This window comes from Streptomyces sp. NPDC048751 (genome assembly GCF_043198595.1).
Lineage (GTDB): Bacteria > Actinomycetota > Actinomycetes > Streptomycetales > Streptomycetaceae > Streptomyces.
In genome coordinates, this window is record NZ_JBICUX010000021.1 from 57672 (window position 1) to 115342 (window position 57671).

Below are 57671 nucleotides of genomic sequence, written 5' to 3' on the forward strand. Positions count from 1 at the left end.
ACGGTGAGCTCCTCGCGCTCGCCCGTCCTGCGGTCCTTGAGCTCCAGGACGCCCTCCGCGGAGCGGCGGCCCGCCACGAGGATCTTCGGTACGCCGATCAGCTCGGAGTCCGTGAACTTCACGCCCGGGGAGACGCCGGCCCGGTCGTCGACCAGGACGCGCAGGCCGGCCGACCGCAGCTTCTCGGAGACCTCGAGCGCCAGCTCGATCTGCAGGGCCTTGCCCGCGGCGACGACGTGCACGTCGGCCGGGGCGACCTCGGCGGGCCAGCACAGGCCCTTGTCGTCGGCGCTCTGCTCGGCGAGGGCCGCGACCGCGCGGGAGACGCCGATGCCGTAGGAGCCCATGGTCACGCGGACCGGCTTGCCGTTCTGGCCGAGGACGTCGAGCTTGAGGGCGTCGGTGTACTTGCGGCCCAGCTGGAAGATGTGGCCGATCTCGATGGCGCGGTCCAGCTTGAGTCCGGTGCCGCAGTTCGGGCAGGGGTCGCCCTCCTGGACGACCACGACGTCGACGTACTCGTCGACCTCGAAGTCACGGCCCGCGACGACGTTCTTCGCGTGCGTGTGCTGCTTGTTGGCGCCGGTGATCCAGGCGGTGCCGGGGGCCACGCGCGGGTCGGCGAGGTACGTGACCTTCTCGCCCAGGCCCTGCGGGCCGACGTAGCCGCGGACCAGGTCCGGGCGGCCGACGAAGTCCTCCGCCGTCACCAGTTCGACGGCGGCCGGGGCGAAGTGCGCCTCCACCTTGCCCATGTCGACCTCGCGGTCACCGGGGACGCCGACGGCCACGATCTCGCCGTCGACCTTGACGAGGAGGTTCTTCAGGGTGGCGGAGGCCTCGACGCCGAGGTGGGCGGCGAGGGTCTCGATGGTCGGGGTGTCGGGGGTCGGGATGTCCTCGGCGGCCGGGACACCCGCCGCGTCCACCGGCTTCAGCTCGTACGTGATCGCCTCGGTGTTCGCCGCGAAGTCGCAGTTCGGGCAGTCCGCGAAGGTGTCCTCGCCGGCGCCGGCCGGGGCGAGGAACTCCTCCGACTTCGAGCCGCCCATCGCGCCGGCGGTCGCGGCGCAGATGCGGTAGTCGAGCCCGAGGCGTGCGAACACCTTCTGGTAGGCCTCGCGGTGCAGGGCGTAGGACCGGGCGAGGCCCTCGTCCTCCAGGTCGAAGGAGTAGGAGTCCTTCATCAGGAACTCGCGGCCGCGCAGGATGCCGGCGCGGGGGCGGGCCTCGTCGCGGAACTTCGTCTGGATCTGGTACAGGATGACCGGCAGGTCCTTGTAGGAGGACGCCTGGTCCTTCACGATCAGCGTGAAGATCTCCTCGTGGGTCGGGCCGAGGAGGTAGTCGCCGCCCTTGCGGTCCTGGAGGCGGAAGAGCTCAGGGCCGTACTCGTCCCAGCGGCCGGTCGCCTCGTACGGCTCACGCGGCAGCAGGGCGGGGAGCAGCACCTCCTGGGCGCCGATCGCGTCCATCTCCTCGCGGACGATCCGCTCGACGTTGGCGAGGACCTTCTTGCCGAGCGGCAGCCACGTCCACACGCCGGCCGCGGTGCGGCGGACGTACCCGGCGCGGACGAGCAGCTTGTGGCTGAGGACCTCGGCGTCGGCCGGGTCGTCGCGCAGCGTCTTCGCCATCAACTGGGACATGCGCTGGACCGGTGCGTTCGCCATGGTTCCGTACTCCTGCTGCGTAAGGGTGATGGCTTGGAGGTTAGCCGGGGGGCCGGTTCCGGTGGAAATCCGTTATCGGCGGCGCAGGGGCAGGGGGGCGCCCATCACCGCGTACGGCTTCGGGGCGCTGGGGAAGAGGACCTGGCGGGCGAGGTCGACGTAGCCGAGGGAGCGGTAGAGGCCGCGGGCCGGGCTCTCGATGTCGATCGCGGAGAGGATCGAGCGGGGTTCGGTGGCGCTGTCGGTGATCTGCGTGATCAGGGAGCGGCCGATGCCCTTGTTCTGGTGGGCCGGGTGGACGTGCAGCTCGGTGATGACGAAGGAGCCGTCGAGCCAGTCGTCGTGGTGCTGGGCGCGGAGGTAGGGCTCCACGACGGTGGACCACCAGTGGGTACGGTCGTTGGGCATGCCGTAGACGAACCCGACGAGGCGGCCTCCGGCGGTGGCACCGAGGGCGCGGGCGCCCGGGTAGGTCATGTGGCGGAGGACGATCTGGCGGCGTACGGCGACTTCCTCCGGCCCCAGTCCGAAGGCCTGGGCTTGGACAGCTAGGGCCTCGTCCACGTGAGTTGGGAGGTCGAGGGGGCCGATCGCGAGGTCCATGCGGGGAGCCTACAGGGGGGTCCGGGTTGTCGTCCGGGCGCGGGTTGACTCTGCTTGATCGCGCGGTTCCCCGCGCCTTCGGGGGCTTCAGAACAGGACGCTCATGAACGCGCCGATCTCCTGGAAGCCCACTTGCCGGTACGTCCTTCTCGCCGCCGTGTTGAAGTCGTTGACGTACAGGCTCACCACCGGGGCCACGTCCGCCAGGGCGTAGCGCAGGACCGCCGCCATGCCGGGGGCCGCGAGGCCCTTGCCGCGGTGTTCGGGGGCGACCCAGACGCCCTGGATCTGGCAGGCCTGGGCCGTGGCGGCGCCGATCTCCGCCTTGAAGACGACCTTGCCGTGTTCGTCGAGGCGGGCGAACGAGCGGCCGGCGCCGACGAGTTCGGCGACGCGGGCCTGGTAGAGGAGGCCGCCGTCGCCGGTCAGCGGGGAGACCCCGACCTCCTCGGTGAACATGGCCACGCACGCCGGCATGATCGTCTCCATCTCGTCCTTGCGGATACGGCGGACGTACGGATCCGGGGCGATGTGGGCGGGCATGCGGTCGGTGACCATGAGGGGCTGGTGGGCGCGGGTCTCGCGGGCCGGGCCCCAGTGGGGTTCCAGGAGGCGCCACAGCTGGGTGGTGGGTTCGGCGGGGCCGACGATGGAGGAGCAGCGGCGGCCGGCGCGGCGGGCGCGGTCGGCGAAGGCGCGGACGGCGCGCGGGGTGGCGCAGATCGGGACGAGGTTGGCGCCGGCGTAGCAGAGGGACGTCAGCATGCCGTCCTCGTACCAACCCCACATCTCGCCGCCCAGCCGCCAGGGGTCGAGGCCCGCGACCTGGACTCGGGACGTCACGAAGGCGTTCGCGACGGGCTCGCGGTCGAGTACGGCGAGCGCGGCGTCCAGGTCGCTCGGTTCGAGGACCCGGGAAGTCGTCTGGGTCAACACGTGCGGGGCCTCACACCTTGGGGTCTGCTGATCTCCGCACTGTACCTGCGGAAGCTTTGCCGCGCCGCCCTGTGGGTGTTGCCGCTCGTTCGCCGGTGGGCGTGGATTGGCGTCGCGTCCCCGGGGGCTGCCGCCCCCGGACCCCCGCTTCGGCCTGGACGGCCTCGTCCTCAAGCGCCGGACGGGCTGAGATGACCGAACCGGCGTTGATACCCGGCCCCCATGAGCTGCGCTCCCTATGGGTGGGCAGGCTTCGGCCCGACAAACGCTCGTTCTCGGACACCCGCCGACCGGATTTCGCCGTCCGGCGCTCGAAAGGAAGCCCCGTCAGCCCGCCACCGACACGGAGGGCTCGCCGGAGATGACGCCGTCCGCCTCCATCTGTTCGGCCAGCTTCATGGCCTCCTCGATGAGGGTCTCGACGATCTTGGACTCGGGGACGGTCTTGATGACCTCGCCCTTGACGAAGATCTGGCCCTTGCCGTTGCCGGAGGCGACGCCGAGGTCGGCCTCGCGGGCCTCGCCGGGGCCGTTGACGACGCAGCCCATGACGGCGACGCGGAGGGGGACCTCCATGCCGGTGAGGCCGGCGGTGACCTCCTCGGCCAGCTTGTAGACGTCGACCTGGGCGCGGCCGCAGGACGGGCAGGAGACGATCTCCAGGCCGCGCTGCTTGAGGTTGAGGGACTCGAGGATCTGGTTGCCGACCTTGACCTCCTCTACCGGAGGGGCACTCAAGGACACCCGGATCGTGTCGCCGATGCCCTCGGAGAGCAGCGCGCCGAACGCCACCGCCGACTTGATCGTGCCCTGGAAGGCGGGGCCCGCCTCGGTGACGCCGAGGTGGAGCGGGTAGTCGCACTGGGCGGCGAGCTGGCGGTAGGCCTCGATCATGACGACCGGGTCGTTGTGCTTCACGGAGATCTTGATGTCGCGGAAGTCGTGCTCCTCGAAGAGGGACGCCTCCCACAGCGCCGACTCGACGAGGGCCTCCGGCGTCGCCTTGCCGTACTTCTGGAGCAGGCGGCGGTCGAGCGAACCGGCGTTGACGCCGATGCGGATCGGGGTGCCGTGCTCGTTCGCCGCCTTGGCGATCTCCTTGACCTTGTCGTCGAACTGCTTGATGTTGCCCGGGTTCACCCGGACAGCGGCGCAGCCGGCCTCGATCGCGGCGAAGACGTACTTCGGCTGGAAGTGGATGTCGGCGATGACCGGGATCTGCGACTTGCGGGCGATGGTCGCGAGGGCGTCGGCGTCGTCCTGCGTGGGGCAGGCCACACGGACGATCTGGCAGCCGGACGCGGTGAGCTCGGCGATCTGCTGGAGGGTGGCGCCGACGTCCGACGTACGGGTCGTGGTCATCGACTGCACGGAGACCGGGGCGTCCCCGCCGACCGCCACGGAGCCGACCTGGATCTGCCGGCTCTTCCGGCGCTCGGCGAGCTTGGTCGGAACGGACGGCATGCCGAGAGAAATCGCAGTCATCTGCTGTGCAACCCCAAGTCGTGGATCAAGGCCCAGGTCCCGTCAGCGGCGGGCTCCAGGCTTCGAGATTACGGCACGGGCGCGGCGCCGAGCACATCCCACCCGCGAAGCCACTCAATGGGAGGCGGCCGGGAACCCGAAGGTTCCCGGCCGCCGCGAACGCCGGACGACTACGAGATTTTCACGGGGTTAACGACGTCGGCGATCAGCACCAGGATGGTGAAGCAGATGAAGATCCCGGCCACCACGTAGGCCACCGGCATCAGCTTCGCCACGTCGAAGGGACCGGGGTCCGGACGGCGCAGCACCTTCGCGAGGTTGCGGCGCAGCGACTCCCACAGGGCGCCCGCGATGTGCCCGCCGTCGAGCGGCAGCAGCGGGAGCATGTTGAACAGGAACAGGGAGAGGTTGAAGCCGGCGACCAGCATCAGGGCCATGGCCAGCTGCTGGGTGGGCGGGATGTCCAGGGTGAAGATCTCGCCGCCGACGCGGGCCGCGCCGACCACGCCCATCGGGGAGTCCGGCTCACGCGGGGCGCCGTCGAAGGCGGCGTCCCACAGGGCCGGGATCTTGGCCGGCAGGCTCGCGATGGAGTCGACGGCCTCACCGATGCGGTCGCCCATCCAGGTCAGGGACTCGTCGAAGTCCTGGCGGACGATTCCGGTGGCGGCGCTGAAGCCGAGGAAGCCGGCGTTGACGTACTCGCCCTGCACGATCTGGCCGCTGGAGTCCTTCTTGGCGACCTGGTTGTCGGCGATCTTCGCGGTGAGGGTGACCTGCTCCCCCTTGCGGTCGACGACGATCGGCACCTCCTTGCCGGGGGCGGCGCGGATGAGGTCGGAGAGCTGGTTCCAGTCGTCCGTCTTCACCCCGTCGAAGGAGACGATCTTGTCGCCGGCCTTGAGCCCGGCGGCCGCGGCCGGGGAGGCGGGGTCGGACTTCTGGCACTCGTCGCGGTTCTCGCTCTGGGCGATCACGCACTTGGAGACGGAGCTCACGGTGGTGGTCTGCTGCGAGATGCCGAAGCCCATGAGGACGACGAGGAACAGGGCCACCGCCAGGACCAGGTTCATGAAGGGGCCCGCGAACATCACGATGACGCGCTTCCACGGCTTGCGCGTGTAGAACATGCGGTTCTCGTCGCCGGGCTTGAGCTCCTCGAAGGCGGCCGAGCGGGCGTCCTCGATCATGCCGCGCCAGGGCGAGGTGGAGCGGGCCGTGACCCTGCCGTCCTCGCCGGGCGGGAACATGCCGATCATGCGGATGTAGCCGCCGAGGGGGATGGCCTTGATGCCGTACTCGGTCTCGCCCTTGTTGCGCGACCAGATCGTCGGACCGAAGCCGACCATGTACTGCGGCACGCGGATCTTGAAGAGCTTGGCCGTCGACAGATGCCCCAGCTCGTGCCACGCGATCGAGAACAGCAGGCCGACCACGAAGACGACTATGCCGAGGATCATCATCAGGGACGTCATCAACGGGCCTCCGCGGTCGCCGTCTGTGCGGTCAGTGCTGTCAGTTCCTGTGTCCGGGCGCGGGCCCAGCGCTCTGCTTCGAGGACGTCCGACACGGTCAGTGAAGTTCCCGTCACCGGCGTGTCGTGCTCCTGAACCACCCGCGTGACGGTCTCCATGATCCCGTTGAAGGGCAGGGCACCGCGGCGGAAGGCTTCCACGCACTCCTCGTTGGCGGCATTGAACACCGCGGGCGCGGTGCCCGCGAGCTCACCCACGTGCCGGGCGAGGCCGACGGAGGGGAACGCCTCGTTGTCGAGCGGGAAGAACTCCCACGTCGAGGCGGTACTCCAGTCGAAGGCGGGGGCCGCGTCGGGAACGCGTTCGGGCCAGCCCAGGCCGATGGCGATGGGCCCGCGCATGTCGGGGGGCGTCGCCTGCGCCAGTGTCGATCCGTCCGTGAACTCAACCATCGAGTGGACATACGACTGCGGGTGCACGACCACCTCAATGCGATCGAAGGGAATGTCGTACAGCAGGTGGGCCTCGATCACCTCCAGGCCCTTGTTGACGAGGGTCGCGGAGTTGATCGTGATCACCGGGCCCATCGCCCAGGTGGGGTGGGCGAGGGCGTCCTCGACGGTGACGTGGGCCAGCTCCTGCTTCGTACGGCCGCGGAAGGGCCCGCCGGAGGCGGTGACGACGAGCTTGCGGACGTCGGCCCGGGTGCCGGCCGCCAGTGCCTGGAAGAGGGCGGCGTGCTCGGAGTCGACCGGGATGATCTGTCCGGGCTTGGCGAGCGCCTTGACCAGCGGGCCGCCGACGATGAGCGACTCCTTGTTGGCGAGCGCGAGGGTGCGGCCCGCCTGGAGGGCGGCGAGGGTGGGCGCGAGGCCGATGGAGCCCGTGATGCCGTTCAACACGGTGTGGCAGTCGGAGGCGGCGACCTCGGTGGCCGCGTCCGGTCCGGCGAGGATCTCGGGCAGCGTCTCCCCGGTGCCGTACTGCGCGGCGAGCGCCTCCCGCAGCGCCGGTACGACGTCCTCGCGGGCCACCGCCACGGTCCGCACCCGCAGCCGGTACGCCTGCTCGGCGAGAAGTCCGACACGTCCGCCGTTGGCGGACAGCGCGGTGACCCGGAACCGGTCGGGGTTGCGCAGCACGAGATCGATGGCCTGGGTGCCGATCGACCCGGTGGAACCGAGGATCACCACGTCCTTCGGCCCGTCTCCGACGACGGGGTCGTAGACGAGGTGTGGATCAGCGAGGGGGGCTGGACTGTCGCTCATCCCCCCATTGTGTCCGCCCGGACGGCGTGCGAGGACAGGGCGTCCCTCTCACGGGTGTCGTAGCGGCGAAGGCACCCCCGGCCCGCAGCCCGCCGGCGCACGGGAGCGGGCCGCGGTGGTGCGCCGCAGCCCGTCGCGCGGCTGGTCCCCACGCCGGTGAACCGTGCCGGCGAACAGAGGGGCCAGACCAGCGACGGGCCCGAGGCACCACCGCGGCCCCGGCCCACGGCGAACCGCGGGCGCCCGGCGCTCAGCGGATCGGGCGGTGGACGTTCTCCCGGGCGGAGGGCCCGGGGGCGGCCTCGGCGATCCAGGGCCCGTCGTCCGACGGGTCGACGATGCCGTGTTCCAGCCACTCGTAGGTGCCGGAGAGGACGCCCCTGACGACCTTGCGGTCGAGGTCGTCGGTGTTGGTCCACAGCCGGGCGAAGAGTTCCTCGACGCGGATGCGGGCCTGGTGGCAGAAGGCGTCGGCGAGCTGGTAGGCCTCGCGGCCGTTCCGGCCCTGCTTGCGCAGGAGTTCGGCCCGTACGCAGGCCGCGCTCATCGCGAACAGTTCCGCCCCGATGTCGACGACCCGGCCGAGGAAGCCCTGCTTGGTCTCCATGCGGCCCTGCCAGCGGGACATGGCGTAGAAGGTGGAGCGGGCGAGCTTGCGGGCGTGGCGTTCGACGTAGCGCAGGTGCGTGGAGAGGTCGACCTCGTGCTTGAAGTCACTGTAGGAGCCTGGGAGTTGTCCCGGTCCCGCGACCAGTTTCGGCAGCCACTTCGCGTAGAAGACGCCCGCGCCCGCGCCCGCCTTCGCCTTGTCCGACAGGGACTTCTCGGGGTCGATGAGGTCACCGGCGACGGAGAGGTGGGCGTCGACCGCCTCGCGGGCGATCAGCAGGTGCATGATCTCGGTCGATCCCTCGAAGATGCGGTTGATGCGCAGGTCGCGCAGGAGCTGTTCGGCCGGTACCGCGCGCTCGCCGCGGGCGGACAGGGACGCAGCTGTCTCGAAACCGCGGCCGCCGCGGATCTGGACCAGTTCGTCGGCCATGCGGCAGCCCATCTCGGAGCCGTACAGCTTGGCGAGGGCGGCCTCGATGCGGATGTCATTGCGGTCCTCGTCGGCCATCTGGGAGGACAGGTCGACGACCGCCTCCAGGGCGAACGTCGTGGCCGCGATGAAGCTGATCTTCGAACCGACCGCCTCGTGCAGGGCGACCGGCTTGCCCCACTGCTCGCGCACCGCGGACCACTCGCGGGCGATCTTCAGGCACCACTTTCCGGCGCCGACGCACATCGCGGGCAGCGACAGCCGGCCGGTGTTGAGCGTGGTGAGCGCGATCTTCAGGCCCGCGCCCTCGGGGCCGATGCGGTTCGCGGCGGGCACGCGCACCTGGTGGAAGCGGGTGACGCCGTTCTCGAGGCCGCGCAGGCCCATGAAGGCGTTGCGGTTCTCGACCGTGACGCCCTCGGAGGATGCCTCGACGACGAAGGCGGTGATGCCGCCCTTGTGGCCCTCGGACTTCGGTACGCGGGCCATGACGACGAGGAGGTCGGCGACCACACCGTTGGTGGTCCACAGCTTGACCCCGTCGAGGACGTAGTCGTCGCCGTCGGGGACGGCGGTGGTGGCCAGGCGGGCCGGGTCGGAGCCGACGTCCGGCTCGGTGAGGAGGAACGCCGAGATGTCGGTGCGGGCGCAGCGCGGCAGGAAGGTGTCCTTCTGCTCCTGGGTGCCGAAGAGTTTCAGCGGCTGCGGTACGCCGATCGACTGATGGGCGGAGAGCAGGGCGCCGACCGCCGGGTTCGCGGAGCCGACCAGGGCGAGGGCCCGGTTGTAGTACACCTGCGTCAGGCCCAGCCCGCCGTACTTGGTGTCGATCTTCATGCCGAGGGCGCCGAGCTCCTTGAGCCCGTTGATGACGGCGTCCGGGATGCGGGCGTCCCGTTCGATGACCGCCGAGTCGATCTTCGTCTCGCAGAAGTCGCGCAGTTTGGCGAGGAACTCCTCGCCGCGCTGGGTGTGCTCGTCCGCCGGGAGCGGGTGGGGGTGGACGAGGTCGAGCCGGAATCGGCCGAGGAAGAGTTCCTTCGCGAAGCTCGGCTTGCGCCAGTCCTGCTCGCGGGCCGCCTCGGCGACCTGGCGTGCCTCGCGCTCCGTGACGGTGGGTTTGTTGGCGGTTGGGGCGGACATGAGGCTCACCTCGCCGCGAATAGGGATCAAGGGGACCGTGCATTACTGATCAGTCCTACCGGATCGTATGTACCCGATACCGGGCGCGCCCACCACCCCTCACGTCCACGGCGCCCGCCGGTCCGCCCCCGTCGTGGCCGTATCGGTCCGAAGAGGGCGCCCCCGACCGATGCGCCTCACGGCGGCGGCGTACGGCCGAGGAGCCGCATGCGCGAAGTCGGCGTGCGAGCCAGACGGGTCTCGGCCGGTTCTCAGGAGCCCCGGGGCCCGTTCGGGTGACGGCATGGCCTGATCCTGGCCGGCCTGGAGAACGGGCCGCGGCCCCTGTCGAAGACGCCGGTTCCCGATCGACATGAGCGTGACGGCCCGCCCGGACAGGGCATGCCATGATCCGTCCTCATGAGTGATCGTTCACGCGTCCTCCCGAACTTCCTGTCACCGCTTCGCACCGCTCATACGGTCGCTGCCGATCAGGCCCAGTAGACGTTGGCCAGCGGGTATCCGCCCGCGTCGAAGGTCTCCTGGCACACGGAGATCCCGAACGCGATCTCCAGGCCCTTGAGGAACCGCTTCCGCCAGTCGGGGATCCAGCCTTCGTCCTGGAAGACGGGACACCCGTCGACGTAACGGACCTCAGGGCGGCATCGCGCGTCGTGCATGGCCCAGTTGAGGAAGGACATCTCCGACGCGTGGTCGAAGTAGTGTCCCCCGGTCAGTTGCGTGTCTTCGCCGAAGTGGCCGGAGATCTCGTCGCTCCACACCTGTCGGCCGTTCTCGAAGTAGACCATGCAGTACATGCCCTTTGCTTCGATGTTGTACAGGAGGACGACTCGGCCGGTTCCCGGGGGCAGCGTGAAGCCTTGGCGGAAGTGGATCAGGTAGTCGAAGTTGCCGGCGAGGAAGGACCAGTCACCTTCCTTTCCGTAGACGGTCACGAGGGGGTCGTCAGGGACTCGCGTTTGGGGGTGGGTCCGGTCATAGCTGGCCTTGGCCTCAGCACTGACCGGCTCTGGGATCTCCCACGGAACGGCCCCGAAGACCACCGCCAGATCCTGCGGCGCCACGCCTTCCGCGAACACGAGACCGGCCTGTCCCCAGAAAACGGGGTCGGCGTTGCCACCGCCCGGCCACCGCTCGCCGAGCCATGCGATTCCATCGTCTGCTGCCATGACCTGGGACCGTAACGGCACGGTCTGACAACGGGGTTCGGAAAGGCGGCAGTGCACCCCCATCGAGCTCGCCCTCACGGCAACTCGGCCCGCGCCGGGTCGCCTTCGAGGAAGCCACCGGACTGGTGTTGCCACAGCTTGGCGTAGGCGCCGTCCGACGCCAGGAGTTCATGGTGGGTGCCCTGCTCGACGATCCGTCCCCGGTCCAGGACGACGAGCCGGTCCATGCCTGCGACCGTGCTCAGCCGGTGCGCCACCACGAGCGCCGTCCGCCCCTCCATGAGCCGCCACAGCGCCGACTGGACGAGAATCTCGCTCTCGGAGTCCAGGGCGCTGGTGGCCTCGTCGAGCAGCAGGATCGGTGCGTCGCGGAGGATCGCCCTGGCGAGCGCGACCCGCTGGCGCTGTCCGCCGGACAGCTTGACGCCGCGCTCGCCGACCATGGTGTCGAAGCCGTCCGGCAGCAGGTCGGCGAACTCGGTGACGTGCGCCGCCTCGGCCGCGCGGCGGATCTCGGCGTCGGTGGCGTCCGGCCGGGCGAACGCGATGTTGTCCCGCAGGGTGCGGTGGAACATCGCCGGGTCCTGGGGCACGTACGCGATCAGACCGCGCAGGTCGGACTGGCGCATCCTGCTGATGTCCCGGCCGCCGATGAGGATGCGGCCGGCGTCGATGTCCTTCATCCGCAGCAGCAGCCGGGTGAGCGTGGTCTTGCCCCCGCCGGACCGGCCGACCAGACCGATCTTCGCCCCGCTGGGCACGGCCAGATCCAGGTCCTCGAAGAGCGACTCCGCTCCTCGGTGAGTGAAGGCCACTCGCTCGAAGCGGACGTCGGCGGCCCCGGACGGCGGGGGCTGCGGCGTCGCCGGGTCGAGCACGGTCGGCGGGTTCAGCAGCAGTTCGGTGAACTGCGCCGCCTCCGTCATGGAGCTCTCCAGGCGGCGGTAGATCTGGTTGAACTCGAACATGATCCGCGTCGCGTTCGAGTAGTACGTGAACGCGACCACGATCGCCTCCACGCCGTGACCGCTCACGCCGAGCGTGACCGCGAGCAGCAGGCCGAGCCCGTTGGTCAGCACGGACATCGGCGCGACCAGCGTGTCGATGCGCAGGTTGCCGTAGTCCCAGGAGCGCAGCGTGAGCCGCCGCGACTCCGCGACCCGGGACCGGTGCTCGGCCGCCTCGCGCTCCTCGGCGGCGAACGCGCGGACCGTGTCCATGTTCATCAGGCTGTCGGCGACGTGGCCCGAGACCCGGGCGATCGCCTCCTCGCGCTGGTCGACGAGCGCCTGGCGGCGACGGATGAGGGGCACCACGCACAGTGCCGTCAGCGTGATCATCACCACGAGGCCGACGACGAGCAGCGGTTCGTAGCGCCACAGCACCACCGCCCCGAACAGCAGAGGCACCAGCTTGCCGAACACCTGGAAGGTCACGGTGTCCACGAACTCCTCGAAGCGGGAGGCGAAGCTCAGCACCCTCTTGGTCAGCGACCCGGCGAAGTTCTCGTGGAAGAACGCGGCGTCCTTGGCGTACAGCTCGTCCATGCCGATCACGTACAGGTGCTCGACGCCGTGCGCGTCGAGGCGGTTCAGGCAGTGCAGGCCGAGTCGCCACAGCGCCTCCGACACCAGCAGCACGCCGGCGAAGCCGAGGACGTACGGCAGGGACGAGGCGATCGTGACATCGGTGTCGCCGGCGATCCGGCCGACGAGTTTCGCGACGATCAGTGGCGCGACGTAGTTGATCCCGATGTTGCCGAGCGCCGGCAGCAGCATCGCGGGCACCGTCAGCCGGCGCAGCCGGGCCAACTCCCGTCCGTAATGGCGAAGGGCGAGGATCACCGAGCCCGTGCCCGGCTGAACCCCGCGCGATTCAGACGTTCCCATCCCACCCCTGTCGTCCCGCGGCAGCCACCCGCCACGCGTCTGCGCGGGCGGGGGACGGGGCCGCAACGGCCGTGTGGAGCTCTGGTTCGAGTACGGCAGTGTCCCGCGACGGCAACTGCGGAGTCCAAGCATTTCCAGGTCGGCGGGGGGTCGTTCGGCAGCACCCGGCGCCCCCCGAAGTGCCCCCCACCCCTTCGAACGCTCCGCCCGCGCCACCGAGTGCGCCCTCCGCGGTGCCGCTAGGGAGCGTCCGGCCCGAGGCGCCGGCGCTGTGGCGTCACCACGTACGCCGGGTCCTGGGCGGAGGCCATGCCCGCCGCAAAGACGCCGAACCGGGTGCACAGGCCCGCTGCCAGGTACGCCCCTCCGGCCAGGAGCCCGGCCGCTCGGCGGCCCGTGAGGAGCGACAGCCCTGCTCCGGCCACGGTCAGGGCCTTGCTCAGGGTCAGCAGACGGCCGGGCCGGCCGGTGACGTAGGGCTCGCCGACCAGTCCGAGCCGCCGTTCGACGCGGCGCGTCGCGGCGAGTTCCATGCCCGCGCCCAGCAGACCCATCCGGGCCGGTGGCCCGTGGTCCGCGCCGGGTGCGCAGAGCAGTGCGGCACCCGCGGCGCTGGTCAGCGCGCTGCCGGCGAACAGGTACGGCAGGTGCGGATACGCCTCGTGCCACGCAGGCACCGCGGTGTCGGAGAGCAGTACCGCCGTGTAGGTGCACATCGCCGGCCCCAGCACGCCGGAGCCGAACCCGGCGAGCCGGCCCAGCCCGGGCAGCCGTCCGGTGGCCTGCGAAACGGCGGAGGCGGTGGCGAGCGTGGAGAACGGCGCGAGGATCCAGGAACCCACCGACAGCGGTGAGGTCGGCTTGAACACGCGCAGCATGTGCGTGAAGCGCCCGGGACGGCCGAGGTCGTGGACGAGGGCGGCGACGCCGGCCATCGACCCGGCCGCAGCGACCCACCGGCCCGCCCCGGCCAGCTCCCGGCGCCCGGTCAGCTCGGCCACCGCCGCCATGGACGCCGACGCACCGGCCGTCCCCCCGAGGAACAGGTAGCCCGGCACGTCCGGCACCTTCCAGGTGGGACTTTTCAGGATGGGCCGGCCGTAGTACGACCGGAACTCCGCGCGCGCCACCATGGGCCGCTCCCGGTCACCGCTGCCCGTCACGGCTTCCTCCTCCCGAAGGTCGCCCGCTGGAGGGTTCCCCGCTCCAGGAAGGACAGCGCCACGCTCACGGCCACACCGACGGCGGCCGTGGCCGCGTGCCGCCACATCGACGGCAGGTCACGGGTGGTGACCACCGGGTCCGGCGGCAGCCCGTACACCTCGGGCTCGTCCAACAGCAGGAAGAACGCGCCGTCACCGCCGACGCCGTCCTGCGGATCCCGGCCGTACAGCCGCGCCTGGTCCACCCCGCGCTCGCGCAGTTCGGTGACCCGCCCGTCCGCCCGCTCGCGCAGTTCCTCCAGCGGGCCGAACTGGATGGAGTCGGTGGGGCACGCCTGGGCACAGGCCGGTTCCCGCCCCGCCCCCAACCGGTCGTAGCACAGGGTGCACTTGAAGGCCCGGCCGTCGCCCGGGCGGATGTCGATCACGCCGTACGGGCACGCCGGTACGCAGTACCCGCAGCCGTTGCAGATGTCCTCCTGCACCACCACGGTCCCGAACTCGGTGCGGAACAGCGACCCGGTCGGGCAGACGTCGAGGCAGGCGGCGTGGGTGCAGTGCTTGCACACGTCGCTGGACATCAGCCAGCGCATCTCGCCTTCGGCGGCGCCCTGGTCGTGCCCGGGCGGCCCCACCGCCGGCATGCCCAGATCGACCGGCGGCCGGTCCGGTGCGGGAGTCGCCTTCGGCTCGACCTTCTGCTCGATGAACGCCACATGCCGCCAGTTGTTGGCGCTCAGCGCACCCGTGTTGTCGAACGACTGGCCCAGCAGGTCGAGTTCCTCGGTCTCGGCCGGAACGAGGTTCCACTCCTTGCACGCCACCTGGCACGCCTTGCAGCCGATGCAGATGGACGTGTCCGTGAAGAACCCCATCCTGGGCGGGTGGGTGTCCGGATAACCCGCGTCCGCGCTGGGGTCGGCCAGCGGGCCGGACAGCCTGTTGCGGTCGGAGGTCATCGCCGCCCCTCTCCTGTGCTTCCTGTGCCCGGCGGGGTGTCGTCGGGGAGGCCGGCGCGCCGCCGGTACGCCGCCACGTGGGCGGGCAGCGCCGGGCCCCGTGGGCGCCTGCCCGGCCGGATGTCGCAGGTCGCCGCCTTCGCCTCCTGGATGCGCACGTTCGGGTCGAGGACCGCGGAGAGCAGGTCGTTGGCCGCGTCACCCCTGGACAGTCCCTCCGGGCCCCAGTGGTAGGGGAGGCCCACCTGGTGGATGGTGCGGCCCCGCACCCGCAGCGGTCTCATCCGTTCGGTCACCAGCACCCTCACCTCGACCGCCGTGCGAGCCGTGGTGACGGTCGCCCAGCCCCGGTGCTCCAGTCCCCGCTCCGCGGCGAGTTCCGGGGAGACCTCGCAGAAGAACTCCGGCTGCAGCTCGGCCAGATAGGGCAGGCTGCGGCTCATGCCGCCGGCCGTGTGGTGCTCGGTGAGCCGGTAGGTCGTGAACGCGTACGGATACACCTGACTGGCGGCCGGGTGGTACCGGTTGCCCGGGCGGTCGTAGGCCAGGAGCGCCGGGTTCGTCTGCTGCCCGTACAGCGGGTTGTCCACCGGGGACTCCTGCGGCTCGTAGTGCGTGGGCAGCGGGCCGTCCGCCAGCCCGGCCGGCGCGAACAGCCAGGCGCGGCCGTCGCTCTGCATGATGAACGGATCGGTGCCGGCCAGGGCGGCCTGGGCCTTCGCGCCCGGCGGCGGCTGGTAGCCGGGCGGCTTGTCCGCCTCGAAGTCGGGGACGTCGTCCCCGGTCCACCGGCCCTGCTCGGCGTCCCACCAGATGTACCGTTTGCGCTCGCTCCACGGCCTTCCCTCGGGGTCGGCCGACGCCCGGTTGTAGAGGAGGCGGCGGTTGGCCGGCCATGCCCAGCCCCAGTCGGGGGCGACCCGGCTCTGTTCGTGGCGCGGCCGCCGGTTCGCCGCGTGGTTGTGTCCGCCGGCGTGGACCCCGCAGTAGATCCAGGCCCCGCAGGAGGTGGAGCCGTCGTCCCGCAACTGGGTCGACGTCGACAGCGGCTCCCCGCCCGGCCCGTACCCGTTGATCTCGGCCAGCACGGCGTCGGCGCTGGGCTCGGCGAGCGGGCCTTCGGTCGGGTAGTCCCAGGTGAGGTCGAGCAGCGGGCGGTCGCGCGGGTCGGTGGAGCCGGCCAGCTTCTCCCGGATGATCCGGCCGAGGTGGTAGTAGAACCACAGGTCGCTGCGGGCGTCCCCCGGCGGGGCGACCGCCGCGTCGTGCCACTGCAGCAGCCGCTGGGTGTTGGTGAAGCTGCCGTCCTTCTCCGTGTGCGCCGCGGCCGGCAGGAAGAACACCTCCGTCGGGATCTCCTCGGTGCGCAGCTCACCGGTCTCGATCTCCGGCCCGTCCTTCCAGAAGTTCGCGCTCTCGATCATCCGCAGGTCCCGCACCACGAGCCAGTCCAGGTTCGCCAGGCCCAGCCGCTGCAGTTTGCCGTTGGACGAACCGACCGCCGGGTTCTCCCCGACGAGGAAGTACCCCTTGCACTCCCCGGAGAGCTGGTTCAGCACCGTCCGGTACGTGCTGTGGTCGCCGGTCAGCCGGGGCAGCCAGTCGAAGCGGTAGTCGTTCTCCTCGGTGGCCGCCTCTCCCCACCAGGCCTTGAGCAGACTCACCGCGTACGCGCGCATGTTGCCCCAGAAGCCGGTCGTGCCGGCGTCCGCGGCCACGAACGCGGACAGGTCCTGGTGCTGGTGGGCGTGCGGCATGGGGATGTACCCGGGCAGCAGGTCGAACAGCGTGGGGATGTCCGTGGAGCCCTGGATGCTGGCGTGTCCGCGCAGCACCAGGATGCCGCCGCCGGGCCGCCCCATGTTGCCCAGCAGCGCCTGGAGGATGGCCGCGGTACGGATGTACTGCACTCCGACGGTGTGCTGCGTCCAGCCGACGGAGTAGCACAGCGCCGTGGTGCGCTCGCGTCCCGAGTTGGCGGTGATCGCGTCGGCCACCCGGGCGAACAGCTCGCGGGGGACGCCGCAGACGTCCTCGACCAGCTCCGGCGTGTAGCGGGCGAAGTGCCGCTTGAGCACCCGGTACACGCAGCGAGGGTGCTGGAGTGTCGGGTCCATGGCCGGCTTGGCGCCCAGGCCGGGGCCGCCGGCGCCGTACGACTCCGCGCGGGCGGTCTCGCGCAGTTCCCTGCCGCCGTGCTGCCGGGCGGCCGCGTCCTGCTCGTCCTCGTCCCCCGCTGCCGGCCACCGGTCCCTTGCGCCGGCCGCAGCCGAGGCCTGCGCTCCCTCGTACATCCAGCTGGTCGGCTCGTAGTGGCGGCTCTCCGGGTCGAAGCCGGAGAACAGCCCGTCAAGGTCCTCGGTGTCGGCGAAGTCCTCCCGCAGGATCGCCGGCGCGTTGGTGTAGGCGACCACGTACTCGCGGAAGTCCTTGTCGTTGCTCAGCACATGGTTGACCAGGGCGCCGAGGAAGGCGATGTCCGTCCCGGCCCGCAGCGGCACGTGGACGTCCGCCAGGGCGCTGGTGCGGGTGAAGCGGGGGTCGACATGGATGACCGTGGCACCCCGTGCTTTGGCCTCCATGACCCACTGGAAACCGACCGGATGGCACTCGGCCGTGTTCGATCCCTGGATGAGGATGCAGTCGGCCTCGGCCAGGTCCTGCTGGAACGTCGTGGCTCCGCCACGGCCGAACGAGGTTCCCAGACCGGGAACCGTGGCGGAGTGTCAAATCCGTGCCTGGTTCTCGATCTGGATCGCGCCCAGCGCCGTGTAGAGCTTCTTCATCAGGTAGTTCTCTTCGTTGTCCAGCGTCGCTCCGCCGAGCGAGGCGATGCCGAGCGTGCGCCGGACGGGAACCCCGTGATGCGTGTCCTGCCAGGTCTCCCGGCGGGTCCGGACGACCCGGTCGGCGATCATGTCCATCGCCCGGTCGAGCGGGATCCGCTCCCAGCCGGTGCCGTGCGCGGGCCGGTGGAGGACGGTGCTGATCCGGCCCGGCCCGGTCACCAGCTGCTTGCTGGCCGCGCCCTTGGGGCACAGGCGGCCGCGTGAGATCGGGGAGTCCGGGTCGCCCTCGATCTGCGTGATCCTCTCGTCCTTGACGTAGACCTTCTGACCGCAGCCCACGGCGCAGTACGGGCACACGGACCGTACGACCCTGTCGGCCTGTTCGGTACGGTCGGACAGCCGCTCGGTGCCGCCAGAGCGGGCGGCGCTCCCCCTGCCCAGCGTGTCGTCGCCGGTGAGCTGCCGGTACACCGGCCAGCCGTCGATCCACTGCCGCAGGCCCATGGCGATCTCCCGCCTCGCGGCCTTCCGCTGTCGCAGCCAACGTAACGCCGGGGCTGCCGGGGGGCATGTCGAGCCGGAATCACGCCGATGCGGTGCGTACCCGACGGGTGTCGTCCGGCAGCCGCTCGGTGACACCCCGGCGGTCCAGCAGCTCCAGCAGGGGCACCGCGACCCGCCGGGTGGTGCGCAGCGCCTGCCGTGCCTGGCTGAGGGTGAACGGCTGGGGCAGTTCCGCGAGCACCTCGCCGGCCCGTGTGTCGCCGTCGGGCAGCAGGAAGACACCGTCGGCCACCTTCAGCAGGCGGCCGGCGCGCACCGCGGCGGCCAGCTCCCTGGGCCCCAGCCTCAGCTCCGCCATCCTGGCGGCGTCCGGCGCCGCGAACGGGGCGTCGCGCAACGCGGCCGTCAACGCGCCCACCGCCGCCTCGACGGGCCCCGGCAGCCCCGCCACGCGGCCCGGCACGCACACCCGCCCGCCCACCACGTGCAGGGACGCGGCCCCGGCCAGCCGTTCCACCACGCCGGCGGTGGGCAGCCGCAGCCGCTGCCGTACCGCCTCCACGGGCATGCCGGACTCCAGCGGGTGGTCGTCGCTCCACTGGTCGACCACGGCACGCACGGAGGCGAGCAGTTCGCGCCACACGCTCGCGTGCACCCTCAGACCGTCACCGACCGGCTCGCCCACCGCGGGCAGCCCCATGGCGTGCAACTCGCCCGCGCTCGCGAAGCGCCGCCGGAGCAGTATCGCCTCGGCCACCGCCTGCCGTGGCGCGTCGGCCAGAGCGGCCAGCTCCGTGGCACGCCCCCGCGCGGCTCCCCGCCGGCGCAGCTCCGGAGGCGTCACGTCGAGTACGTCGACACCGGCGACGACGCGGTGCCGGCCGGGGTCGCGCAGCAACGCGCGGTCGCCGACGCGCAGGGGCAGGGGCCGGGCCAGCCGCAGCCGGGCGCTGTCGGCGCCCAGCGGCCGGACCCTGGCGGGGACGGACGCGGATCCCACGTGCAGGACGAGCTCCCGGGGGAGATCATGGCGCTCGTCGGCATCAGCGGTGCCCCGCAGGGCGACATCGACCTCGGCCGTCGTCAGCCATCTGCCCGTGGTGAGCAGGGCGTCGCCGCGGCCCACCGCGTGCTGCTCGACGCCGCGCAGGTTCACCGCCGCTCGGGCCACGGCGCGGACCTCGGACAGGTCCCGGCCCAGCGCCTGGAGCCCGCGCACGCGCACCAGGGCCCCGGTGGACGCCAGTTGCAGCTCATCTTCCGCGCACAGGGTGCCGGCTGTCAGTGTCCCGGTGACCACCGTGCCCGCGCCGACCACGCTGAACGAGCGGTCCAGCCACAGCCGGACGTCGGCATCGGGGTCGGCGGGCGGCAGGGCTCCCACCAGCCGCACCAGTGCGGCGCGCAGCCGGTCCAGGCCCTCGCCGGTGCGCCCGCTCACCGTCACCGAGTCGACCGCTCCCAGCCCGGCCGCCGCCGTGCGGGCCAGGGCCTGCTGCCGGGCCGGTTCCGGGTCGGCCAGGTCGCAGCGGGTGACGGCGAGCAGTACGTGCCGCACGCCCAGCGCAGCAAGCGCCTCGAGGTGCTCGGCCGACTGCGGCATCCACCCCTCGTCGGCGGCGACCACGAACAGCACGGCGGGGACCGGGCCGACCCCGGCGAGCATGTTGGGCACGAACCGCTCGTGGCCCGGGACGTCGACGAACGCCACCTCCGGTCCGCCCGGGAGGGTGGTCCAGGCGAAACCGAGGTCGATGGTCAGACCGCGCCGGCGCTCCTGCTCCCAGCGGTCCGGCTCCATCCCGGTGAGCAGCCTCACCAGCGTCGACTTGCCGTGATCGACGTGACCGGCGGTGGCGATCACCTGCACGGTCGCTCACTCCCGTGGTCGTCGCCCTCGCCCTCGGTGTGTGACCGATGTGCAGCGAGTACGGCCTCCAGCACCGACCGCTCCTCGTCCGCGTCGACCGTGCGGAGGTCCAGCAGGCAGCGGCGGTGCTCCAGCCGGCCGATCACCGGGACCGCGCCGGTGCGCAGCAGCGGGCCGTAGCGGGCGGGCAGGGCTACGGCCGCGCTGGGCAGGGCGACCCCCGGCGCGCCGCCGCCGCCCACGGCCGCCTGAGTGCGCAGCACCTCCGCCGGCACCCCCTCGGCCCGCAGCCGTTCGGCCAGCCGGGTGGCGCGCTCGCGCAGGGCGGCCTCGTCGGCGGTGAGCGCGGTGCGTACCGGCGGCTCCGGGCCGCGCAGCGTCGCCTCCAGCGCGGCCAGGGTCAGCTTGTCCACCCGCAGGGCCCGCGCCGCGGGATGCCGGCGCAGTCGTTCGACCAGTCCCGCCTCGCCGAGGAGCAGCCCGGCCTGCGGACCGCCGAGCAGTTTGTCCGCGCTGGCGGTCACCAGCGCCGCCCCCGCGCGCAGTGCGGTGGCGGCGTCCGGTTCCCGGGGCAGCGAAGGGTGCGGGGCGAGCAGGCCGGAACCGATGTCCACCACCAGCGGGGGTCCGAGCGCGGCCAGCTCGGCCACGTCCGCCGCGGCGGTGAAACCGCTGATGTGGAAGTTGGAGGGGTGGACCTTGAGCAGGAAGGCGGTGTCGGGGCCGATGGCCTCGGCGTAGTCCCGCGCGTGGGTCCGGTTGGTGGTGCCGACCTCGCGCAGCCGCGCGCCGGTGGACGCCAGCAGCTCAGGGATGCGGAACCCGTCGCCGATCTCGACCAGTTCCCCCCGGCTGACCACGATCTCCCGTCCGGGGGCCGTCGCGAGGGCGCACAGGAGCAACGCGGCCGCGTTGTTGTTCACCACGTGCACCGCTCCCGCGTCGGGTACGGCCTCGGCCAGCGCGGCGAGCGCCCCGCGTCCGCGGCGGGCCCGGCGGCCCGCCACGAGGTCGAACTCGACGTCCGTGCATCCCGCCGCGGCCAGCACGGCGTCCCGGGCGGCATGCGACAGCGGCGCGCGGCCGAGGTTGGTGTGCACCAGGACGCCGGTGGCGTTGATCACCGGTCGCAGGCCGCAGGCCCGCTCGGGCAGGTGGCGGACCGCCGCGTCCACCACGTCCTCGGGGGCGATCTCACCGGCCCTCGCGCGGCGCTGGGCCTCGGCGACCGCCGCTTTCACCAGCGGGCGCCCCAGCGTCCGTACGGCGGGGGCGATGCGTGGATCGGCCAGTACGGAGTCGGTGCCCGGGATGAGCCGGCGCGGATCGCTCATGGCGCCTCTCCTGCTCGCCGTGGGTGGCCGGGGGTGGCGGAGGCGGACGGGAATCGAACCCGCCAACGGCAGCTCCTGCCGTTCAACGGTTTTGAAGACCGGGCCGGTCACCAGGCCGGATACGCCTCCCCGTGCCACGGAGACATCTTCGCAAAAGCCATATCTAGCCGCTAATGGGCGCATACGGAAGCATGGCCACGTGACCTCACTGATGCCGCCCCGGGAATCCGTCCGCCTCACCCAGTACGCGCACGGCGGCGGATGCGCCTGCAAGATCCCGCCCGGGGAACTGGAGGAAGTGCTGCGGGGTCTCGGGCCCGCCGTCCCGGTCCGCGATCCCCTGGGCGAACTGCTGGTCGGCCTCGACGACGGCGACGACGCCTCCGTGGTGCGGCTGCCGGACGGCACGGCGGTGCTGGCGACGACCGACTTCTTCACGCCCGTGGTCGACGACGCCTACGACTGGGGCCGGATCGCGGCCGCGAACGCGCTGTCGGACGTGTACGCCACCGGTGGCCGTCCGCTGCTCGCCGTGAACCTGCTGGCCTGGCCGCGTGACGTGCTCCCCCTCGAACTGGCCCGTGAGGTGCTGCGCGGCGGCCTGGACACGGCCGCGGCCGCCGGCTGCCACGTCGCCGGCGGCCACAGCGTGGACGACCCCGAGCCCAAGTACGGCCTGGCCGTCACCGGCCTGGTCGACCCGGACCGGCTGCTGCGCAGCGACGCCGGCCTGCCCGGTGTACCGCTGTCGCTGACCAAGCCCCTCGGCATCGGTGTGCTGAACAGCAGGCACAAGGCCACCGGCGAGGTGTTCCCGCAGGCCGTCGAGGTCATGACGCGGCTCAACCGGGAGGCGGCCGAGGCGGCGGTGTCCGCCGGGCTCACCTGCGCGACGGACGTCACCGGGTTCGGGCTGCTCGGGCACGCCTACAAGCTGGCGCGGGCGAGCGGGGTCACGGCGCTGATCGACTCGGCCGCCGTGCCCTACCTGGACGGCGCCCGGCAGGCGCTGCGCGAGGGACACGTCAGCGGGGGCACCGGCGCAACCTGGAATGGGTGCGCCCGCACAGCGACCTGTCGTCCGTGAGCGAGGACGAGGCACTGCTCCTCGCCGACGCGCAGACCTCCGGCGGCCTGCTGGTGGCCGGTGAGATCCCCGGCGCGCCCGTCGTGGGCGAGCTGCTGCCGCGCGGCGACCACGTCCTGGTGATCCGCTGAGCCGACGGCCGGCGGATCGCGCTCAGCCGACGCCGACCGAGTACGCCTTGGTGTCCAGTCGGCCCGTGCCCTTGAACACCTCGGTGCCGGACTCGATGCCGGAGACGTACTTGTCGTTGCTCAGCAGTTTGCGGCGGACGAGGGCCTGGGTGAAGTCGTTCAGGTCGAGCGTGGCCTTGGTGGTGTTGGCGCGGCGGACGAAGGAGAAGACCTTCCAGCCGATGTCACCCTGGTAGATGTCCCACATCGCGCCGTCGAGGCTGACGCTGCCGTACTTGGTGCCCAGCGGGCCCGCGCCGCCCTGGCGGTTGAGCCAGATCATGATCTCGTCGGTGGGCTGGTCCTGCCAGTCGGCGGTGTTCTTGGTGTGCAGCCACAGGTCGTAGGCGACGTTCATGACGCCGGGGTGGGAGCCGACCGAGAACTCCCAGCTGGTCTTCACCGGCTTGCGGTCGCCGACCCGGATCGGCAGCCCGGTCTTCGCCTTGTCGACCTTCCAGCCCCAGTGCCAGCCGAGGACCGTACTGGCGTAGGACTTCACGTCGTAGTCCTTGCCCTTGCTGTTGTTGGCCCAGGTGTAGTCCGTGCCCCAGGAGATGGTGGACCCGGAAGCCGAGTTGTCCCAGACGCACTGGCTGCCGGTGGCCTTGTCCTGGCCCCAGAGGTTGTTGTTCACGTAGTACTTGCCGAGCGTGATCGTGTCGAAGGCCGTGCACTTCTTGCTCGACTCGCCCGCCTGGGCGACGGTGACCCCGGCGGCGGCCGCGAGGGCGACCGCGGCGGCGGTGAGGGTCTTCGTCTTCTTCGTCAGGCGGGGACGACGGTGTTGCATCGGGGGTCCTTCCGGGGGACGGTTCGTGTTACCGCTCCTCAGTGGCCGCCGACGCCGCGAACGGTTGCCGCACTGTCCGCCGTATTCTCCGCGGAAAGTCCTCGCGGGAAACCGCTGCCGGAGATTGTGTCGAAGCGCTTCGACAACCTATGGACACCCACCGTCGCTAGAGCTACTGTCGAACCACCCTCACTCGCACTGGTCCATATGGCGCACTGTCGAAGCGCTTCACAAAAGCTTGGAGAGCTGGATGGTCACCCTCGCCGAGGTCGCCCAGCACGCCGGAGTCTCGGCGAGCACGGTGAGCTATGTCCTCAGCGGCAAGCGGTCCATCTCCGCGACCACCCGGCAGCGGGTCGAGCAGAGCATCCGCGAGCTGGGCTACCACCCGAACGCGGGCGCCCGCGCCCTGGCGAGCAGCAGGTCGAACATCGTCGCGCTGATGATTCCGCTGCGCACGGACATGTACGTACCGGTGATGATGGAGATCGCCATCGCGGTCGCCACCACGGCCCGCGCCCACGGCTACGACGTCCTGCTGCTCACCGGCGAGGAGGGCCCCGACGCCGTGCGCCGCGTCACCGGCAGCGGGCTCGCCGACGCGATGATCCTCATGGACGTCCAGCTCGACGACGAGCGGCTGCCGCTGCTGCGCGGCACCGACCAGCCGTCGGTCCTCATCGGCCTTCCCGCCGACACCAGTGGCCTGACCTGCGTCGATCTGGACTGGAACGCGACGGGCGCGCTGTGCGTGGAGCACCTGGCGAAGCTCGGGCACCGTGACGTCGCCGTCATCGGCGAGGCTCCCGCGGTCTACGAACGGCACACCGGGTTCGCCGAGCGCACCCTCGACGGCCTGCGCTCGCGCGCCCGGGAGCTCGACCTGCGGGTGCTGCACCGCCCCTGCGAGGGCGGGTACGACGCCATGGCCACGACCCTCGCCCGGGTCCTCGACGAACGCCCCGGCACCACGGGCTTCGTCGTGCAGAACGAGTCGGCGGTCGAGCCGCTGCTCGCCCTGCTGCGCCAGCAGGGCCGGGCCGTGCCCGAGGACGTGTCGGTGGTCGCGATCTGCCCCGACCAGGTCGCCACCCAGGCCTCCGTCCGGCTCACGTCCGTCGCCATCCCCGCCCAGGAGATGGGGCGGCACGCCGTGGAACACCTGGTGGCCAAGCTGGACGGGCGCGGCAGCGACGACGTCGTGCTGATCACCCCCGAACTGACCGTCCGGTCGAGCACGGGTCCGGCCCCGGCCCCGACCACCGCTTCCTGATCCGACTTACGCTGCCCTTTGGGGCATCCCCTGTCTGCACTCCTCCAGGAGCACCCCACGTGAATCAGCCTGCCGAGAACCAGCCCAAGGCCGAGGCGCAGCACCAGGTCAGCCTCGCGCAGTCGTCCCCCACCGTCGGCACGTTCCGCGAGCGGGACGGCGCGCTGGAGTGGAGCGGCCGCCAGGAGACCGTGCTCGTCGAGCCGTGGGGGCCGGACGCGGTCCGGGTCCGGGCCCGGCTCGGTGGACCGGTTCTGGAGGGGTTGCCGGGCGCGCTCCTCGAGGAGGCCCCGGCGACCGAGAGCAGCGTCAAGATCGAGGACGGGATCGGCACGCTGACCGTCGGCGCGCTGACCGTCACGGTCGACGCCGAGGGCCTGGTCCGCTTCCTGCGCACCGACGACGGCGGCGAACTCCTCGCCGAGGAGCGCGCCCACTTCTGGTGGCCGGGCCCGCGCCTCTACACGGCTGTCGGCAACGGCCACCACCGCCTGGAGCAGCGCTTCGCCGCCTACGACGACGAGAAGCTGTACGGCCTCGGCCAGCACCAGCACGGCAGGTTCGACCAGAAGGGCCTGGTCCTCGACCTGGTCCAGAGAAACGCCGAGGTCGGCATCCCGGTCCTCACCTCCAGCCGCGGCTACACCCTGCTGTGGAACAACCCGGCGATCGGCCGCGTGGAGCTGGCCCACAACGGCACCCGCTGGGTGGCCGACTCCGCCCGGCAGATCGACTACTGGATCACCGCGGGCGCCCCGGCCGAGGCTCAGCGCCGCTACAGCGCGGTGACGGGGCGGACGCCGATGCTGCCGGAGTGGGCGGCCGGCTTCTGGCAGTGCAAGCTGCGCTACCGTACGCAGGACGAGCTGATGTCGGTGGCCCGCGAGTACAAGCGGCGGGGCCTGCCCATCACCGCCATCGTCTGCGACTTCTTCCACTGGACGCACCTGGGCGAGTGGAAGTTCGACCTGAACGAGTGGCCGGACCCGGCGGCGATGGTGCGCGAGCTGGAGGAGCTCGGCATCAAACTGGTGGTGAGCGTCTGGCCGTCCGTCTCCCCGCTGAGCGAGAACCACCCGGTCATGGAGCAGCGCGGCTACTTCATCGGCACCCAGTACGGCCCGATGGCGCACGCCGACTGGCCGGACAAGGAGGTCGCCTCCACCGTCCAGGTCGCCTTCTACGACGCCACCAACCCGGACGCCCGCGAGTTCGTGTGGTCGCGCGTCCGCGACAACTACCTCACCCCCTACGGCATCACGGCGTTCTGGCTGGACGCCTGCGAGCCGGAGCTGAAGCCTGGCTTCCAGGAGAACCTGCGCTACTGGGCGGGTCCCGGCCTGGAGGTCGGCAACATCTACCCGGCCGAGAACTCCCGTACCTTCTACGAGGGTCTGCGGGAGTCCGGCTCCGGCGACGACGAGATCATCACCCTCAACCGCTCGGCGTGGGCGGGCAGCCAGCGCTACGGCGCCGCCCTGTGGTCCGGCGACATCGGCACCGACTTCCCGACCCTGCGCCGCCAGATCGCGGCCGGTCTCAACACCGCGCTGTCCGGCATCCCCTGGTGGAACACCGACATCGGCGGCTTCCACGGCGGCGCCCCGGACGACCCGGCGTACCGCGAGGTCATGGTCCGCTGGTTCCAGTTCGGCGCGCTGTCCCCGCTGATGCGCCTGCACGGCTTCCGCGACCCGGGCATGCCGCTGGGCCCGGACATGACCGGCGGCCCCAACGAGGTCTGGTCGTACGGCGAGGAGGCCGGCGCGATCCTGGAGCAGTACCTGCGGCTGCGCGAGCGCCTCAAGCCGTACGTCCTTGAGGTCATGCGTGAGGCCCACGAGGAGGGGCTGCCGCCGATGCGGCCGCTGTTCCTGGAGTTCCCCGAGGACCAGAAGGCCTGGGGCGTCGACGACGCCTACCTCTTCGGCCGCGATCTGCTGGTCGCCCCGGTGCTCGCGGCGGGCGCCACGGAGTGGACGGTGTACCTGCCGGCGGGTGCGCGCTGGACCGACGCGTGGACGGGTGAGACGTACGAGGGCGGTCAGGCCGTGACGGTCGACGCCCCCCTGGACCGGATCCCGCTGTTCCTGCGGGACGGGGCGCGGCTGCCTGTAGCGGAGTAGCCGCGTCGTTCACGGGTGTGCGGCCGGCCCCCGTAGGGGAGGGACCGGCCGCACACTCGTGTCGCGTGGGGTCAGCGGCAGACGGAGGCCAGGGCGCGGACGAGGGCACGGGTGTGCAGCCCGTCCGGGTGCTGCTCGTGGTGGATCCGGAGCGCCGCCAGGGCGAGTTCCGGTCGGCAGACGGGCGCGGTGCGCTCGGGGGTGGAGTCGGCGAGGGCCTGGACGAGGTCGGTGTTGATGCGGTTGATCGTCTGGCGGACGACGGCCAGGTCCGGCTTGGTGGTGGGGGCCTGCTCCGGGTGGGCGGTCCACCGCTGGTAGAGGCCGCGTTGGACGATCTTGTTCGCCTCGATCTGGTCCCGGAAGATCCGCCGGACCTCGTCCGGATCGGCACCGATCGACTGCGCCTGTGCGGCCACGGTGTCGAGGACCTGCTGTTCGCGGGCGGGGTCGTCGATGGGGCTGTCGGTGCCCCACTTGGCGGCCGCGACGAGGTCGGCGGTGGCGAGGCGTTCGGCGGCGAGGGAGGCGACGGGGTGGAGGGCGGAGAGGGTGCGGGGGGCGGCGAGGGATGCCGTGGTGGACGCGGTGGCCCCGGAGACGGGAACCGCGACCGCGGTGCCCGTCGCGGTGAGGGCGACGGCCGCGGTCGCGGTCACGGTGGTCAGGACACGGCGCAGGGGGGTGGGGGTACGCATGTCCCCATCAAAGCCGACGCCGTCCCATGATCAGGTCAACTGCTGCTCACGGTCAGGTTGTTGGTGGTGAAGTTCAGGCCGCCGGAGGAGGACGTGATCTCGTAGCCGAACTGCACGTCGCCGATGGTCTCGTTGCCGAACCAGCCCTTGGTGTCCTTGATCCACTTCAGGATCGGGAGGACGTTGACGGTGCCGGAGCTGGAGTTGGAGGTGCGGACGAAGGAGAAGACCTCGTTCGCACCGTTGTTGCCCTTGTAGACGGTCCAGGTGTGACCGCCCAGCGTCACGTTGCCCTGCGAGGTGCCGAGGGGGCCGACCGCTCCGGTCTTGTTGACCCAGAGCATGATCTCGTAGTCGTAGTCGGTGTCCCAGATGTCGTACGACGTGTTGTACGCGCCCGAGGACGGGACCGTGACGTTGTAGCTGCTGGAGAGCGAACCCAGCGAGGTGATCGACTTGTTGATCACCTTCTTGGAGTTGGGGTACGACTTGATGCCGCCGGTGTTGGGGTGGTCGGCCCAGACGCCCCAGTTGGTGCCGGAGTTGGCCCAGACGCACTGGCTGCCGGCGCCGGAACCCCAGATGTTGTTGTAGAGGGTGTAGCCGTTCAGGCTCGTGTTGCCCCACTGGTCGCAGGTGTTCCAGACGGCGGCCGACGCGGGGGCGGAGGCGAGGCCGACGGTGGCGCCGAGCGCGAGTGTGGGGGCGAGCAGGGCCTTGGTGATCCTGCTCAAGGTGCGTGATGCCATGGTGTCCCTTTCCATGGGTGGGGGGATATGAGGGGATTACCACGCCCCCGGCGTGAGGACGTGGTCTTCTCCGGCGACGAGGTCGAGCGGCCGTGCGTCGCCGCAGGAAGTCAGGACTTCGATGCGGTGGGTGCGGTGCGGCTTCAGGACGGCCCGGGCGCCGTCGGGGCCCCAGGCGAGGTCGAGGTCTGCGCCGAACCGGGTGCGGATGCCACGCAGTTCGCCCGACGGGAGCGCCGGGGGGAGCGCGGGGAACAGGACCAGCCGGTCCGGGGTCGAGTGGACGAGCGCCTCGATGAGGACGGCGGGCAGGGTGTGGGCGGCGTCCGCGTTGTAGACGTCGCGCTTGGGGTAGTGGGCGCTCATCAGGGAGGCGTGGAAGAAGTCGCCCTCCAGCACGTTGGCGAGCGCGTGCGCGACCCGGTGGCCGTCTCCGAGGCGGGCCGCGATCAGGGCGTGGTGGAGGTGGCCGTGCGCGGAGTCGTTCTCGGCGCCGCGCAGTTGGAGCGCGCGGTGGGCGGCCGCCGCGAGGTGGGGGGTGTCGTAGGGGTTGATCTCGTCGAGCGGCCACACGCCGTAGAGGTGGCTGAGGTGGCGGTGGTCGTAGGTGTCGTCGAGGCCCGGCCAGGCCCATTCGGCGAGGGCGCCGTCGGCGTTGATCCGGTGCGGGGGGAGCCGGTCGGCGAGGGCGCGCCAGCGGTCGGCCCGCGGGGTGCCCGGGTGGTACGCGGCGGCGGTGACCAGGGCGTGCCGGGCGGCCGACAGGTCCATGGCCGCGTTGATCGCGCCCCAGCTCGCGTTCGCGGGCCGGTTCTCGGGCGAGTAGGAGGGGACGACGACCACATGCCCTTCGTCGTCGGTGCGGGTGAGGAAGTCCTCGTAGAACCGGGCGACTTCGGCGAGGGCGGCGGCGGTGCGCGGGTCCTGTTCGCCGCGGGTCTCGTCGTGGTCGACGAGGGGCTTGAGCAGCCAGTCGGCGCCCGCGGTCCACAGGTGCAGCGGGTACTCGCGGCTGAAGTGGTACGCGTGCCCGGTCTCGCCGTCGGTGTGCGCGGGCGCGACGGCGCCCCGGGCGCCGAAGACCGCGCGGGCGTTGTCCTGCCAGTCCGGTATCTGACGGTGGATCAGTGCGGCGAGGGCTTCGGTGACTTCGGGGAGGGCGGCGGCCGCGGCGGAGGCGGTCTGGAGGTTGACGTTCGCGTCGTTGGTGAAAGCACCGGACCACGCAGTGTCCCAGTCGCCGGTCCACAGGCCGGGCAGGCGGGGCGGGTTGAGGCCGGAGGAGGACAGCAGGTGGTAGCGGCCGGCGGCGAAGAGGCGTTCGAGGAGGGCCGGACTGCCGGGGCGCTTGAGCAGCTCGGAGCCGGCCAGGGCGCGGTCCACGGGGTCGGCCTGCAGGTCGAGGGTGACGCGCTCGTAGGCCGTGCGGTGCCGGGCGAGGTGGCGGTCGAGGAGGTCGGCGTAGGAACGGCCCGCGCACAGGTCGGTCAGGGCGCGCTGTTCCTCGGTGGCGTCGAGCGGGCCGGTGTGGCGTCGCACGCGGGTGAGCAGCAGCACGTACTCGGCGCCGGTGACGCGCAGGCCGGACAGGGCGAGTTCGGCGCGGCCGCCGGTGACGACGACGAGGGTCGTGCCCGTGTAGGCGCGGTCGCTGCCGGGGTAGCGGGCGCGCAGGGAGAGCAGGGCGCCGTCGGCGGTGAGGACGGCGCCCTGGCCGACGGCGAGACCGGCGGGCGCGCCCGGGAGCCGGTGGTCGAGGGAGATCTCCAGGTCGGGGGCGGTGACGTGCTGGACGATCACGTCGTCGGCGCGGGAGACGAAGACGCGGCTGGTCCACCCCGCGCACTCGGCCACGGTCTCGCCCGTGGTGAAGTCCACGGAGCGGCGGTAGCGGCCGCGGTGTCCGCCCGGCCCGCGCAGCCGGGTCTGGAAGGCGGGGTGGAAGGGCTGCACCCACTGCAACGGCCGTCCGTCCGTGAAGCCCTCGGCGGCGGTGAGGTCACCGGCGAGCAGACGGTCCCGCAGCTCGGGCAGGCCGTCGGCGAGGCGTGGCGCGCGGGCGTTCTCGCCGCCGTTGGGGCGGACGAGGGTGTGGTGCGTGACGATCACACGGTCGTCGTCCGGATCGCCGAAGACCAGGGCGCCGTGGCGGCCGTTGCCGCTGAGGAAGCCGTCCTCCCAGCGGGCGGCCGGCTGCGGCTCCCAGGTGCCGTGGACGGGGCCGCCGGTCATGACGCCAGCACCGCGACGCCGTAGCGGCCCAGGGTGAGCCGGTCCTCGTGGGCGGCTCCGGTCAGCAGGTCGGTGTGGGTGCCGGGTACCTCGACGGTGACCGGCTCGCGCCCGTGGTTGAGCACGAACAGCAGCTCGCCCCGGCGCACCGCCTCGACACCGGCCGGGAGCCCGTCGAGCACCGGCCGGACACCGGCGTCGGCGGCCACGCGGGCGAGCAGCTCACGCAGCGCGTCCGGCTCCGGGAGGGTCGAGACGTACCAGGCGCGCCCCCGGCGCAGGACGGCGGGCAGTCCGTCGAGCTCCCCGCCCTTGTAGGGGACGGTGTGGTCCGGGTCGTCGGCCTCGATCTCCTCCGACCACAGCGTCCCCCGGAAGCCGTCGCACTCGACGCTCTCCCCCGCGTCCAGCGGCCACCACTCGTGCAGCGTGCGGATGCCGAACAGCTCACGCAGCCGGGCGTCCATGCCGCCCGGTCGCACCCGGTCGTCCTCGTCGGCGATCCCGGTGAGGAAGCCGCTGACGAGGGTGCCGCCGCCGCGCACATAGGCGAGGAGGTTGTCGATCGCCGTGTCCGTGAGGAGGTAGAGCTGCGGCACGACGACCAGTTTGTAGGCGGACAGGTCGTGTTCGGGGTGGGCGAAGTCGGTGGTGAGGTGACTCTCCCAGAGGGCGCGGTGCCAGGCCTTCAGGAGCTCGGGGTGGTCGACCCGCGTGGACGGCCGGCCGTCCTGGGCGCCGGCCCACCAGGCGTGCCAGTCGTGCAGGACGGCGACGTCGGAGGCGATGTGCCGGTCCGTCACCTGCGGGCCCACCTTCACGAGGTCGGCACCGAGCTGCTTGACCTCCTGGAACGTACGGCCCTGCGCGCCCGCGTGGCTGACCATCCCGGAGTGGAACTTCTCCGCGCCCTGCCGGGACTGCCGCCACTGGAAGTAGCAGACGGCGTCCGCTCCCCGGGCCACCGCCTGGAGGGACCACAGGCGGTTCATGCCGCGCGGCTTGGGGTGGTTCACCCCGCGCCAGTTGACCGGCCCGGCCGCCTGCTCCATCAGCATCCACGGGCCGCGTGCCTGGGAGCGGGTCAGGTCCTGGACCATCGCCGCGTACTGGGCGGCCAGGGGGTCGCGCGGGTCGGGGTAGAGGTCGACGGAGACGACGTCCTCCTCCTCGGCCCAGCGCCAGGCGTCCTGCCCGATCCACAGCGGCATGAAGTTGGTGGTGACCGGGAGGTGCGGGGTGTGCCGGGCGACGATGTCACGCTCGGCGCGGTGGCACTCCAGGAGCATGTCGGAGGTGAAGCGCCGGAAGTCCAGCACCTGGGTGGGGTTCTTCATGTAGTGCGGGGCGCGCGCGGGCAGGATGCCGTCCCAGCTGTCGTAGCCCTGGCTCCAGAACTGCGTGCCCCAGGCGGTGTTGAGCGCGTCCAGGGTGCCGTACTTAGCGCGCAGCCAGCGGCGGAAGGCGGCGGCCGCCTCGTCGCCGTGGTCGAAGGTGCAGTACTCGTTGTTGATGTGCCACATCGTGAGGGCGGGGTGGCCGCCGTAGCGGGCGGCCAGGTCCTCGGTGATGGCGGCGGCGTAGCGGCGGTAGGTGGCGCTGGAGTGCGAGAAGTGCTGCCGGCCGCCCCACCACTCGACGCGGCCGTCCTCGGTGCGGGGCAGGGTGTCCGGGTGCAGGCGGCCCATCCAGGGCGGGGGTGAGGAGGTGGGGGTGGCGAGGACGACACCGATGCCGTTGTCGTGCATCAGGTCCATCAGCGTGTCCAGCCAGCCGAACTCCCGTGCCCCCGGCTCGGGTTCCAGCTTCGACCAGGAGAAGACGCCGAGGGTGGCGGAGTTGACGCCGGCGTCCCGCATCAGCCGTACGTCCTCGTGCCAGGTCTCCTCGGGCCACTGCTCGGGGTTGTAGTCGCCGCCGAAGAGGACACGCCCCCGGGTGGCGTCGCGGAGGTTCGGCATCACACCGGCTCCCCGTACTGGATACCGCGCCCGTTGGTGGCGATGTAGACCCGGCCGTACAGACGCGGGTCGGCGGCGATGGTCGCGCCGATCCAACCCCACTGGTGCTGGTCGTCGTTGACCCGCACCCAGCTCTTCGCTCCGTCGTCGGAGCGGTACACGGCGGTGATCGCCTCCGTGGCGCCGACCTGGTAGATCGCCGGGTAGTCGGCGCCGTCGGCGGCCTTGCCGAAGGCGAGGGTGTGCGAGGCCCAGCAGCTGGCGATCTTCGAGAAGGTCGCGCCGCCGTCCGTGGACCGGTACAGCCCGTTCCCCTTGGTGCTCAGCCACAGGTCGCCGGAGCGCCCCGGGGCCGCGGCCAGCTGGAACTGGCTGTCGCCCGCGGGCAGTCCGGTCGCGCCCTTGGTGAAGGTGAGGCCGCCGTCGGTGCTGGCGAACAGCGTCCCCGTGTCGGTGTCGTAGGCGTAGAAGCGTTTCGGGTCGGCGGGGTCGGCGAGCGGTGTGGCGCCCTTCGGGAAGGAGGTGACCTCGGACCAGGTGGCGCCGTTGTCGGTGGAGCGCTGCGCGGGGTACTTGGTGCCGTCCCAGTGCACGAACGTCCACAGCAGCACGCTGCCGTCGGTGTTGGTGGCGATCGGCCCCGGCGCGTCCTTGGCGAGGGCGGGCTGGGCCGCGAAGGGCGCCCAGGACTTGCCGCCGTCGTTGGAGTACGCGCCGTTGCCGTGGTCCCCCCAGCCGGTGCGCACGACGTACGACGGCTTGGCCGCGGCCTGCGCGAGTCCCGTCGCCGTCCCGAACACGGGGTTGTTCGCCATGCCCCGCGACGGCGACGCGTTGAGTTGCTCGTGATACATCACGCCGACGTCCCCGAGCCCGCTGATCAGGTGCGCCTGACCGGTCGGGGGCGAGATCAGCTGACGCACGGAGGTCTCCTCCAGACCGCGGATCTGCGGCGCCCAGTGCTTGAGGTCGCGCGTGCCGTACAGGGTCGCGCCGGTGCCGTACACGATGTGCCGGGAGTCGTACGGGTCGACGGCGAGCGCCTGGATCCACCAGCCGAACTTCGGCTTGTCGCCGCCGAAGGTGAGGAACGGCGTCTCGGACACGTCGAGCACCGCCGAGTCCTTCAGGGACGTCCAGGTGCGGCCCCCGTCGGTGCTCCGGTACAGGGTGTCGACCGCGGCCCAGCGGTTGTTGGTGGACACGACGACGGTGCCGGGACGACGGGCGTCGACGGCCACACCCCCGTAGCCGAAGGTGTCGGCGGAACCGTCACTGGTGGTTCCGCCCGGCTCGGCCGGGGTGACGTCCCGCCACTTTCCGCTCACCGTGGCCAGCTTGTGCACGCTGCCGTCGGACTGCCCGTTGGGTCCGGGCGCGTTCGCGTACGTCACGTACAGCTCACGCGTGTGGCAGTCGTACGCGGCTCGGATCGGCACTTTGGCGGAGGCGCCGGAGGGCTGCCCGGGGACGGCCTCCCACGTGGTGCCGTCGGTGGTGCGGTACAGGTTCGGCTTGTCGGCTGTGCCGTCGGAGTCGCCCCACCCGGCGTAGAGGGTGCGCCCGGCGGCGACGAGGAAGGTGACGCCCTGGCCGGAGGAGCTGGGGGTGGCCGGGAAGGGGGTAACGGCCCAGGTGGCGCCCCGGTCGGTGGACTTCAGGAGCCCGTCGTGCCGTGTCCCCAGCCACAGGGTGTCGCTGTCCCGGGGATCGACGAGCAGCCGCTCCCCCGCCCCCCGCCCGTCCTCGTTGCCCCCGAGCTTCACGGTGAGATCGGTACGGGCCCAAGTGGCACCGCGGTCCTCGGACCGCAGCACCGCCCCGTTGCCGGCCCAGGACTGGGCGTACGTGCCCAGCGCGAGGTAGATCCGGTTCGGGTGCGCCGGGTCCACGGCCATGGCCTCGACACCGAGGAGGTTCCAGTCGTCCCACCCGAGATGGTCGGTGAGGGGGGTCCAGCGGGCGGCCCGGTCGTCCCACCGGTACGCCCCGCCGATGTCGGTCCGGGCGTAGGCGAGGCCGCGCACCGCCGGGTGGAACAGCACCCCGGTGACGAACCCGGTCCCCCCGATGACGACGTTGCGCCACCGGTAGGCCGGGGCGCCGGCCTCGGCGGCGTGCGCCCGCCCTTGGAGTGCGGGAAGACCGGTGAGGGCTGCGACGGCGGCGGTGCCGGCCAGAACGGCACGCCGACTCAGACGGGACGCGTACATGACACATACCTCGCTGTACAAGAATGGATCAGGGGGACTTACCTAAGGGGCGCGAGGCCCCTATCCATGTGCGGCTCCGCCGCGTGGGCGCGACCAGCCACAAACAACCTGCAGACGAAAGACGACCCTGCTCCTCCAGGGCCTAGCCCTTGATCGCCCCCGTCAACATCCCCTTCTTGAAGTGCTTCTGCACGAAGGGAGACAGCACGGCCACCGGCAACAACGCCATCACCATGACCGCCATCTGCACAGCCAGCCCGGACAGCTCACCCGTCTTGATCGCCTGCCCCAGCCCCACCGGGGCTTCCTGCTTCTGCACCAGCTGGATCATGACGTTCTGCAACGGCATCATGTCCTGGTCGTTCAGATAGAGCGACGCGTTGAACCAGGCGCTCCAGTACCCCACCGCGTAGAACAGCGTGATCACCGCGAGCACCGCCCGGGACAGCGGCATGACGATCTGCCACAGGATCCGGAAGTCCCCCGCCCCGTCGATCCGCGCGCTGTCGATCAGCTCCTGCGAGATCCCCATGAAGAACCCGCGCAGCACCAGGATGTTGAACACACTGATGGCGCTCGGCAGGATCAGCGCGAGGTAGGTGTCCGTCAGGCCCAGCGACTGCACCAGCAGGTACGTCGGGATCAGGCCCGCGCTGAAGAACATCGTCGCCAGCAGGGTCATCAGGATCCAGCGGTGGCCGAGCGAACCCGAGCGGGAGAGCCCGTAGGCGCACAGGACTGACACGGTCATCGAGAAGAGCGTGCCGACGAGGGTGATCAGGAGGCTGATGATCGTCGCCCGGGTGACCTGTCCGCCGCTGAGCAGTTCCTTGTAGGCGACGAAGGTGATCCCCTTGGGCACCATCACCAGCCCGCCGGCCTCGTCGATGGTCTTCCGCGAGGAGAGGCTGGTGACGACCACGATCCACAGCGGGAAGAGGATGGCGAGGCAGGCGAAGCCCAGGGCGATCCCCTTGCCGGCGAGGCCTGCCTTGGTGGGCTCCTCCTCCCACACGGGCCGGGGCGGCGCGGCCCACCGGCCGGGTGTGCGCACGGGCTTGTCGGTCACGGTGCTCACTTCTTGTACACCCCCTGCTCGCCCATGAGATGGGCCACCTTGTTCGCGACGAGCACCAGGCCGAGGCTGATGACACCCTTGATCAGACCGGCGGCGGCCGCATAGCCGAAGTCCTGGTTGCGGACGCCGTTCCACCAGGCGAAGGTGTCGAGGACCTCCGCCGCCCCCGGCCCCACGGCGTCGCGTTGCAACAGGATCTGCTCGAACCCGACGGTGAGGGCGTCACCGACGCGGAGCACGAGCAGCAGGGCGATCACCGGCCGCAGGGCGGGCAGGGTCACGTGCCACATGCGGCGCCACCGGTTGGCGCCGTCCATCGCGGAGGCCTCGTACAGGTCCGGACTCACCGAGGCCAGCGCGGCGAGGAAGACGATGATGCCCCACCCGGCGTCCTTCCACACGCTCTGCGCGGTGACCAGGAACTTGAAGGTGTCCGGGTTGGTCATGATGTTGAGGCCGTTGTAGCCGTTGTCCCGCAGCAGCTGGGAGAGGAGCCCGGCGCCGCCGAAGAGCTGCTGGAAGACGGCGATGACCAGCACCCAGGAGAAGAAGTGCGGCAGATAGAGGACGGCCTGCGCGACCGCCCGCACCCGGGGCCTGACCACGCTGTTGATGAGCAGCGCGAGCAGGATCGGGATCGGGAAGTACAACACGAGCTGGAGGAAGAACAGCACCAGTGTGTTCTGCACCGCGTCCCAGAACGCCGAGTCCTCGAACAGCCCCTGGAAGTTCTCCAGACCCACCCAGGGGCTGTTGAAGATGGAGACGACCCCGTTGTCGCTGATGTAGGGGTCGTAGTCCTGGAAGGCGACGACGTTGCCGAGGATCGGCACGTAGTTGAACAGCAGGACCAGCGCGACGGCCGGCAGCGTCATCAGGAGCAGGACGCGGTCGCGTCTGAACCTGAGCCGCAGGCTCAGCTTGCCGGAGCCCTCTCCCTTCGAGGGGCCGGTGGCGCCGCCGGGCGCCACCGGAGTCCTGGTCGGGCTCTTCTTCTTCGCCTCGGTCCTGCTCCGAGGCACCGTGCTGTGGGACACGGCCTTCTCCTCGCCCTCAGCCCCTGATCACTTCGCCGCGCTGCCGTTCTCGTCGAGGATCTTCTGGTACCAGTCGCGGAGCTTGTCGCCGCCCTTGCTCTTCCACTCGGAGACGAACTGCTGCATGTCGCTGATCTTCTTGCGGCCGCGGGCGATGTCGTCCTCCAGCTGCTCCATGTTGTTGGAGAGGTTGGTGAAGCGGCCGGGCTCGGTGATCTGCATGCCCCAGAAGGCGGACTTCTTGGTGAAGGCGCCCATCCGCTGCTGCCACTCGACCTGCCCCTTGGCCACGGCGGGGAAGTCCGGGTGGGCGATGGTGGCGGCGGGGCCGTCGATCATCCCATAGGCGTTCATGACCTCGTTGTTGCCCTTGTCGTTCTTGACCGGGACGCCGTCCTTGACGGTGTAGTGGGTGCCCTCGACGCCGTAGTTGGTGAGCATGTACTCCTTGGTGCCGTACGGCGCCGCGGTGACGTTGGCGACGGCCAGCGCGTCGCGGACCACCGACTCGGAGGCCTTCTTGTTGACGAAGGCGAAGATGTTGGCCGGCTGCGTGGCCCACAGGAGGGGGTCGCCGCCGTCGTGGCCGAAGATGTCCATGCCCCAGATCTTGAAGTCGGGGTTCTGGGTGGCCTGGTTGGCGGTCTGGCCGTACCAGTTGGAGATGTCGTTGTTCCAGATCAGGAACTCACCCTTGGCGAACTTGGGGGCCGGGTCGGTGGCCTGGCTCTTGCCCAGCTCGAAGTCGGGGTGGACGACGCCGGCGGCGAACAGCTTGCGGGTCCACTCCAGCGCCTCGAGGTACTCCTCGGTCTCGATGCGGTAGACCAGCTTGCCGTCGACCGTGTTCCAGCCGAGGGGCTTCTCCGCGCCGGAGAGCACGCCGAAGGAGTTGAAGGCGGTCCACTTCATGTCGCCGCAGGCCCAGCGCTTGGCCTTGGCGTTGGTGATCTCCTTGCACAGGGCCAGGAACTCGGCGGCCGACTTGGGGACTTCGTAGCCCTCCTTGTCGAAGATGTCCTGGCGGTAGCACGGTACGATGTTCGGGACGTACGAGGCGGGCATCGGCAGGCCCATCAGCTTGCCGCCGAAGATGGAGCGCTGCCAGGCCTCCGTCGGGATCGCCGCCAGGTTGGGGAACTCCTTGACCGCGTCCCCGGAGAGGTAGGGGCCGAGGTCGGCGAACTTGCCGATGATGGCGCTGGGTATCTTGCCGCCCATGTTCCAGCCGGGGACGACCACCACGTCCGGGACGTCGCTGGAGGCGAGGACCGCGCCGAGCTTCTGGTCGTAGGTGTTGCCGTCCTGGTTCTGCCAGTGGACGTCGACGCCGATCAGGTCGTTCATCGCCTTGTAGTAGGCGTTGTCGCCCTTCGGCGGGGAGCCCCAGAACGGCGCCATGATAGTGACCTTGCCGCCCTTGCCGAGCTTCTTCGGCACGGACGTCTTCAGGGTGGCGAGGTCCAGCTTGCTGGTGAAGCCGAGCGCGGAGCCGTTCTTCGAGGGGATGTCGGGGGTCACCACACCGCTGGCCACGAAGGTCGGCAGGATCTTCTTCGCGTCCTTGCCCGAGGTCGTGCCGTCGCGCGAACCGCTGTCCGATCCGCCGCAGGCGGCGAGCAGGGGCATCCCGCCCGCGACCGCTGCGGCTGCGACCGCCGTGGAGGCGAGGAAACTTCTCCGGCTGGTACCGGGAGCGGCGTTCGGCGTCATTGCGTCAACCCTTCATGGCGCACCAGGACACCCGGCGGTGGAGCCGTCGGCTGCGGTGTCTTGAGTGGATCTGGCTGAGCTGAAGCGATCCTCCGACCCGTGTACCCGGGGTCTCCCGTAGTCGAAGCGCTTCGATGTTGCTGTGAGGTTAAGTGAACACCCCAGGGTGCACAAGGGTCGTTTCCAAGTTTCCTCCGACCTATAGGAAGCAACCTTTCCTTATGCACGGCTTGAAGTGACGGCGGCGATCCCTTGACACTCGACCCGTCGTCGAATGAGCATCGAAGCGCTTCGAAAGCGCCTCGCCGATCCATCGCAAGGGGATCCCCACGTGACCGCACACACGCCACCCACCGAACCGTTCCGCGATCCGCAGCTGCCGTTCGCGAACCGCGTCGACGATCTGCTGGGGCGGCTCACCCTCGACGAGAAGATCTCCTTCCTGCACCAGTTCGCGCCCGCCGTCGAGCGGCTCGGCATCGCCGCGTTCCGCACCGGCCAGGAGGCGCTGCACGGCGTCGCGTGGATGGGCCCGGCGACGGTGTTCCCGCAGGCCGTCGGGCTCGGCGCGACCTGGAACACGGATCTCGTACGGCGGATCGGCGAGGCGGTGTCGAAGGAGACCCGCGCGATGCGCGCCCGCGACGACCGCGTCGGTCTCAACGTCTGGTCGCCCACGGTGAACCTGCTGCGCCACCCCCTGTGGGGCCGCAACGAGGAGGGCTACTCCGAGGACCCCAAGCTGACCTCGGCCATCGCCACCGCCTACACCCACGGCCTGCGCGGCGAGCACCCGACGTACTGGCGCACAGCCCCCGTGCTCAAGCACTGGCTGGCCCACAACAACGAGACGGACCGGGCCACTTCGTCGAGCTCGGTGCGCCCGCGGGTGCTGCACGAGTACGACCTGCGGGCCTTCCGCGAGACGGTCGAGGCGGGCGCGGTCGCCGGGGTGATGCCGGCGTACAACCTGGTCAACGGCCGCCCGAACCACGTCTCGCCGTACCTGGACGAGCACCTGCGCGCCTGGACCGACGAGGACCTGCTGGTCTGCTCGGACGCCGGCGCGCCCAGCAATCTGGTCGACTCCGAGCACTACTTCGACACCCACGAGGAGGCCACCGCGGCCGCGCTCAGGGCGGGCGTCGACAGCTTCACCGACCACGGCACGGACGGCTCGCAGATCGTCGCGCGCGTGCGCGGCGCCCACGACCAGAAGCTCCTCACCGAGGCCGACATCGACCTCGCGGTCCGCCGCCAGCTCTCGGTCCGCTTCCGCCTCGGCGAGTTCGACCCGCTCCACGACCCGCACGCGGGCACCGGGGAGTTCGACACCCCGGCCCACCGGGCGCTCGCGCAGGAGGCGGCCGAGCAGGCGATCGTGCTGCTCAAGAACGACGGCCTGCTGCCGCTCGCCCCGGACACGAGGATCGCCGTCGTCGGCCTGCTCGCCGACGAGTGCAAGCTCGACTGGTACAGCGGCACCCTCATCCACCGCTCCACCCCGCTGGAGGGCCTGTACGAGCGGTTCGGCGCCGACCGCGTCGAGTTCGCGGAGGGCGTCGACCGGGTCCTGCTGAAGACCGCCGACGGCACGTTCCTGAAGGTGCCCGAGGCGCGGGACGCCACCGACGAGGCGCGCGGCGCCGAGGGGGCCCTGGACCCGGCGCTGCTCGCCGGCCGCACCGACCTGCCGCCGCTGACCACCGACGCCGCCGGCACCGAGCTCGCGCTCGTCGACTGGGGCGAGGGCATCCTCACGCTGCGCGCGCCGGACGGCCGCTACCTCTCGGTCGCCGACGACGGTTACGTACGCGCCTCCGCGGACCAGCCCGGCGGCTGGATCGTCCAGGAGACATTCCGCCTGGAACCCTACGAGAACGGCGACGGGAACGGCCACGGGAACGGTCACCTCCTTCGGCATGTCGGCACGGGTCGTCATGTCTGTGTCGCCCCCGACGGCGTCAAGGTTGCCGAGGAGAATCCGCAGGTCTTCGAGGTCATCGTCACCGAAAGCGGCGAAAGCGCAGTGACCCAGGTCACTGCCCAGGCGGATGTGGTCGTCGTGGTGGCGGGCAACGACCCGCACATCAACGGACGCGAGACCGAGGACCGCACGACGCTGCGCCTGCCCGCCCACCAGGAGCGCCTGCTGCGCGCGGCCCGCGCCGCGAACCCCAACACCGTGCTGGCGCTGGTGTCGGCCTACCCGTACGCGGTGGACACGCGGCAGCTGCCTGCCGCGCTGTGGACCGCGCACGGCGGCCAGGCGGCGGGCACCGCCCTCGCCCGCGTCCTGGCCGGCGACGTCTCCCCCGCGGGCCGCCTCCCGCAGACCTGGTACGCCGACGACTTGGACCTGCCCGACCTGCTCGACTACGACGTGATCGGCACCCGGCAGACGTACCTCTACTTCGAGGGCACCCCGCTCTTCCCCTTCGGCCACGGCCTGTCGTACGCGTCCTTCACGTACCGGGACCTGTCGGCGCGGGTCGACGGCGACGCGGTGCACGTCTCGTTCACGGTCACCAACACCGGTGACACGGCCGCCGACGAGGTGGCCCAGCTCTACGTCCGCGCCGTCGACCCGTCGGTGGTGCGGCCGCGCCGCGAGCTGGTCGGCCACCGCCGCGTGCCGCTCGCCCCCGGCGCGAAGGAGGAGCTGTCCTTCGCGCTCCCGCTGACCGTCTTCGGCTTCTGGGACGTGGCTCAGGGCCGGTGGCGCGTGGAGCCGGGCCCGTACGAGCTGCTGGCCGGCGCCTCCAGCGAGGACGTCCGTCTGCGTACGACCGTGCTCCTGGACGGTGAGCCCGGCGCACCCCGGTCCGTGCTGGGGCACGGCCTGGCCGCGGCCGACTTCGACGAGCAGAGCGGCACGGAGATCGTCGACCGTACGAAGGTGTCCGGCGACGCGGTGACACCCGTGGCGGGCGGCTCCGGCGAACTGGTCTACCGGGCCTGCGACTTCGGCTCGGACGCCACACGTGTGACGGTCGAGGTGTCGGGCGGGGGCACGGTCGAGGTGTCCCTGGACGGCGGCCCGGCGCTGGCCACGCTGTCGCCGGAGACCGCGACATCGGGACCGTACGACTACACCACCCTGAGCGCCGCGATCGCCGCCCGGGGCGTGCACGACGTCCACCTCAGACTGCGCGGCCCGCTGCGGCTCGCGCGTGTCGGCTTCTCCGGTTGAGGGTCCGGAACAGGCTGACACAGGAAGGGGCCCGGCACCGGAAGGCATCGGTGCCGGGCCTCTTCGGGAACCTTATATGAAAATGGTTCCCATGTGCTAGAGGTTTACTGGTGGGCTGAGGTGTGCTAGAGGGCGAGCCCGGTGAGGACCAGCACCCGCTCGTAGGTGTAGTCGTCCATCGCGAACTTCACGCCCTCGCGGCCCACGCCGGACTGCTTGACGCCGCCGTACGGCATCTGGTCGGCGCGGTAGGAGGGCACGTCGCCGATGACGACACCGCCCACCTCCAGGGCGCGGTGGGCGCGGAAGGCGACCTGGAGGTCGTGGGTGAACACGCCCGCCTGGAGGCCGTACTTGGACGCGTTGACCGCCGCGAACGCCGCCGCCTCCCCGTCCACCTTCTGCACGGTGAGGACGGGCCCGAAGACCTCCTCGCAGGAGAGCGTCGTCGACGCCGGTACGTCGGTGAGGACGGTCGGCGCGTAGGAGGCGCCGTCGCGCTTGCCGCCGGTGAGCAGGTTCGCCCCGGCGTCGACGGCCTCCTGCACCCAGGCTTCCACGCGCTGGGCCGCGTCCTCGCTGACCAGCGGGCCGACGTCGGTCTTGTCGTCGGACGGGTCACCGGTGACCTGGGCCTCGACGGCGGCGACGATGCGCGGGAGGAGACGGTCGTAGACGGACGCGTCCGCGATGACCCGCTGCACGGAGATGCAGGACTGGCCGCCCTGGTAGTTGGAGAAGGTGGCGATGCGGGTGGCCGCCCAGTCGAGGTCGGCGTCGCTCGCGTAGTCGCCGAGGACGACGGCCGCGCCATTGCCGCCCAGCTCCAGGGTGCAGTGCTTGCGCGGCACCGAGTCCATGATCGCGTAGCCGACCTTCTCGGATCCGGTGAAGGAGATGACCGGAAGTCGCTCGTCCTGCACGAGCGCGGGCATGCGGTCGTTGGAGACCGGCAGGATGCTCCACGAACCGGCCGGGAGGTCCGTCTCGGCGAGGAGTTCGCCGATGACCAGTCCGGAGAGCGGGGTGGCGGGCGCGGGCTTCAGGATGATCGGCGCGCCCGCGGCGATCGCCGGGGCGATCTTGTGGGCGCACAGGTTGAGCGGGAAGTTGAAGGGCGCGATACCGAGGACGACGCCCTTCGGGAAGCGGCGGGTGAGGGCGAGGCGGCCCTGACCGCCGGCGTCGGTGTCCAGCCGCTGCGCCTCGCCGCCGTTGAACCGGCGTGCCTCTTCCGCCGCGAACCGGAACACGGACACGGCCCGTCCCACCTCGCCGCGGGCCCACTTGATCGGCTTGCCGTTCTCGGCGGAGATGAGCCGGGCGATCTCCTCGGTGCGCTCGACGAGTCGGCGGCTCACGTGGTCGAGGGCGGCGGCGCGGACGTGGGCCGGGGTGGCGGCGAAGTCCTCGCGGACGGCGTGGGCGGCGGCGACGGCCTCCTCCACCTGCGCGTCGGTCGGCACGCTCACCTCGGCGACGAGCCGGCCGTCCCAGGGGGACGTCACGTCGAAGGTGTCCTCGCCGGTGACCTGGCGGCCGGCGAGCCAGAAGGCGTGGGTGGAAGTCATGTGCGGATCCGGCCCTTCCGTGGGGGTACGGGGTTCTCGGTCCACGGTAGGGGTGGGGAGGCCGGGGGACGTTTGTCCGGGGTGGAGTGGTGAGGTGTCGGGGTGCGCCGAATTGGCCAGGTGAGTGAGCGTTCACCAGCACGCCGCCGGGGCCCGGCGGCGGCCGGCATGGATGCCATCCACTGAACCCGGGGGTCCTTGGCAGGCTGCGTTTCGGCTTACGGACAGGTGTGACCCTTGGGTTCCTGCCCGACCGCGAGAACGCCGCCGACGTCGTTCTTGGCGCAGAAGTCCACGCGAGCGTCGCCGTTCTCCACTGGCGTGCATCTGACGCCCACGGATCCATTGACGGAGCGCAGGGGAGCCTCGAGAACTCCCGCGAGTTGCTGGACGGGACTGCTGGAGGCGTCCTGGATCGCATTGCAATCCATGGGTGTGGTGGTGGCGGCCTGGGCGGGGGCGGCGCCGACCAGAGGAACGGCGAGGGCCAGGGCTGCGGTGGCCACGATGCCGGCGAGGCGGCGGACGGTCGTCTTCACGTGAGTCCTTCGAGGATGCGGTGACCGGATTTCCAGCCAATATGAGGCTCCGGCCGCACGGCGCCCTGCACGCCACGCCGCGACACCACTCAATGGGGGATGCCACGACACCGCTCCCGGGCGCAGCGGTCACATGGTCCACCGGGACGCCCCTCACCCACAGGACCTCAGGAAGCGTCCTTCCGCAACGACGCGATGAGGCGGTCAAGGTCCCCGCGTGCCGTGTACGTACGGATCGGGTCGATGTAGTCGCGTGACTCGATGATCCGACCGTCCGGGACACGCATGACGAAGACGCAGGGCACCTTGTTCATCGAGTCGTCCGGCAACGTGAACTCATAGGCGAACTCGGCGACGATCACCTCAGGATCGGCGGTCTCGTGAACGACGACATCGACGACCCGCCTCTTCGGCAAGGACTCCCGAACTTCCGGCGGCACCGTGAAGTGCTCCTGCAGCGCACGCCGACTCGTCAACGGCTCGGACTCCGGCGTCGCCATCGGATGCCGAACATCGGTGACCTCGCCATACAGGTCAGGCAACTCGTCGGAGTTCCCACCAGCGACCCCATGAACAAGCCGGAGAAACACCTCGCGCGGACTCAGACTCACAGGACCTCCTCTTTCCCCAAGCACTACACACAGGCGGCCAGCGATCATTGTCGCCTGATCCGGCAGGTCTTGCGGATCGTCTCGGCCAGCAGCACCCCCGGCCCCGACGCGCCCTGGAGGACGCCCTCGCCGGCGCCCCGCGCCTACTCCGCCGACGTGGCCTTCAGTGCCAGCCACAGCTCCATCCGCGCGTCCGCCTCGTCCAGTGAGCGCCCGAGGATCTCCTCCACCCGCCGCATCCGGTATCGCAGGGTGTGCCGGTGCACACCGAGGTCCGCGGCGGCGGCGTCCCACTGGCCGTGCCGGGACAGCCACGCCCGTAGGGACGCGACGAGGTCTCCCCGCCCCGTCGCGTCGTGCTCGTACAGCGGCCGCAGCAACCCGTCCGCGAACGCCTTCACCGCGTCGTCGGCGAGCAACGGCACCACGGACCCCGCCGCCAACTGCTCGTGCTCCACCAGCACCCGCCCCCGTCGCCGGGCGACGGACAGGGACTGCTCGGCCTGCTTGTAGGCCGCGGCCGCGGCGATCGGTCCGGCCGGCGCGGACACGCCGACGACCAGTTCGGACTCCTCGCCCCCCGCCGCCTCCCGCACGTCCGCACCAACCCGCGCCGCCTCCAGGGCCGCCGCGTACTCACCGCACGCCCCCACGGCCGCACCCCCGTCCGCCGCCAGCATCACCAGCCGCTCCCCGTCCGGTACGACGAGCACGGCCTCCCCCGCGCGCGCCGCCGCGGACTCGACGATCTCGCCGAGCCCGTCCAGCGGATCGCCCCCGGCGTCGGCGGCGGCCAGCGCGGCGGCCGACGGCTTGGCGGCGGGCACGCGGGCGTGCGGCTGCCCCTCGGCGTGGGCGCGCGCGGCCGACGCGGACGCGGACTCGGCGACGATCACCCGGAACGGCGCGTCCAGCAGACCGCCGTAGAGGCCGCCGGCCACCGCGCGGGCGTGGTCCGGCTCGCCCGCGAGCAGCATGCGCAGCACCGCCGCGCCCACCCGCTGTTCCGCCTCCTGGAGCGACCGCGAGCGTTCCGTGGTGAGGGTCAGCAGGGCGATGGCCGAGTGGACGGCGTAGCGCTCGGCGGTGCCGGGGGCGGCCGCCGTGCCGACGGCGAGCGCGGCGCGCGGGCGGCGGCCGGTGCCGAGGGTGTGGAGTTCGACGCGGTCGTCGTTCTCGGGGCCGCCGACCACGGAGGAGGCCGGTGCGGGCCGCTCGCGCAGCCGTTCGACGTCCGCCGTGAGGCGCGCCGCCCGCCGCCCCGCCCACTCGGGTGCGGCCGCGACGACGGCGCCCGAGGCGTCGTAGAGCGCGGCCCAGCCGTCGACCTGGGCGGCGAGTGCGGCGAGCAGCCCCTCGGGGCCGTCGGTGAGCGTGTGCCTCGTCAGTTCGCGCTGTGCGGCGAAGCCCGCCGTGACGGCCCGGTACTGGTCGGCCGCGATCGCCGCGGACACCGCCTTGCTGATCGCCAGGAAGGGGGTGCGGCGCGGCACCTCGAGCAGCGGCAGGCCCTCCTCGCGGGCCGCGTCGACGAGCGCCTCGGGGATCTCCTCGTAGTTGACCCCGACGGCGAAGCCGAGTCCGACGACGCCCGCCGCGACCAGGCGCTTCACATAGCGCCGCATCGCCTCGGGGTCCTCCGCGTCCAGCTTGAGCGCGGTGATGAGCAGCAGCTCCCCGCCCTCCATGTACGGCACGGGGTCGGCGAGCTCGCTGACGTGCGCCCAGCGGACGGGCACGTCCAGGCGGTCCTCGCCCGCGCGGACCGTCAGCTTGAGCGCGGAGTGGTGGACGAGCGAGGCGAGCGTGGGAGGCATGGGGCCTTCATGTCGGTGAGAACTCTGTGACCTTTTGGCCGCTACGTATGAACGACCTGTGTCGATTCTGCCTCACTGTACGGTCCCTGCGTGACCCCACGACCGCTCTCGTCCGATCACATGGCCGGAACGTGACGCTCAGCCACGCAGGTCCAGCAGCAGCGGCGGCGCGTGCTCGCCCCGGACCGTCGTCAGCGACAGCACCGCGTGGCCCGGCGGCACCTGATGGGCCAGTTCCGACGCCGACCAGCGCTCCCGCTCGACCTGGCGCACGGTCACCGCGTCCGTGGTCACGGCCTTGCCGGTGACGAGCTTGCGCAGGGCGTGGATGGCGCGGGTCATCGGCTGGTCCGCGAAGACGGTGTGCTTGGCCACGTCCCGCGTCTCCACCCACTCGGTGCCCCAGGCCTGGGCGAACCGGCCGCCGTCCCACGTCGTCACGCCGGAGAACGCCATCCGGCAGCCGACGGCCCCGTACAGCGGGCCGTGCAGCGCCTCCGGGACGTCGGCGATGCTGCGCAGGGCGAGGACGACACCGGCGTTCTGGGAGCGCATGCGCTGGATCCGGCGCACCGAGTCGGTGGTGACGGCGCCGGTGGCGTCGTCGAGGAGCAGGCAGGCGAAGTGGGGGCGCCGACCGTCCCGTACGACGGCGGCGAACTGGGCGAGGACGAGCCGGCTGATCAGCCGGGCGGCCTCCTCGTGGCCCTGCTCGGGCAGATCGATGCGGACCCGGAGCGGGTGGTGGGCCGTCGAGCGCAGCGAGAACAGCCGGGGTCCCTCCTCGTCGGCCCGGTGCCCGCCTCCGCCGAAGAAGCCTTCGAAGGCCGGCCGGTTCAGCAGGGCGAGTCGGTCGGCGAGGGCGCGGCCCGCGTCGCCGGGGCTGCCCGCCTGCCGGACACGGGCGTCGAGTTCGCGGCGCAGCACGGTGTGCTCGTCGCCGGTGAGGGCGTCGCGCAGGGCGGACAGCGCGGCCGGCTCGCCCTCCAGGAGTTCGCGCAGCACCGGCAGGGCCGGGAAGCGGCCGTGGACGGCGCGGTAGGGGGCGAGCAACTGGGCGAGGGCGGTGGCGGCGCTCTGGCCGGTGACGGTGTCGAGGTCGCCCACGAGTCCTTCGGCGAGGAGCGCGGCGGCCTCGTCGGGGTCGTCGCTGTCGGCGTACGGGTCCAGGTCGTGGGTGGAGGCGCGGTCGCCGAGCCGCACGATCACGTCGAACGTGGCGTCGGAGGCGAGCGGGGTGCCCGCGGCGGAGACCGCGACGACGGCGCACTGTCCGGTGAGGGCCTGCAGGGCCAGCGCCTCGGTCAGGGGCTCGATCAGGTTGCGGGTCTTGCCGGAGCCGGAGGGGCCGACCGCGAGGAGCGAGGTGCCCAGCACCTCGGGGCCGAGCGCCGCGCCGGCGTCGTGGTAGGCGCGCGGGGTCCGCTCGGCGGGCGTCCACCGCCCGATGCGGACCTGGCCGGCGAGCAGGTCGTGGCGGGCGGTGCGGTGGGGCAGGTCGCGGGCGCCGGACGGGTGGGTCCAGGCCGCGCCGCCCTGTCGGAGCACGGTGTCACGGAAGGCGGCGAGGTTCGCGCCGCGCCGGGCCACGGTCCAGGCGTGCTCCACCCGGGCGCAGTCCACGTCGTTCATCCGGCCGGCCGCCACCTCGGCGGTCAGCAGGTCGGCCGCCTCGTACTGGCCGGCCTCCCGCAGGTCGGGCCACTGCGAGCGCGGCAGGTCCGGGGCGGGTGGGGCGGTGGGGTCGCGGTGGGCGCGCCGGGCGGCGAGCAGGGCCTTCGCGTAGGCCCACCAGCCGCCGATGCGGGCGAACGGCCACACCACGAGCAGGGTGACGAGGGCGTAGAGGAGGTTGGTGTACAGCTGCGACTGGAAGAGTTCGTAGCCGCCGGAGATCAGCACGACCAGGGAGAAGACGGGGTCGACGACGGGCAGGGCGTCCCAGCCGACTCCGGGGAAGGCGTTCGGGAAGACCAGGCTCAGCGCGACGAGCGCGGCCAGGGCGGCGAGCAGCGCCCGCGCGGGCTGCGGTCGGCGTCCGATGAAGTGGCGCAGGACGTCGGACCAGCTGCCCAGGCGTCCGGCGGCGTAGACGAGCACGGCGAAGAAGACTCCGTCGTAGACCACCCTGGCCTCGGCGCCCTCCATCCCCTTGGGCGAGACGGTGCCGGTCCACCACCAGTCGTCCGGGGTGAACAGCTTCAGCAGCACCCACTGGTAGGGCATGCTGCCGTCGCGCCACAGCGACCACAGCAGGAGCGCCACCGCCAGCGGGATCAGCAGGCCGACGACGGTGACCGGGGCGAGCCGCTCCGCGGACTGCGCGGCCTTGGGCAGGCGGTAGCCGTGGCGCCAGATGCCTGGCCGGGTGGTGGGCCGGGGCGTGTCGAGCCACTCGGTGACCGGCGTGGGGTGGTGCGCGCCCTGCGCATACTGCCCGCCCTGCTCCCCCACGTGCGGCGCCCGGGCCGGCCGCGGGGGCACCGCGGGCGGGTTCGGCGGCGCCGCCGGGCGCGGCACAGGATTCGCATGCGTACCCCGCGCGTCCTGCGTCCCGTCGCTCTCCATCGGGCTTGCCCCCTGACCTGCCGTTCCGTCCACCGTCAGCGAGTCAATCTAACGTGGTCCCCTGGGGAGTTCACCGCTTACGCGGCCGATACGGCGGGTAAGCGCCCCGGCGGCGCCATGTCCACCACGGACAAGCCGGTGCGCCGACAACGCCCACATGGAGCATGCCTCCACCCCTCCCCCGGTTCTAGCCTGCGGGAAAAGAAGGCAAGCATCCGCAAATCCCCCGTCCGCGAAAACCCCTGGAGCCCCTCATGACCGCACTTCCGCAGGAGCGCCGCGTCGTCACCGCCATCCCCGGCCCCAAGTCGCAGGAGTTGCAGGCCCGCCGCGTCGCCGCGGTCGCGCAGGGCGTGGGCTCGGTGCTGCCCGTGTTCACCGCGCGCGCGGGCGGCGGCATCATCGAGGACGTCGACGGCAACCGGCTCATCGACTTCGGCTCCGGCATCGCGGTCACCAGCGTGGGCGCCTCCGCCGAGGCCGTCGTACGCCGCGCCTCCGCGCAGCTCGCCGACTTCACCCACACCTGTTTCATGGTCACGCCGTACGAGGGTTACGTGGAGGTCGCCGAGGCCCTCGCCGAGCTGACCCCGGGCGACCACGCCAAGAAGTCGGCGCTGTTCAACAGCGGTGCCGAGGCCGTCGAGAACGCGGTCAAGATCGCGCGTTCGTACACCAAGCGGCAGGCGGTCGTCGTGTTCGACCACGGCTACCACGGCCGTACGAACCTCACCATGGCGCTGACGGCGAAGAACATGCCGTACAAGCACGGCTTCGGCCCGTTCGCGCCCGAGGTGTACCGGGTGCCGGTGGCCTACGGCTACCGCTGGCCGACCGGCCCGGAGAACGCGGGTCCGGAGGCCGCCGCGCAGGCCATCGACCAGATCACCAAGCAGGTCGGCCCGGAGAACGTGGCCGCGATCATCATCGAGCCGGTGCTCGGCGAGGGCGGCTTCATCGAGCCGGCCAAGGGCTTCCTGCCCGCGATCAGCAAGTTCGCCAAGGACAACGGCATCGTCTTCGTCGCCGACGAGATCCAGTCCGGCTTCTGCCGCACCGGCCAGTGGTTCGCCTGTGAGGACGAGGGCATCGTGCCGGACCTGATCACCACGGCGAAGGGCATCGCGGGCGGGCTGCCGCTCGCCGCGGTCACCGGCCGCGCCGAGATCATGGACGCGGCGCACGCGGGCGGCCTCGGCGGCACCTACGGCGGCAACCCGGTGGCCTGCGCGGGCGCGCTCGGCTCCATCGAGACCATGAAGGAGCTCGACCTCAACGCCAGGGCGAAGAACATCGAGGCGATCATGAAGGCGCGGCTGACCGCCATCGCCGAGAAGTTCGACGTGATCGGCGACGTGCGCGGCCGCGGCGCGATGATCGCCATCGAGCTGGTCAAGGACCGTACGACGAAGGAGCCGAACCCGGAGGCGACCGCCGCCCTCGCCAAGGCCTGCCACCAGGAGGGCCTGCTGGTCCTGACCTGCGGCACCTACGGCAACGTGCTGCGCTTCCTGCCCCCGCTGGTGATCGGCGAGGACCTGCTGAACGAGGGCCTCGACATCATCGAGCAGGCCTTCGCGCGCATCTGATTCCCGCACCGGGTGGGGCGAGCGGCAGAGCGTGTGAAGAAGGTGTGCGAGGTGGATGTCGGGAGGCCGATGTGTCTGTCGTAGCGCCATTTGCTGCCGTAGGTTCTACCGGGATGAGAGATACACCCGCTCACAGGGGACTGTGGGCGAACCCCAGGCCGGGGCCTCCCCAGCTTCGACCTGGTCGTGCCCTCGCGCACACAACCGGGACCTGACGGCTCCGGATCTCCTCACCGATCGGACAGTCGCCCGCCCCAAACCCCCCGGGGCGAGCGACGCTCTCCGATCCGGACGGCCACCCCGGAACCACCCCCCCTGTTCCGGGGTGGCCGACCTCCTTCTCCGCTTCGCCTGACAGGCTGGGGCCCATGTCCCTCGCCGTCCTCCTGCTCGGCCTCCCGGCCCTCCTCTTCGCCCTGATCACCTGGCAGGTCCTCGCCGACGGACCGTTGCTGCGTGCCGACGCGCAGGTGAGCCGTGCCCTTCTGCACCCGGACGGCCTCTCCGAGTTCCTCTCCGACCTCGGCGCGATCGCGGTCGCGCTCCCGGTCCTGGCGGTCGCGATCGGCTACACGGCCTGGCGAGGACGCTCCACGGGTACGGACCGCTGGTGGCTGCCGCCCGTCGCGGCGGCCGTCCTGATGGCGCTGGTCCCGGCGCTGGTCGTACCGCTGAAGGACTGGACCGCCCGGCACGGCACCTCCGCCGTGCCGCCGGGCATCGGCTACTACCCCTCCGGCCACACGGCCACGGCCGCCGTCGCGTACGGCTGCGCGACCCTGCTCCTGCTCCCCTGGCTGCGCTCGGCCCCGGTCCGCCGCGCGCTCGTCGTCGCCTGTGTCGCCCTGGTGCTGGGCGTGTCCTTCGGGCTGGTGAGGCGGGGCTACCACTGGCCCCTGGACGTCGTGGGCAGTTGGTGCCTGTGCGCGGTGCTGCTCGGCGCCCTGCGGCTGCTGCTCACGGCCCGGGCGCGGCCCCGCCGCCTCGCTCCTCCCACTCCGGGCCCTCCCACCTCTCCGGCCTCCGCGACCTCTTCCGACGGCCGGTGACACGGCTCCGCCCGCCGCACCGGGGTCACCCGCGTCGTGCGGGATCGTCCGTGGCCGCTCGGTCCGCGCGGAGCGCGCACGCTCCCGCGTGACCCTCCGGCACCGCCACGTCCCCCAGCACCCAACCGTGCGGGCCGGTGCCCGGACTCGGCCCGGCACCGACGTAGTCCCGGGCGGGATCTCGTGAGAGTCCGGTCCCGATCCCCTTGAGGTACGCCTCCTTGCGCGCCCAGGCGCGGGCGAACGCCGACGCCTTGCGGTGATCGGCTTCGGCGGCCAGTTCCGCGGCTTCCCTCCGGTGCAGGAAGGGCGAGAGCTCCGCGACCACTTCCGGCGGGGGAACCTGTTCGACGTCCACACCCACCGGCCGGTCGGCGATGCCGACCAGGACGACGTCGCCGCTGCGGGAGATCGAGAAGTGCGCGTCCGCGCCGAGGACCACAGGCCTCCCATGCGGGGCTCCGCAGGAAGGGCACGGTTCTCGAACCAACCGCACCACGTCGCCGGGAACTCCCAGGCGGGCCCCCAGCAGCACGCGTACCGCCACGTGCGCGACGACGTAACGCCGGCGATCACCGGGCCGGCCGAAGGCAGCCGCACGTCGGTGCTCCGCCGCGTCGAGGAGGCCGGGAGCGATGCGCGCCGCGTGCTCTCCTTGGCTCAGCGCGTCGACGAGCCACAACGACAGCCCGTCGGTATCAGGGGCGGCCCTGGGCGACGCCCGCCCGAACTCGGGCGCCTCGTCGAAGCTCAACTCCAGAGGCCGGGGCCACCGCCCGGTCCCTCTGCCGCTGAGCTCCGGAACCACGGTGTCAACGTACGACGCGACAGAAAAACGGGCCAATTCCGGACGAAAGCCTCTGCGACGCGGTGAACTCCGGTGCGGAGGCGGCGTGGTGACGCCTGCTCCATATCGCGATGCGAGACGGAGTCCGCGTGGTGAGAAAAACCTGCCGTCCCGAGATCCGTCCGCGGCCCGGCGCCGAACCCATAGGCATGAGTGGTATTGCGTACGGCCCGCGTCGTTCGCACCCGGAACCCGTCGAGGACCAGCGGTGTGCGACGCGCACCGGTCCGGTGGACACGTTGCCCTCCGCGCTGGAGGAGCCCCCGGCGGTCCAGGACGGGGAGGGTGGCCGGGCGGCGATCGAAAAGATCCTCACCGCGGTGCTGGCCGATGTCGTACGGACCGAGCAGGTGCCGGTCGACGGTCACTTCTTCGACGAACTGGGCGCCGACTCGCTGGTGATGGCGCACTTCTGCGCGCGGGTCAGGAAGCGGGCGGACCTGCCGTCGGTGTCGATGAAGGACGTCTATCGGCACCCGACGATCAGGAGCCTGGCGACGGCGCTCGCGGACGCCCCGCCCGCTTCCCCGACCGTGCCGTCGGCCGGGACGACCCCGGCCCCGGAGCCGTTCCCGGCATCGGACCGGCCCCCGCAGGGCACGCCACGTTACGTCCTGTGCGGCGCACTGCAACTCCTGGCCTTCCTCGGCTACTCCTGCCTCCTCGCCCTCATCGCCGGATGGGGCTACGAGTGGATCTCCGCCGGATCCGGCCTGTTCGACGTGTACCTGCGGTCCGTCCTGTTCGGCGGTGCCGCCTTCCTGAGCCTGTGTGCCCTGCCCGTCCTCGCGAAGTGGACGCTCATCGGACGGTGGAAGCCCCGGCAGATCCGCGTCTGGAGCCCTGCCTACGTCCGCTTCTGGATCGTCAAGACGCTGGTGCGGTCGGATCCACTGGTGCTGTTCAGCGGCTCGCCGCTCTATCTGCTCTATCTGAGGGCGCTGGGCGCGAAGGTCGGGCGCGGCGCGGTGGTGCTCTCCCGGAGCGCGCCCGTCTGCACCGACCTGCTGGCCATCGGCGACGGCACGGTCATCCGCAAGGACTCCTCCTTCGTCTGTTACCGGGCCCACGCCGGAGTGATCCAGACCGGCCCGGTCACCCTCGGGAGGAACGTCCTGGTCAGCGAGGCCACCGTGCTCGACATCGACACGTCGCTGGGCGACGGTGCCCAACTCGGCCACGCGTCCTCGCTGCACCGGGGGCAGACAGTGCCCGCCGGTGAGCACTGGCACGGATCTCCGGCCCAGCGCACCGACGTGGACTTCCAAACGGTGGGCGAGGCCCGCTGCGGCGCGCTGCGCAGGACGGCCCACAGCGTTCTGCAGATGCTGGTCGCACTCGTCGTGTACGTGCCGTTGGCGGTCGGTGGCCTGGCCGCGCTGTTCGCCGTGGTCCCGCGGCTCAGGACGGCTCTCGAGCCCGGACCCCTGGTCTTCTCCGACTGGACGTTCTACCGCGACGCCCTGGGGATCTCGTTCCTGTTCGTCTTCGGTGCGATTCCCGTCGGTCTCCTCGTCCTGGCCACCGTTCCCCGTCTGCTCGGCCTGACCATCACACCGGGCAAGGCCTACCGTCTGTACGGCTTCCATTACGCGGTGCACCGGACGATCACCCTCATGACCAACTGGCGGTTCCTGAAGCGTCTGTTCGGTGACAGCTCGGGCATCGTCCACTACCTGCGCTGTCTTGGTTACGACCTCTCCCGGGTCGAGCAGACCGGGTCGAACTTCGGCACGGAGATGAAGCACGAGACGCCGTTCCTGAGCTCCGTAGGGCGCGGGACGATGGTCGCCGACGGGCTGTCGATCATGAACGCCGAGTTCTCCAGTACGGCGTTCCGCGTGTCCCGGGCGTCGATCGGGCCGCGCAACTTCCTCGGCAACAGGATCGCGTACCCCGCACGGGGCAGGACGGGCGACAACTGTCTGCTCGGGACGAAGGTCATGGTGCCGGTCGACGGGGAGGTCCGCGAGGGCGTCGGGCTGCTGGGCTCGCCCAGCTTCGAGATTCCCCGGTCGGTCCTGCGGGACAGCAGGTTCGACCGGTTCCGGAGCCCCGAGGAGCTGCGGCGCGGCCTCGCCGCCAAGAACAGGCACAACGCCACCACCATGGGGTGGTTCCTGCTGACCCGGTGGATCTATGTCTTCTGTCTCACCCTGCTCACCGCGGGAGCCACGGAGCTCTACACCTCCTTCGGCGTGTCGGCGATCGCGCTGGCCGACGTCGTCGCCGTGGCGTTCACCGTCGTCTACTTCATCGTCCTCGAACGTGTCGTCACGGCGCTCCGCCCCCTGAGGCCACTGCTCTGCTCGATCTACGACCCACGCTTCTGGCAGCGCGAGCGCTACTGGAAGGTTCCGTCGGAGACGTACCTGCGGATGTTCAACGGCACCCCGTTCAAGAACGCGATCTGGCGGCTGCTGGGAGTCCGGATCGGCAGCAGGGTCTTCGACGACGGCTGCTACTTGACCGAACGGACCATGGCCGCCATCGGGGACGACTGCACGCTCAACGCGAAGAGCGTCATCCAGTGCCACTCGCAGGAGGACGGCACCTTCAAGTCCGACCGCAGCACGATCGGCTCCGGCTGCACCCTCGGGGTCGGCGCCTTCGTGCACTACGGCGTGACGTTGGGCGACGGCGCGGTGCTCGCCCCGGACTCCTTCCTCATGAAGGGCGAGGCCGTCCCCCCGGACGCCCGGTGGGGCGGGAATCCGGCCAGGCAGCTCCACTCGCCCGGCGAAGCCGAGGGGAGGTAGGCCCATGGGAACGTCCGTGGAGGCCGGCCGGGAGTTCTGGCGGGACGTGCTCACCGCCGGTGGGTCCACCGCACTCCCGCGATGGACCCTCGACCCGGTGAGCGGCATCGCCGAGCACGAGGCCCTGCTTCCCGAGGACCTGGTGGCCGCGGTGAGCCGCCTGTCGGACGATGCGGCGCCACCGCTTCGCTCGGTACTGCTGGCCGCGCACGCCAAGGTGCTCGCCGCTCTGTCCGGCGAGCGTGAGGTCACCACCGGTTACGTCGCCGAGCGGGGCGGCCGGCCGCTGCCCTGCCGGCTGACCACCGAACCCGACTCGTGGCGGACGCTGGTGCTGCGGACCCACCGGGCCGAGTCGGAGACGCTGGTGCACAAGGACTTCCCGGTCGACCGTCTCAGGCGTGAGCTGGGACTGCCGGCGCCCTCGACCGAGGCCGTGTTCGATCCGACCGGCGGCGGGGGCGAGCTCCCCGGGGACGCCGTGCTGCGGCTGGAGCTCCCACGCCGTGGCGGTCGGCGCTTCCTGCGGCTGCGGTATCGGACCGACGCGCTCGACGCGGACTGCGCCGCCAGGATCGTGGGCTACCACCTCACCGCGCTCAGGCTGATCGCCGCCGATCCGGACGCCGCGCACGGTCGGCAGAGCCTGCTCTCCGCCGAGGAGTACCGCTTCCAGATCGACGGACTCGCCGGGCGCCGCCGGGAGCTGCCCGGCCACCGCTGCCACGAACTGTTCGAGCAGCGTGTGCGCGTGCACCCGGAGGCCGTCGCGGCCCTGCGCGGCGACCAGCGGTGGACCTATCGGGAACTCAACGCGCGGGCCAACCGGCTGGGGCGAAGCCTGCTCGCGCGGAACCTGCGCCGCGAAGGCGTCGTCGCGGTGGTGACCGAGCGGAACCTGGACTGGGCGGCCGCCGTGCTCGCGGTCCTCAAGGCCGGTGGGGTGTACCTGCCCGTCGAGCCGCACTTCCCGGCCGAACGGATCGCGACCATGCTCTCCCGCGCCGGGTGCGATCTCGTGCTGACCGAGCCGGGCAGCACCGCGACGCTCGACGAGGCGCTCGACGCACTGCCCGCGGTCCGCACGGTCTCCGTCGACGAGGCGTACGCGGAGGGCCATCCGGACTCCGACCTCGGCGTCGACGTCACCCCGGACCAGCTCGCGTACATCTACTTCACCTCCGGCTCCACCGGCGAGCCCAAGGGAGCCATGTGCGAGCACGCGGGCCTGCTCAACCACCTCCACGCCAAGATCGACGACCTGGGGATCGGCGAGGGGCAGGTGGTCGCCCAGACCGCGCCCCAGTGCTTCGACATCTCGCTGTGGCAGTTGCTTTCCGCGCTGCTGGTGGGCGGGCGGACGCTGCTCGTGGAACAGAACGCCGTCCTGGACGTCCCGCGGTTCGTCGACACGATCGCCGACGGCGAGGTCCGCGTGCTCCAGGTCGTGCCGTCGTATCTCGACGCCGTCGTCGCCTGTCTGGAGCGGCACCCGCGCGAGCTGCCGCACCTGCGCTGCGTCTCGGTCACCGGTGAGGCGCTGAAGAAGGAACTCGCCGAGCGCTGGTTCGCGAGCGGAGCGAAGATCAGGCTCGTCAACGCGTACGGGCTGACGGAGACCTCGGACGACACCAACCACGAGATCATGGACCGGGCACCGGAGCGTGACCGGGTGCCGCTCGGGCCGCCCGTGAACAACGTGCGCGTCTACGTCGTGGACGAGCGGCTGGCGCCGGTTCCGCTGGGCGCTCCCGGCGAGCTCGTGTTCTCCGGGGTGTGCGTCGGCCGTGGGTACGTCAACGACCCCGAGCGCACGCGGCTCGCCTTCACCACCGATCCGCACCGCCCCGGCGAACGGCTCTACCGCAGCGGCGACCACGGCCGATGGCTTCCCGAAGGGAAGCTGGAGTTCCTCGGCCGCCGCGACACCCAGGTCAAGATCCGCGGCTTCCGGATCGAGATCGGCGAGGTCGAGAACGCCATGCTGCGCGTGCCCGGTGTCCGCGACGGGGCGGTGGTGGCGGTGCGGGGCGGGCGCCTGGTGGCCTTCTGCTCCGGTGGGCGCCCGCCGCGGGACGGACTCCTCAAGGACCGGCTGGGCGAATCGCTGCCCGCGTACATGATCCCGTCGGAGTTCCACTGGCGGGAGAGCCTGCCGGTGACCGCCAACGGCAAGGTCGACAGGAAGGCACTGACGGCACTCGCCGAGCGGCTCGCCGCCGTGGCCCCCGATCCGGGACCCGGCGGCACCGAGTCCGACGGGGCCGACAAGGACCGCGCGGAACGCGACGTGCCGCGCACGCCGACCGAGCGGCGGCTGGCCGCCGTGTGGGCCCAGGTGCTCGACATCCCGGAACGCGGCATCCGCAGGAACGACCACTTCTTCGACCGTGGCGGCACCTCCCTCGCGGCGGTGCGGCTCGCGATCTCCCTGGACCGCGCGGTGGACATCACGGACGTCACGCGCCACCCGGTCCTGGCCGACCTGGCCCGCACGGTCGAGAGGCACGCGCCCGCCCGGGGCGGCGCCGGCGGTGCCGAGCACCCCCGGACCGCCGCCTCCCTCCCGAACGGCAACCGAAAGGAGAGCCCGATGCCGTCCTCGATCCCCCTCTCGCTGCCCGCTGTCGACCTGCGGCCCGGCAAGCCCCCGATCCTGCGCGCCGACTCCGCCGGCGACACGGCGGGCTGGGCGG

The 57671-nt window shown here is 71.5% G+C and carries 36 protein-coding genes, 1 tRNA gene and 1 pseudogene (2 of these 38 cut by a window edge); 8 read left to right on the forward strand and 30 right to left on the reverse strand.

Annotated elements, in window-relative coordinates:
* The 15 genes from ACGFNV_RS41800 to ACGFNV_RS41870 all read right to left on the reverse strand — a co-directional run.
* A protein-coding gene (locus tag ACGFNV_RS41800) for a proline--tRNA ligase (protein ID WP_393630296.1) crosses the window boundary here: on the reverse strand, positions 1-1673 show its 5' portion. Its footprint begins 31 nt before the window's first position; 1673 of the gene's 1704 nt are visible here — the first part of the coding sequence; the start codon lies at positions 1671-1673; its stop codon lies beyond the left edge, outside the window.
* 72 nt (positions 1674-1745) lie between these two features.
* On the reverse strand, positions 1746-2276 hold the full coding sequence (locus ACGFNV_RS41805) for a GNAT family N-acetyltransferase (RefSeq protein WP_393630298.1): 531 nt from the start codon (positions 2274-2276) through the stop codon (positions 1746-1748).
* 87 nt (positions 2277-2363) lie between these two features.
* On the reverse strand, positions 2364-3212 hold the full coding sequence (locus tag ACGFNV_RS41810) for a GNAT family N-acetyltransferase (protein WP_393630299.1): 849 nt from the start codon (positions 3210-3212) through the stop codon (positions 2364-2366).
* A gap of 327 nt (positions 3213-3539) precedes the next feature.
* Positions 3540-4697, reverse strand: a complete 1158-nt coding sequence (gene ispG, locus ACGFNV_RS41815) for a flavodoxin-dependent (E)-4-hydroxy-3-methylbut-2-enyl-diphosphate synthase (protein WP_393630301.1) — start codon at positions 4695-4697, stop codon at positions 3540-3542.
* Positions 4698-4867: 170 nt separating this feature from the next.
* Positions 4868-6160: a M50 family metallopeptidase gene (locus ACGFNV_RS41820; RefSeq protein ID WP_393630403.1), complete on the reverse strand. Its 1293-nt coding sequence runs from the start codon at positions 6158-6160 to the stop codon at positions 4868-4870.
* 11 nt (positions 6161-6171) lie between these two features.
* Positions 6172-7440 (reverse strand): 1-deoxy-D-xylulose-5-phosphate reductoisomerase, encoded by a 1269-nt coding sequence (gene dxr / locus ACGFNV_RS41825; RefSeq protein ID WP_393630303.1) that lies wholly within the window; start codon positions 7438-7440, stop codon positions 6172-6174.
* A gap of 250 nt (positions 7441-7690) precedes the next feature.
* A complete protein-coding gene (locus tag ACGFNV_RS41830; RefSeq protein WP_393630305.1) occupies positions 7691-9625 on the reverse strand; it encodes an acyl-CoA dehydrogenase family protein in 1935 nt (644 codons plus the stop codon).
* Positions 9626-10095: 470 nt separating this feature from the next.
* Positions 10096-10794 carry a hypothetical protein gene (locus ACGFNV_RS41835; RefSeq protein ID WP_393630307.1) on the reverse strand — a complete coding sequence of 233 codons (699 nt, stop codon included), beginning with the start codon at positions 10792-10794 and terminating at the stop codon, positions 10096-10098.
* A 74-nt stretch (positions 10795-10868) separates the two neighbouring features.
* Positions 10869-12683, reverse strand: coding sequence for an ABC transporter ATP-binding protein (locus ACGFNV_RS41840; RefSeq protein ID WP_393630309.1), 1815 nt, complete (start codon positions 12681-12683; stop codon positions 10869-10871).
* A gap of 239 nt (positions 12684-12922) precedes the next feature.
* Positions 12923-13846: an NrfD/PsrC family molybdoenzyme membrane anchor subunit gene (nrfD, locus tag ACGFNV_RS41845; RefSeq protein WP_393630311.1), complete on the reverse strand. Its 924-nt coding sequence runs from the start codon at positions 13844-13846 to the stop codon at positions 12923-12925.
* On the reverse strand, positions 13843-14805 hold the full coding sequence (locus ACGFNV_RS41850; RefSeq protein WP_393630313.1) for a 4Fe-4S dicluster domain-containing protein: 963 nt from the start codon (positions 14803-14805) through the stop codon (positions 13843-13845). Before ACGFNV_RS41850 ends, nrfD begins: the two co-directional genes overlap by 4 nt.
* A complete protein-coding gene (gene fdh, locus ACGFNV_RS41855) occupies positions 14802-18098 on the reverse strand; it encodes a formate dehydrogenase (RefSeq protein WP_393630315.1) in 3297 nt (1098 codons plus the stop codon). The genes ACGFNV_RS41850 and fdh overlap by 4 nt, the downstream gene beginning before the upstream one ends.
* Positions 18099-18177: 79 nt before the next feature.
* Positions 18178-19968, reverse strand: coding sequence for a SelB C-terminal domain-containing protein (locus ACGFNV_RS41860; RefSeq protein ID WP_393630317.1), 1791 nt, complete (start codon positions 19966-19968; stop codon positions 18178-18180).
* The gene (gene selA, locus ACGFNV_RS41865; protein WP_393630319.1) at positions 19959-21302 is read right to left on the reverse strand and encodes an L-seryl-tRNA(Sec) selenium transferase; all 1344 of its coding nucleotides are present in this window, start codon (positions 21300-21302) and stop codon (positions 19959-19961) included. The genes ACGFNV_RS41860 and selA overlap by 10 nt, the downstream gene beginning before the upstream one ends.
* A 34-nt stretch (positions 21303-21336) precedes the next feature.
* A tRNA-Sec gene (locus ACGFNV_RS41870) sits at positions 21337-21431 on the reverse strand.
* 82 nt (positions 21432-21513) lie between these two features.
* On the opposite strand from ACGFNV_RS41870, the pseudogene selD reads away from it, so the two are divergent.
* A pseudogene (gene selD / locus ACGFNV_RS41875) lies at positions 21514-22520 on the forward strand (selenide, water dikinase SelD).
* Between the two features lie 22 nt (positions 22521-22542).
* Here the strand turns inward: selD and ACGFNV_RS41880 are convergent.
* The gene (locus ACGFNV_RS41880) at positions 22543-23352 is read right to left on the reverse strand and encodes an endo-1,4-beta-glucanase (protein WP_393630321.1); all 810 of its coding nucleotides are present in this window, start codon (positions 23350-23352) and stop codon (positions 22543-22545) included.
* A 250-nt stretch (positions 23353-23602) separates the two neighbouring features.
* Here ACGFNV_RS41880 and ACGFNV_RS41885 point away from each other — a divergent pair, with 250 nt between their 5' ends.
* Entirely contained in the window at positions 23603-24625 is a 1023-nt protein-coding gene (locus tag ACGFNV_RS41885) for a LacI family DNA-binding transcriptional regulator (protein WP_393630323.1), read from the forward strand.
* 59 nt (positions 24626-24684) lie between these two features.
* Entirely contained in the window at positions 24685-26751 is a 2067-nt protein-coding gene (locus ACGFNV_RS41890) for a TIM-barrel domain-containing protein (protein WP_393630325.1), read from the forward strand.
* 71 nt (positions 26752-26822) lie between these two features.
* Here the strand turns inward: ACGFNV_RS41890 and ACGFNV_RS41895 are convergent, their stop codons facing one another.
* The 8 genes from ACGFNV_RS41895 to ACGFNV_RS41930 form a co-directional block, all read right to left on the reverse strand.
* Positions 26823-27449, reverse strand: coding sequence for a chorismate mutase (locus ACGFNV_RS41895; protein ID WP_393630327.1), 627 nt, complete (start codon positions 27447-27449; stop codon positions 26823-26825).
* Between the two features lie 35 nt (positions 27450-27484).
* Positions 27485-28198, reverse strand: coding sequence for a hypothetical protein (locus ACGFNV_RS41900; RefSeq protein ID WP_393630329.1), 714 nt, complete (start codon positions 28196-28198; stop codon positions 27485-27487).
* Positions 28199-28234: 36 nt separating this feature from the next.
* On the reverse strand, positions 28235-30430 hold the full coding sequence (locus ACGFNV_RS41905; RefSeq protein WP_393630331.1) for a glycoside hydrolase N-terminal domain-containing protein: 2196 nt from the start codon (positions 30428-30430) through the stop codon (positions 28235-28237).
* Positions 30427-32391, reverse strand: a complete 1965-nt coding sequence (locus ACGFNV_RS41910; RefSeq protein WP_393630332.1) for a beta-galactosidase — start codon at positions 32389-32391, stop codon at positions 30427-30429. Before ACGFNV_RS41910 ends, ACGFNV_RS41905 begins: the two co-directional genes overlap by 4 nt.
* Positions 32391-34604, reverse strand: coding sequence for a WD40/YVTN/BNR-like repeat-containing protein (locus tag ACGFNV_RS41915; protein ID WP_393630334.1), 2214 nt, complete (start codon positions 34602-34604; stop codon positions 32391-32393). The genes ACGFNV_RS41910 and ACGFNV_RS41915 overlap by 1 nt, the downstream gene beginning before the upstream one ends.
* Before the next feature lie 142 nt (positions 34605-34746).
* Complete coding sequence (locus ACGFNV_RS41920; RefSeq protein ID WP_393630336.1) at positions 34747-35682, reverse strand: carbohydrate ABC transporter permease; 936 nt, start codon at positions 35680-35682, stop codon at positions 34747-34749.
* Positions 35679-36719, reverse strand: a complete 1041-nt coding sequence (locus ACGFNV_RS41925; protein WP_393630338.1) for an ABC transporter permease — start codon at positions 36717-36719, stop codon at positions 35679-35681. Before ACGFNV_RS41925 ends, ACGFNV_RS41920 begins: the two co-directional genes overlap by 4 nt.
* 27 nt (positions 36720-36746) lie before the next feature.
* The gene (locus ACGFNV_RS41930) at positions 36747-38432 is read right to left on the reverse strand and encodes an extracellular solute-binding protein (protein WP_393630340.1); all 1686 of its coding nucleotides are present in this window, start codon (positions 38430-38432) and stop codon (positions 36747-36749) included.
* 331 nt (positions 38433-38763) lie between these two features.
* Here ACGFNV_RS41930 and ACGFNV_RS41935 point away from each other — a divergent pair, with 331 nt between their 5' ends.
* Entirely contained in the window at positions 38764-41625 is a 2862-nt protein-coding gene (locus tag ACGFNV_RS41935; RefSeq protein ID WP_393630342.1) for a glycoside hydrolase family 3 C-terminal domain-containing protein, read from the forward strand.
* A gap of 125 nt (positions 41626-41750) precedes the next feature.
* On the opposite strand, the gene ACGFNV_RS41940 is transcribed toward ACGFNV_RS41935, so the two are convergent.
* The 5 genes from ACGFNV_RS41940 to ACGFNV_RS41960 form a co-directional block, all read right to left on the reverse strand.
* Positions 41751-43196, reverse strand: coding sequence for an aldehyde dehydrogenase family protein (locus ACGFNV_RS41940; protein ID WP_393630344.1), 1446 nt, complete (start codon positions 43194-43196; stop codon positions 41751-41753).
* 218 nt (positions 43197-43414) lie between these two features.
* A complete protein-coding gene (locus ACGFNV_RS41945) occupies positions 43415-43735 on the reverse strand; it encodes a hydrophobin family protein (RefSeq protein ID WP_393630346.1) in 321 nt (106 codons plus the stop codon).
* A 167-nt stretch (positions 43736-43902) separates the two neighbouring features.
* Positions 43903-44151, reverse strand: coding sequence for a hypothetical protein (locus ACGFNV_RS41950; protein ID WP_393630348.1), 249 nt, complete (start codon positions 44149-44151; stop codon positions 43903-43905).
* A gap of 338 nt (positions 44152-44489) precedes the next feature.
* Positions 44490-46163, reverse strand: coding sequence for a PucR family transcriptional regulator (locus tag ACGFNV_RS41955; RefSeq protein ID WP_393630350.1), 1674 nt, complete (start codon positions 46161-46163; stop codon positions 44490-44492).
* Positions 46164-46301: 138 nt separating this feature from the next.
* Positions 46302-48731, reverse strand: a complete 2430-nt coding sequence (locus tag ACGFNV_RS41960; RefSeq protein ID WP_393630351.1) for an ATP/GTP-binding protein — start codon at positions 48729-48731, stop codon at positions 46302-46304.
* Positions 48732-48985: 254 nt separating this feature from the next.
* Here ACGFNV_RS41960 and gabT point away from each other — a divergent pair, with 254 nt between their 5' ends.
* Together gabT and ACGFNV_RS41970 are read left to right on the forward strand one after the other, a co-directional pair.
* On the forward strand, positions 48986-50320 hold the full coding sequence (gene gabT / locus ACGFNV_RS41965; RefSeq protein ID WP_393630353.1) for a 4-aminobutyrate--2-oxoglutarate transaminase: 1335 nt from the start codon (positions 48986-48988) through the stop codon (positions 50318-50320).
* 368 nt (positions 50321-50688) lie between these two features.
* The gene (locus ACGFNV_RS41970) at positions 50689-51369 is read left to right on the forward strand and encodes a phosphatase PAP2 family protein (protein WP_393630355.1); all 681 of its coding nucleotides are present in this window, start codon (positions 50689-50691) and stop codon (positions 51367-51369) included.
* A 25-nt stretch (positions 51370-51394) separates the two neighbouring features.
* Here ACGFNV_RS41970 and ACGFNV_RS41975 read toward each other — a convergent pair whose 3' ends face one another.
* Positions 51395-52177, reverse strand: coding sequence for a 4'-phosphopantetheinyl transferase family protein (locus tag ACGFNV_RS41975; RefSeq protein ID WP_393630357.1), 783 nt, complete (start codon positions 52175-52177; stop codon positions 51395-51397).
* Between the two features lie 188 nt (positions 52178-52365).
* On the opposite strand from ACGFNV_RS41975, the gene ACGFNV_RS41980 reads away from it, so the two are divergent.
* Together ACGFNV_RS41980 and ACGFNV_RS41985 are read left to right on the forward strand one after the other, a co-directional pair.
* Complete coding sequence (locus tag ACGFNV_RS41980; protein ID WP_393630359.1) at positions 52366-54975, forward strand: Pls/PosA family non-ribosomal peptide synthetase; 2610 nt, start codon at positions 52366-52368, stop codon at positions 54973-54975.
* Between the two features lie 4 nt (positions 54976-54979).
* On the forward strand, positions 54980-57671 hold the 5' portion of the coding sequence (locus tag ACGFNV_RS41985) for an amino acid adenylation domain-containing protein (protein ID WP_393630360.1). Its footprint extends 902 nt past the window's final position; only the first 2692 of its 3594 coding nucleotides appear in the window; it begins with the start codon at positions 54980-54982; its stop codon lies off the right edge, out of view.

Bases quoted from the DNA above. Each gene is read 5' to 3' on its own strand.
- ACGFNV_RS41805 (WP_393630298.1), bottom strand. From the start codon at position 2,276: ATGGACCTCGCGATCGGCCCCCTCGACCTCCCAACTCACGTGGACGAG.
- ispG (WP_393630301.1), bottom strand. From the start codon at position 4,697: ATGACTGCGATTTCTCTCGGCATGCCGTCCGTTCCGACCAAGCTCGCC.
- ACGFNV_RS41820 (WP_393630403.1), bottom strand. From the start codon at position 6,160: ATGATGATCCTCGGCATAGTCGTCTTCGTGGTCGGCCTGCTGTTCTCG.
- dxr (WP_393630303.1), bottom strand. From the start codon at position 7,440: ATGAGCGACAGTCCAGCCCCCCTCGCTGATCCACACCTCGTCTACGAC.
- ACGFNV_RS41830 (WP_393630305.1), bottom strand. From the start codon at position 9,625: ATGTCCGCCCCAACCGCCAACAAACCCACCGTCACGGAGCGCGAGGCA.
- ACGFNV_RS41835 (WP_393630307.1), bottom strand. From the start codon at position 10,794: ATGGCAGCAGACGATGGAATCGCATGGCTCGGCGAGCGGTGGCCGGGC.
- ACGFNV_RS41840 (WP_393630309.1), bottom strand. From the start codon at position 12,683: ATGGGAACGTCTGAATCGCGCGGGGTTCAGCCGGGCACGGGCTCGGTG.
- ACGFNV_RS41850 (WP_393630313.1), bottom strand. From the start codon at position 14,805: ATGACCTCCGACCGCAACAGGCTGTCCGGCCCGCTGGCCGACCCCAGC.
- selA (WP_393630319.1), bottom strand. From the start codon at position 21,302: ATGAGCGATCCGCGCCGGCTCATCCCGGGCACCGACTCCGTACTGGCC.
- ACGFNV_RS41880 (WP_393630321.1), bottom strand. From the start codon at position 23,352: ATGCAACACCGTCGTCCCCGCCTGACGAAGAAGACGAAGACCCTCACC.
- ACGFNV_RS41885 (WP_393630323.1), top strand. From the start codon at position 23,603: ATGGTCACCCTCGCCGAGGTCGCCCAGCACGCCGGAGTCTCGGCGAGC.
- ACGFNV_RS41895 (WP_393630327.1), bottom strand. From the start codon at position 27,449: ATGCGTACCCCCACCCCCCTGCGCCGTGTCCTGACCACCGTGACCGCG.
- ACGFNV_RS41900 (WP_393630329.1), bottom strand. From the start codon at position 28,198: ATGGCATCACGCACCTTGAGCAGGATCACCAAGGCCCTGCTCGCCCCC.
- ACGFNV_RS41905 (WP_393630331.1), bottom strand. From the start codon at position 30,430: ATGACCGGCGGCCCCGTCCACGGCACCTGGGAGCCGCAGCCGGCCGCC.
- ACGFNV_RS41910 (WP_393630332.1), bottom strand. From the start codon at position 32,391: ATGCCGAACCTCCGCGACGCCACCCGGGGGCGTGTCCTCTTCGGCGGC.
- ACGFNV_RS41915 (WP_393630334.1), bottom strand. From the start codon at position 34,604: ATGTACGCGTCCCGTCTGAGTCGGCGTGCCGTTCTGGCCGGCACCGCC.
- ACGFNV_RS41930 (WP_393630340.1), bottom strand. From the start codon at position 38,432: ATGACGCCGAACGCCGCTCCCGGTACCAGCCGGAGAAGTTTCCTCGCC.
- ACGFNV_RS41940 (WP_393630344.1), bottom strand. From the start codon at position 43,196: ATGACTTCCACCCACGCCTTCTGGCTCGCCGGCCGCCAGGTCACCGGC.
- ACGFNV_RS41955 (WP_393630350.1), bottom strand. From the start codon at position 46,163: ATGCCTCCCACGCTCGCCTCGCTCGTCCACCACTCCGCGCTCAAGCTG.
- ACGFNV_RS41960 (WP_393630351.1), bottom strand. From the start codon at position 48,731: ATGGAGAGCGACGGGACGCAGGACGCGCGGGGTACGCATGCGAATCCT.
- gabT (WP_393630353.1), top strand. From the start codon at position 48,986: ATGACCGCACTTCCGCAGGAGCGCCGCGTCGTCACCGCCATCCCCGGC.
- ACGFNV_RS41970 (WP_393630355.1), top strand. From the start codon at position 50,689: ATGTCCCTCGCCGTCCTCCTGCTCGGCCTCCCGGCCCTCCTCTTCGCC.
- ACGFNV_RS41980 (WP_393630359.1), top strand. From the start codon at position 52,366: ATGAGTGGTATTGCGTACGGCCCGCGTCGTTCGCACCCGGAACCCGTC.